General features: G+C 55.1%; 55 protein-coding genes and 1 rRNA gene (1 of these 56 only partly in view). 16 read left to right on the top strand and 40 right to left on the bottom strand.

The annotated features are described in order from the left end of the window. Positions 1–646, top strand: the 3' portion of a protein-coding gene (locus BJP35_RS18635; protein ID WP_014171175.1) for a MurR/RpiR family transcriptional regulator. It extends 125 nt beyond the left edge of the window; the window shows 646 of its 771 coding nt (coding positions 126–771); its start codon lies beyond the left edge, outside the window; it ends in the stop codon at positions 644–646. A gap of 17 nt (positions 647–663) precedes the next feature. Here the strand turns inward: BJP35_RS18635 and sseB are convergent, their stop codons facing one another. The 11 genes from sseB to trmJ form a co-directional block, all read right to left on the bottom strand. After that, positions 664–1,440, bottom strand: a complete 777-nt coding sequence (gene sseB, locus BJP35_RS18630; protein ID WP_025203462.1) for an enhanced serine sensitivity protein SseB — start codon at positions 1,438–1,440, stop codon at positions 664–666. A 96-nt stretch (positions 1,441–1,536) separates the two neighbouring features. After that, a complete protein-coding gene (gene pepB, locus BJP35_RS18625) occupies positions 1,537–2,823 on the bottom strand; it encodes an aminopeptidase PepB (protein WP_020883024.1) in 1,287 nt (428 codons plus the stop codon). Positions 2,824–2,876: 53 nt separating this feature from the next. Further along, positions 2,877–3,077: a Fe-S cluster assembly protein IscX gene (iscX, locus tag BJP35_RS18620; protein ID WP_014171178.1), complete on the bottom strand. Its 201-nt coding sequence runs from the start codon at positions 3,075–3,077 to the stop codon at positions 2,877–2,879. A 1-nt stretch (position 3,078) separates the two neighbouring features. Next, positions 3,079–3,414: an ISC system 2Fe-2S type ferredoxin gene (gene fdx / locus BJP35_RS18615; protein ID WP_014171179.1), complete on the bottom strand. Its 336-nt coding sequence runs from the start codon at positions 3,412–3,414 to the stop codon at positions 3,079–3,081. A gap of 1 nt (position 3,415) precedes the next feature. Then, the gene (gene hscA, locus BJP35_RS18610) at positions 3,416–5,266 is read right to left on the bottom strand and encodes a Fe-S protein assembly chaperone HscA (RefSeq protein ID WP_025203461.1); all 1,851 of its coding nucleotides are present in this window, start codon (positions 5,264–5,266) and stop codon (positions 3,416–3,418) included. Positions 5,267–5,280: 14 nt separating this feature from the next. Continuing rightward, positions 5,281–5,796: a co-chaperone HscB gene (hscB, locus tag BJP35_RS18605; protein ID WP_014171181.1), complete on the bottom strand. Its 516-nt coding sequence runs from the start codon at positions 5,794–5,796 to the stop codon at positions 5,281–5,283. A gap of 76 nt (positions 5,797–5,872) precedes the next feature. Then, complete coding sequence (gene iscA / locus BJP35_RS18600) at positions 5,873–6,196, bottom strand: iron-sulfur cluster assembly protein IscA (RefSeq protein ID WP_003860659.1); 324 nt, start codon at positions 6,194–6,196, stop codon at positions 5,873–5,875. Between the two features lie 13 nt (positions 6,197–6,209). Then, on the bottom strand, positions 6,210–6,596 hold the full coding sequence (gene iscU / locus BJP35_RS18595; RefSeq protein ID WP_003860661.1) for a Fe-S cluster assembly scaffold IscU: 387 nt from the start codon (positions 6,594–6,596) through the stop codon (positions 6,210–6,212). Positions 6,597–6,619: 23 nt separating this feature from the next. After that, a complete protein-coding gene (gene iscS, locus BJP35_RS18590) occupies positions 6,620–7,834 on the bottom strand; it encodes a cysteine desulfurase (RefSeq protein ID WP_020883022.1) in 1,215 nt (404 codons plus the stop codon). A gap of 119 nt (positions 7,835–7,953) precedes the next feature. Continuing rightward, on the bottom strand, positions 7,954–8,445 hold the full coding sequence (gene iscR / locus BJP35_RS18585; RefSeq protein WP_020883021.1) for a Fe-S cluster assembly transcriptional regulator IscR: 492 nt from the start codon (positions 8,443–8,445) through the stop codon (positions 7,954–7,956). 164 nt (positions 8,446–8,609) lie between these two features. Continuing rightward, a complete protein-coding gene (trmJ, locus tag BJP35_RS18580; RefSeq protein WP_032669904.1) occupies positions 8,610–9,338 on the bottom strand; it encodes a tRNA (cytosine(32)/uridine(32)-2'-O)-methyltransferase TrmJ in 729 nt (242 codons plus the stop codon). 130 nt (positions 9,339–9,468) lie between these two features. On the opposite strand from trmJ, the gene suhB reads away from it, so the two are divergent. Beyond that, positions 9,469–10,272, top strand: a complete 804-nt coding sequence (gene suhB / locus BJP35_RS18575; RefSeq protein WP_020883019.1) for an inositol-1-monophosphatase — start codon at positions 9,469–9,471, stop codon at positions 10,270–10,272. 52 nt (positions 10,273–10,324) lie between these two features. On the opposite strand, the gene BJP35_RS18570 is transcribed toward suhB, so the two are convergent. Further along, complete coding sequence (locus BJP35_RS18570) at positions 10,325–11,305, bottom strand: nickel/cobalt transporter (protein WP_047743085.1); 981 nt, start codon at positions 11,303–11,305, stop codon at positions 10,325–10,327. Beyond that, positions 11,296–11,934, bottom strand: coding sequence for a DUF1007 family protein (locus tag BJP35_RS18565; protein WP_047743086.1), 639 nt, complete (start codon positions 11,932–11,934; stop codon positions 11,296–11,298). Before BJP35_RS18565 ends, BJP35_RS18570 begins: the two co-directional genes overlap by 10 nt. Before the next feature lie 125 nt (positions 11,935–12,059). On the opposite strand from BJP35_RS18565, the gene csiE reads away from it, so the two are divergent. After that, a complete protein-coding gene (gene csiE / locus BJP35_RS18560) occupies positions 12,060–13,337 on the top strand; it encodes a stationary phase inducible protein CsiE (RefSeq protein WP_014171189.1) in 1,278 nt (425 codons plus the stop codon). On the opposite strand, the gene BJP35_RS18555 is transcribed toward csiE, so the two are convergent. Beyond that, positions 13,338–14,477 (bottom strand): 3-phenylpropionate MFS transporter, encoded by a 1,140-nt coding sequence (locus tag BJP35_RS18555; RefSeq protein ID WP_020883016.1) that lies wholly within the window; start codon positions 14,475–14,477, stop codon positions 13,338–13,340. A gap of 173 nt (positions 14,478–14,650) precedes the next feature. Between BJP35_RS18555 and BJP35_RS18550 the strand changes: the two genes are divergently transcribed. After that, the gene (locus tag BJP35_RS18550; protein ID WP_014171191.1) at positions 14,651–15,073 is read left to right on the top strand and encodes a DoxX family protein; all 423 of its coding nucleotides are present in this window, start codon (positions 14,651–14,653) and stop codon (positions 15,071–15,073) included. A gap of 54 nt (positions 15,074–15,127) precedes the next feature. Here the strand turns inward: BJP35_RS18550 and glyA are convergent, their stop codons facing one another. Next, positions 15,128–16,381: a serine hydroxymethyltransferase gene (gene glyA / locus BJP35_RS18545; RefSeq protein ID WP_086463469.1), complete on the bottom strand. Its 1,254-nt coding sequence runs from the start codon at positions 16,379–16,381 to the stop codon at positions 15,128–15,130. Positions 16,382–16,685: 304 nt separating this feature from the next. On the opposite strand from glyA, the gene hmpA reads away from it, so the two are divergent. Further along, positions 16,686–17,876 carry an NO-inducible flavohemoprotein gene (gene hmpA, locus BJP35_RS18540; RefSeq protein ID WP_025203455.1) on the top strand — a complete coding sequence of 397 codons (1,191 nt, stop codon included), beginning with the start codon at positions 16,686–16,688 and terminating at the stop codon, positions 17,874–17,876. Between the two features lie 95 nt (positions 17,877–17,971). On the opposite strand, the gene glnB is transcribed toward hmpA, so the two are convergent. The 5 genes from glnB to purL form a co-directional block, all read right to left on the bottom strand. Beyond that, the gene (gene glnB / locus BJP35_RS18535; protein WP_003860685.1) at positions 17,972–18,310 is read right to left on the bottom strand and encodes a nitrogen regulatory protein P-II; all 339 of its coding nucleotides are present in this window, start codon (positions 18,308–18,310) and stop codon (positions 17,972–17,974) included. 80 nt (positions 18,311–18,390) lie between these two features. Continuing rightward, positions 18,391–19,728: a two-component system response regulator GlrR gene (gene glrR, locus BJP35_RS18530; RefSeq protein WP_014171196.1), complete on the bottom strand. Its 1,338-nt coding sequence runs from the start codon at positions 19,726–19,728 to the stop codon at positions 18,391–18,393. Then, complete coding sequence (gene qseG, locus BJP35_RS18525; protein WP_014171197.1) at positions 19,725–20,474, bottom strand: two-component system QseEF-associated lipoprotein QseG; 750 nt, start codon at positions 20,472–20,474, stop codon at positions 19,725–19,727. The genes glrR and qseG overlap by 4 nt, the downstream gene beginning before the upstream one ends. Position 20,475: 1 nt before the next feature. After that, complete coding sequence (gene qseE, locus BJP35_RS18520) at positions 20,476–21,903, bottom strand: two component system sensor histidine kinase QseE/GlrK (protein ID WP_025203453.1); 1,428 nt, start codon at positions 21,901–21,903, stop codon at positions 20,476–20,478. A 534-nt stretch (positions 21,904–22,437) separates the two neighbouring features. Next, a complete protein-coding gene (gene purL / locus BJP35_RS18515; RefSeq protein WP_047743092.1) occupies positions 22,438–26,325 on the bottom strand; it encodes a phosphoribosylformylglycinamidine synthase in 3,888 nt (1,295 codons plus the stop codon). Positions 26,326–26,592: 267 nt separating this feature from the next. Here purL and mltF point away from each other — a divergent pair, with 267 nt between their 5' ends. After that, positions 26,593–28,143, top strand: a complete 1,551-nt coding sequence (gene mltF, locus BJP35_RS18510; RefSeq protein ID WP_014171200.1) for a membrane-bound lytic murein transglycosylase MltF — start codon at positions 26,593–26,595, stop codon at positions 28,141–28,143. Here the strand turns inward: mltF and tadA are convergent. From tadA to murQ, 4 genes are read right to left on the bottom strand one after another with little or no spacing between them, the layout of a single operon-like run. Then, positions 28,031–28,570 carry a tRNA adenosine(34) deaminase TadA gene (gene tadA / locus BJP35_RS18505; RefSeq protein ID WP_020883010.1) on the bottom strand — a complete coding sequence of 180 codons (540 nt, stop codon included), beginning with the start codon at positions 28,568–28,570 and terminating at the stop codon, positions 28,031–28,033. The two genes, mltF and tadA, sit on opposite strands and share 113 nt — an antisense overlap. Positions 28,571–28,594: 24 nt before the next feature. Beyond that, complete coding sequence (yfhb, locus tag BJP35_RS18500) at positions 28,595–29,230, bottom strand: phosphatidylglycerophosphatase C (protein ID WP_020883009.1); 636 nt, start codon at positions 29,228–29,230, stop codon at positions 28,595–28,597. 3 nt (positions 29,231–29,233) lie between these two features. Continuing rightward, complete coding sequence (locus BJP35_RS18495; protein WP_014171204.1) at positions 29,234–30,595, bottom strand: PTS transporter subunit EIIC; 1,362 nt, start codon at positions 30,593–30,595, stop codon at positions 29,234–29,236. Between the two features lie 11 nt (positions 30,596–30,606). Beyond that, on the bottom strand, positions 30,607–31,500 hold the full coding sequence (gene murQ / locus BJP35_RS18490) for an N-acetylmuramic acid 6-phosphate etherase (protein ID WP_086463468.1): 894 nt from the start codon (positions 31,498–31,500) through the stop codon (positions 30,607–30,609). Between the two features lie 118 nt (positions 31,501–31,618). Between murQ and BJP35_RS18485 the strand changes: the two genes are divergently transcribed. Beyond that, entirely contained in the window at positions 31,619–32,467 is an 849-nt protein-coding gene (locus BJP35_RS18485) for a MurR/RpiR family transcriptional regulator (protein WP_047743097.1), read from the top strand. Between the two features lie 56 nt (positions 32,468–32,523). Then, complete coding sequence (locus tag BJP35_RS18480; RefSeq protein WP_020883006.1) at positions 32,524–32,784, top strand: YfhL family 4Fe-4S dicluster ferredoxin; 261 nt, start codon at positions 32,524–32,526, stop codon at positions 32,782–32,784. Here the strand turns inward: BJP35_RS18480 and acpS are convergent. From acpS to rpoE, 11 genes are all read right to left on the bottom strand, one after another. Continuing rightward, complete coding sequence (gene acpS, locus BJP35_RS18475) at positions 32,781–33,161, bottom strand: holo-ACP synthase (protein ID WP_014171209.1); 381 nt, start codon at positions 33,159–33,161, stop codon at positions 32,781–32,783. The two genes, BJP35_RS18480 and acpS, sit on opposite strands and share 4 nt — an antisense overlap. Then, entirely contained in the window at positions 33,161–33,892 is a 732-nt protein-coding gene (pdxJ, locus tag BJP35_RS18470) for a pyridoxine 5'-phosphate synthase (RefSeq protein ID WP_014171210.1), read from the bottom strand. The genes acpS and pdxJ overlap by 1 nt, the downstream gene beginning before the upstream one ends. A gap of 77 nt (positions 33,893–33,969) precedes the next feature. Next, positions 33,970–34,677: a DNA repair protein RecO gene (recO, locus tag BJP35_RS18465; protein WP_014171211.1), complete on the bottom strand. Its 708-nt coding sequence runs from the start codon at positions 34,675–34,677 to the stop codon at positions 33,970–33,972. A gap of 11 nt (positions 34,678–34,688) precedes the next feature. Continuing rightward, a complete protein-coding gene (gene era / locus BJP35_RS18460) occupies positions 34,689–35,594 on the bottom strand; it encodes a GTPase Era (protein WP_014171212.1) in 906 nt (301 codons plus the stop codon). Beyond that, positions 35,591–36,271, bottom strand: coding sequence for a ribonuclease III (gene rnc / locus BJP35_RS18455; protein ID WP_003860711.1), 681 nt, complete (start codon positions 36,269–36,271; stop codon positions 35,591–35,593). Before rnc ends, era begins: the two co-directional genes overlap by 4 nt. 222 nt (positions 36,272–36,493) lie before the next feature. Further along, positions 36,494–37,468 carry a signal peptidase I gene (gene lepB, locus BJP35_RS18445; protein ID WP_014171215.1) on the bottom strand — a complete coding sequence of 325 codons (975 nt, stop codon included), beginning with the start codon at positions 37,466–37,468 and terminating at the stop codon, positions 36,494–36,496. A 15-nt stretch (positions 37,469–37,483) separates the two neighbouring features. After that, positions 37,484–39,283 carry a translation elongation factor 4 gene (lepA, locus tag BJP35_RS18440; RefSeq protein ID WP_014171216.1) on the bottom strand — a complete coding sequence of 600 codons (1,800 nt, stop codon included), beginning with the start codon at positions 39,281–39,283 and terminating at the stop codon, positions 37,484–37,486. Positions 39,284–39,467: 184 nt separating this feature from the next. Continuing rightward, on the bottom strand, positions 39,468–39,944 hold the full coding sequence (rseC, locus tag BJP35_RS18435) for a SoxR-reducing system protein RseC (protein ID WP_014171217.1): 477 nt from the start codon (positions 39,942–39,944) through the stop codon (positions 39,468–39,470). Then, positions 39,941–40,894 (bottom strand): sigma-E factor regulatory protein RseB, encoded by a 954-nt coding sequence (rseB, locus tag BJP35_RS18430; protein WP_014171218.1) that lies wholly within the window; start codon positions 40,892–40,894, stop codon positions 39,941–39,943. Before rseB ends, rseC begins: the two co-directional genes overlap by 4 nt. Continuing rightward, entirely contained in the window at positions 40,894–41,544 is a 651-nt protein-coding gene (gene rseA / locus BJP35_RS18425; RefSeq protein WP_025203448.1) for an anti-sigma-E factor RseA, read from the bottom strand. Before rseA ends, rseB begins: the two co-directional genes overlap by 1 nt. Before the next feature lie 31 nt (positions 41,545–41,575). Then, complete coding sequence (gene rpoE, locus BJP35_RS18420; protein ID WP_006176728.1) at positions 41,576–42,151, bottom strand: RNA polymerase sigma factor RpoE; 576 nt, start codon at positions 42,149–42,151, stop codon at positions 41,576–41,578. 425 nt (positions 42,152–42,576) lie between these two features. On the opposite strand from rpoE, the gene nadB reads away from it, so the two are divergent. Then, complete coding sequence (gene nadB / locus BJP35_RS18415) at positions 42,577–44,196, top strand: L-aspartate oxidase (RefSeq protein ID WP_020883000.1); 1,620 nt, start codon at positions 42,577–42,579, stop codon at positions 44,194–44,196. Here the strand turns inward: nadB and BJP35_RS18410 are convergent. Then, positions 44,181–44,918 carry a tRNA1(Val) (adenine(37)-N6)-methyltransferase gene (locus BJP35_RS18410; protein WP_032680478.1) on the bottom strand — a complete coding sequence of 246 codons (738 nt, stop codon included), beginning with the start codon at positions 44,916–44,918 and terminating at the stop codon, positions 44,181–44,183. The genes nadB and BJP35_RS18410 overlap by 16 nt on opposite strands. 132 nt (positions 44,919–45,050) lie before the next feature. Here BJP35_RS18410 and srmB point away from each other — a divergent pair, with 132 nt between their 5' ends. Next, positions 45,051–46,379, top strand: a complete 1,329-nt coding sequence (srmB, locus tag BJP35_RS18405) for an ATP-dependent RNA helicase SrmB (RefSeq protein WP_014171223.1) — start codon at positions 45,051–45,053, stop codon at positions 46,377–46,379. Positions 46,380–46,431: 52 nt separating this feature from the next. Here the strand turns inward: srmB and grcA are convergent, their stop codons facing one another. Continuing rightward, on the bottom strand, positions 46,432–46,815 hold the full coding sequence (grcA, locus tag BJP35_RS18400) for an autonomous glycyl radical cofactor GrcA (RefSeq protein WP_013098327.1): 384 nt from the start codon (positions 46,813–46,815) through the stop codon (positions 46,432–46,434). A gap of 314 nt (positions 46,816–47,129) precedes the next feature. Between grcA and ung the strand changes: the two genes are divergently transcribed. Next, positions 47,130–47,819 (top strand): uracil-DNA glycosylase, encoded by a 690-nt coding sequence (ung, locus tag BJP35_RS18395; RefSeq protein ID WP_025203444.1) that lies wholly within the window; start codon positions 47,130–47,132, stop codon positions 47,817–47,819. Positions 47,820–47,864: 45 nt separating this feature from the next. Here the strand turns inward: ung and BJP35_RS18390 are convergent, their stop codons facing one another. Next, positions 47,865–48,950 carry a tRNA/rRNA methyltransferase gene (locus tag BJP35_RS18390; protein WP_025203443.1) on the bottom strand — a complete coding sequence of 362 codons (1,086 nt, stop codon included), beginning with the start codon at positions 48,948–48,950 and terminating at the stop codon, positions 47,865–47,867. A gap of 204 nt (positions 48,951–49,154) precedes the next feature. Between BJP35_RS18390 and trxC the strand changes: the two genes are divergently transcribed. The 5 genes from trxC to BJP35_RS18360 all read left to right on the top strand — a co-directional run bounded on the left by trxC (position 49,155) and on the right by BJP35_RS18360 (position 54,876). After that, the gene (gene trxC / locus BJP35_RS18380) at positions 49,155–49,574 is read left to right on the top strand and encodes a thioredoxin TrxC (RefSeq protein ID WP_014171226.1); all 420 of its coding nucleotides are present in this window, start codon (positions 49,155–49,157) and stop codon (positions 49,572–49,574) included. Between the two features lie 69 nt (positions 49,575–49,643). Continuing rightward, the gene (gene tapT / locus BJP35_RS18375) at positions 49,644–50,342 is read left to right on the top strand and encodes a tRNA-uridine aminocarboxypropyltransferase (protein ID WP_047743101.1); all 699 of its coding nucleotides are present in this window, start codon (positions 49,644–49,646) and stop codon (positions 50,340–50,342) included. A gap of 35 nt (positions 50,343–50,377) precedes the next feature. After that, complete coding sequence (gene pat / locus BJP35_RS18370; RefSeq protein ID WP_047743103.1) at positions 50,378–53,041, top strand: protein lysine acetyltransferase; 2,664 nt, start codon at positions 50,378–50,380, stop codon at positions 53,039–53,041. A 110-nt stretch (positions 53,042–53,151) separates the two neighbouring features. Beyond that, the gene (pssA, locus tag BJP35_RS18365; protein ID WP_020882993.1) at positions 53,152–54,507 is read left to right on the top strand and encodes a CDP-diacylglycerol--serine O-phosphatidyltransferase; all 1,356 of its coding nucleotides are present in this window, start codon (positions 53,152–53,154) and stop codon (positions 54,505–54,507) included. 45 nt (positions 54,508–54,552) lie between these two features. Continuing rightward, positions 54,553–54,876 carry a YfiM family lipoprotein gene (locus BJP35_RS18360; protein WP_047743105.1) on the top strand — a complete coding sequence of 108 codons (324 nt, stop codon included), beginning with the start codon at positions 54,553–54,555 and terminating at the stop codon, positions 54,874–54,876. Here the strand turns inward: BJP35_RS18360 and BJP35_RS18355 are convergent. Further along, the gene (locus BJP35_RS18355) at positions 54,873–56,168 is read right to left on the bottom strand and encodes an MFS transporter (protein ID WP_025203439.1); all 1,296 of its coding nucleotides are present in this window, start codon (positions 56,166–56,168) and stop codon (positions 54,873–54,875) included. The genes BJP35_RS18360 and BJP35_RS18355 overlap by 4 nt on opposite strands. Before the next feature lie 255 nt (positions 56,169–56,423). After that, a 5S ribosomal RNA gene (gene rrf / locus BJP35_RS18350) occupies positions 56,424–56,539 on the bottom strand. Positions 56,540–56,679: the final 140 nt, after the last annotated feature.

Here is a 56,679-nt window from a genome sequence, read left to right as displayed (position 1 = left end):
GCAGGCGACGTTCGTCTCAACCGCCACCATTATGCGTCTGTGTCAGAAATTAGGCTTCAGCGGTTTCAGCGAATTTATCTGGCACTGCAAACAGCTGTTAACCGAGACGCCGTATATCGCCGCGCAGGCACAACAGCGCCCCGAACTGCCGGCGCTTTTCAGTCAATTTATCGCGAACTATCAGCAAACCTTTCAGTGGGTAACGCAGGAGAAGCGCGCGCAATTTTCGACGTTGCTGCGCCAGAAAGAGAGCTTCTTTCTTTATGGCGCCGGCTTCTCTTATCTCTTCGCCGAGTACCTCACCAAGAAATTGCAGGTGCTGGGCAAAACGGCGTTTATTTCCGGGCCGGGCGATAGCCGGAACATTTTCCTCAGCAACGCTGCGCGGTATCAGGTGTTTATCGCCGTCTCACGCAGCGGTGAAACCGAACAGGTGCTGGATAAAGCGCGGATCGCTAAAAACGTGGGTATGACGGTCGTGGCTTTTACGCGCGCTTCGGCCAATACGCTGGCGGGAATGGCAGATTTGCACTTTGCTTTATATGACGAGGCGGTACATTACGCCGCAGAAGCCGCTGGCGTGACGTCGTTTGAGTCGAATCTGGTCCTGCTGATGGATTTACTGCTGCTGGAAGCGACGGGGTGAAAAATCACCCCGCGTAATCAGATAATGCGGGTGGTTTTGAGATCGCGCAGGAATCCGCCCCAGCGACGCTCGTAAAACGGCGTGATGTGCTCGGTAATAAAGTGGCTGATGCCCTTCTCATCCTTCTTCACCTGACAGATATCGATCGGCTCATCACCCGGCAGCGTATCGGTGGCAACACTGCCCGCAGCCTGAATAATCTCCTCGATATCGCCGTCTGCTTCAATGCCAATCAGCAGTACCGGCTGTTCATCCGTGCTCTCTTTAACAGAGCAGAGGAACGCGCGCCTCACGGGTTTGAGGGTTTTGAACAGCGTGGTCAGCGAATCAATCATCTGCGCAGGGGGGTCGGCTACTTCAGACAACAGCAGCGTTTCGCCCCCTTCCAGCACTTCCTGCGTACTGAGCGGGTTGCCCTCCTCGCCAATCAGATGGTTGATTTCACGCGGCGTGAACTCTTTCCCGGTTGGCAGTTTGGCGTTGAGGAACAAGGTCTGGCCCAGCGTCATTTCGAAGAGAGTGCGCACCGGCATCACCACGAACGCCTGCTCGTCTTCAACGGCCTGCTGCAGCGCTTCCAGCGAGGTGAAGAACGGGATCACCGACGTGCCGTCGTCTTTCTCCCAGTGGAGCAGGTCCAGCGCGCTGTCTTCAACAACCTGTTCGCCTTCCGCTGCGGTACCCGGAACCCAGACGGTGGACTCCAGCAACGTGCGGAAAAATGCCGGACGGTGGGCGGGCTCGGTCGCCGCCTGTTCCAGCAGAGTTTCTAATTCGTTTTTCGTTTCAGACATAGTTTGGCTACTTCAACATAATGTCGGCTGGCGCAAGGCTAACAGGCCTACAAAACCGTAGGCCCGGACAAGCACAGCGCCGCCGGACAAAGACAATTACTCGGCAGTCAACAGGTTCGCGATAGTACGCACGCCCAGTCCCGTTGCCCCTGCAGACCACTGCTCAACGGCCGCTTTACGGTAGGTTGCGGAGCAGTCGATGTGCAGCCAGCCCTCGTGATAGTTCTCAACGAAGTGAGACAGGAAGCCGGCCGCCGTGCTCGCACCCGCCGGATAGGCTGCGCTCGCGGTATTGTTCAGTTCGGCGAAGTTAGACGGCAGCTGGCTGCGGTGGAATTCGGCCAGCGGCAGACGCCAGAACGGTTCGTTCTCCGCGGCCGCGCTTGCCAGCAGACGGGCTGCCAGTTTGTCGTCAAAGCTGAACAGCGCATGGTAGTCGTTGCCCAGCGCGGTTTTCGCCGCACCGGTCAGGGTCGCCATGTCGATAATCAGCTCTGGCTTCTGCGCAGACGCGTCGATGAGACCATCGGCCAGCACCAGACGACCTTCCGCATCGGTGTTCATCACTTCCACGTTTTTACCGTTACGGTAGCGAATAATGTCGCCGAGCTTAAAGGCATTACCGCTCACCATGTTGTCCGCACAGCACAGGTAAAGCTTCACGCGCTTGTTCAGACCGCGCGTAATGGCAAACGCCAGCGCGCCGGTGATGGTTGCCGCGCCGCCCATATCGGACTTCATGGAGTCCATGAACGCGCTCTGCTTCAGGCTGTAACCGCCGGTATCGAACGTGATGCCTTTCCCGACCAGGCAGGCAAATACCGGTGCTGCTTTATCACCGGTTGGGTTGTAATCCAGCGCCAGCAATACCGGAGGACGCTCGGAACCGCGACCCACGGTGTGGATCCCCATATAGTTCTGCTCGCGCAGGTCTTCACCTTTGGTGATGCGGTAAGACATTTTGTCGCCAGCCACGCCGCACAGCAGGTCAACGGCGCGCTGCGCAAGTTGTTCAGGACCCAGCTCTTCTGCCGGGGCGTTAATGGTATCGCGCACCCAGTCGATAATGGTCAGACGGCTTTCCAGCTCTTTCTGACCCGCTTCGTCGAGCGTCGCCCACTCGATTTTACGGCTGCCTTTCGGTCCTTTGTAACCCGCCCAGAATGCCCAGCTGCGGTCGATATCCCAGCCTTCGCCGTCCAGGGTGACATGTTTAATGCCCAGACCATCAATTTTACGCGCCGCGCGCTGGATCAGACCCAAATCATCGTTGCCAGTCAGGTGCAGGGTAATACCGTCGTTGTTGATACTGTAGGTGGCTTTCTCGCCCCAGCGCGCGTCAGCAGGCTGATTCGAGATCGTAATCTTCATCGCTTCGGTCATTTTATTTATCCTTATTAGCAAACGGGCCGCCTGAAGGCAGCCCGTAAGGTGATTTATTCTGCTTCATCTAACCAGACTAACAGAATCGCCTCCAGAATTTTTTCATTGGATGCGTTTGGATCGTCGTCAAAATCGTCTAAATCGCAGATCCACTGATGCATATCGGTGAAGCGTACGGTTTTAGGATCGAGATCCGGGTTAGCGTCGTAGAGCGCTTCGCCGATTTCACGGCTGTCAGTCCACTTCAGTCCCATATCAGTGCTCGCGTGCGTGGTTGATGGTGTAGCGTGGGAATTCCACGACCAGATCTTCATCGGTCACCAGAGCCTGGCAGCTCAAACGGCTGTCTGGCTCCAGACCCCATGCTTTATCCAGCATGTCGTCTTCATCTTCGGTGCTCTCGGCCAGAGAGTCAAAACCTTCACGCACGATGCAGTGGCAGGTTGTGCAGGCACAGGATTTTTCACAGGCGTGTTCCACTTCGATACCGTTACGCAGGGCAACATCGAGAATGGTCTCACCGGTCTTCGCTTCCAGAACAGCACCATCCGGACAGAGGTCCGCATGAGGCAAAATAACAATCTTTGGCATATTAAACCTCGTCCACGGACTGGCCTTTCAGCGCGACGCGGACAGATTTGTCCATGCGGCGAGCAGCAAAGTCCTGGGTTTGTTTATCAACGTTTTTAATGGCTTCTTCTATTGCATCAGCATCATTGCCTTCGGCCACTGCGCTTAAGCGCGCGGCAGCCTCGTCAATCACCTGACGCTCAGCGGCGCTTAACAGCGCGGCGTCGGCAGCGAGCGCACCGTTCAGACTTTCCAGCACGCGTGCGGCTTCAACTTTCTGTTCTGCCAGCATACGCGCCTTCACATCCTGTTCGGCGTAGCTCATTGAATCCTGAATCATGGAGGCGATCTCACCATCGGTCAGGCCGTAGGACGGCTTCACCTGGATAGACGACTCAACGCCGGTGGATTTCTCCATCGCCGTGACGCTCAGCAGGCCGTCCGCATCCACCTGGAAGGTAACGCGAATATGTGCACCGCCCGCAGGCAGCGCAGGAATACCGCGCAGCGCAAAGCGCGCCAGTGAACGACAGTCCTGCACCAGCTCGCGCTCGCCCTGCATCACATGGATGGACATCGCGGTCTGGCCGTCTTTGAAGGTGGTGAATTCCTGTGCACGCGCCACCGGAATGGTGGTGTTACGCGGAATGACTTTCTCCACCAGTCCCCCCATGGTTTCTAACCCCAGAGAGAGCGGAATAACATCCAGCAGCAACATCTCGCTGTCCGGCTTGTTGCCGACCAGAATATCCGCCTGGATAGCCGCGCCCACGGCAACCACTTTATCCGGGTCGATGGACGTCAGCGGCGTGCGGCCAAAGAATTCGCCCACCCGTTCACGCACCAGCGGTACGCGCGTGGAGCCGCCAACCATGACCACTTCCAGCACCTCGTCAGCCTCAACGCCCGCATCTTTCAGTGCGCGACGGCAGGCCAGCAGAGTGCGTTTCACCAAAGGCGCGATCAGGTCGTTAAACTGTTCCCGGGTAATTTCCCCCTGCCAGCCCGCCACGTTGACGGTGACAGACTGCGCATCGCTCAGCGCGATTTTCGCGTCGATGGCCACGTCCAGCAGTTCACGCTGCACGCGTGCATCGCTGCGATCGGGAATACCCGCCTGCTCGCGAATGAAATCGGCCAGCAGATGGTCGAAGTCATCGCCACCCAGCGCAGAATCACCGCCGGTAGCCAGCACTTCAAACACCCCACGGCTTAAGCGCAGGATAGAGATATCAAAGGTCCCGCCCCCCAGATCGTAAACCGCGATCACCCCTTCCTGACCGGAGTCCAGGCCGTAGGCTATGGCGGCCGCCGTCGGTTCGTTCAGCAGGCGCAGAACGTGCAGTCCCGCCAGACGCGCCGCGTCTTTGGTGCCCTGACGCTGTGCATCATCAAAGTAGGCCGGAACGGTAATGACCACGCCATCGAGATCGCCGCCGAGCGTTGCCGTAGCACGCGCCGCCAGCGCTTTGAGGATATCAGCAGAAACGCGGATCGGGTTCAGCAGCCCCGCTGTCGTGGCAATCATTGGCAGGCCGTTTTCACTGGCCTGCAGCTGATACGGCAGATGCGGATAACGGGTCTGAATATCGGCGAGGGAGCGGCCCATCATGCGTTTTACGGAACTGATGGTGTTTGCCGGATCGCGCGCGGCGTTCGCGCGTGCGTCGTAGCCAACCGCGTGGCCCTGCTGTTGGTAGTGGACCACGGAAGGCAGCAGATGACGGCCCTGCTCGTCAGCCAGCGTTTCCGCCTGGCCGCTTCGCACGGTCGCCACGAGAGAATTGGTGGTGCCCAGATCAATACCTACCGCCAGACGACGCTGGTGCGGTGCGGCACTTAAGCCAGGCTCACTAATTTGTAATAAGGCCATAATTGCTTCCGAAATTAAAAATCGAGCAGCTTTTCTTCGAGTTGTTCAGCACTGCTTCGCAGTTTATCGAGAAAACGGAGTTTGCGCACAGTGTCTGCCGCCACATCCCAGGTCTCGTTGTTCAGTTGCTCCACCATCAGTTGATGGCGGGTATCGAACATGCCTTTTACGCGCTTGATGAAGCTTTCCAGACGCGCTTCATCTTTGGCCTGTTCAATCTCATCCAGCTCTTCACGCAGTTCCAGCTGTTCCATCAAAAACGCCGTATCACGCACGGTGTGCTGTTCACTCGCCAGATCAAAGCCATGAAGCGAGAGCAGATACTCAGCGCGAGACAGTGGATGGCGCAGCGTCTGCCAGGCCTGATTGATGGTCGCAGATTGCGATACCGCAGCCAATTGCTCTGACTGAGTACCACTGGCGAATTTATCCGGATGATACTGACGCTGCAGATCCTGGAAGCGGATCGTCAGCGCCTGCAGATCAATCGGGTATTGAGCGGGTAGTCCGAAGAGAGTGAAGTAATCCATAACAATCTCAGGGGTAGCCTGTTAGAACAAACCCCACGCACAGGAGTCCTGCGGTGGGGTTTCGGATGACGCGCGGTTAAACGTGGAAGCTTTCGCCGCAACCACACTCGTCTTTGACGTTCGGGTTCGTGAATTTGAACCCTTCGTTCAGGCCTTCTTTTACAAAGTCCAGCTGAGTGCCATTGAGGAATTGCAGGCTTTTGCCATCGACCACCACCTTCACGCCCTTGTCTTCAAATACGGTGTCATCAGACGCCGGTTCGTCAACAAACTCCAGTACGTAAGCCATACCAGAACAGCCGGAGGTACGTACGCCCAGTCGCAGGCCAAAGCCTTTACCACGGTTCGCCAGAAAAGAGCTTACTCGCGCGGCAGCGCTGTCGCTAAGGGTAATCGACATACTCAAACCTCAATTATTTTGCTTCACGTTTGCTTTTGTAATCCGCAATGGCGGCTTTGATCGCGTCTTCTGCCAGGATAGAACAGTGAATTTTCACGGGTGGCAGTTCGAGTTCTTCAGCAATATCCGTGTTCTTGATTGCCTGTGCTTCGTCCAGAGACTTGCCCTTCACCCATTCGGTGACCAGGGAGCTGGAGGCGATAGCAGAACCGCAGCCGTAGGTCTTGAAGCGCGCGTCTTCAATGATACCTTCATTGTTGACTTTAATCTGCAGCTTCATCACGTCGCCACACGCTGGCGCACCGACCATACCGCTACCTACGCTTTCGTCGCTGTTGTCAAAAGAGCCAACGTTGCGCGGGTTCTCGTAATGATCAATAACTTTTTCGCTGTATGCCATGTTGAATTCTCCTTATGTACCGATTAGTGATGTGACCATTCAATGCTGTTCAGATCCACGCCCTGCTTGAACATTTCCCACAGTGGAGAAAGGTCACGCAGACGACCGATGGAGTTGCGAACCAGCTTGATGGTGTAGTCAATCTCTTCTTCGGTAGTGAAACGACCTAAAGAGAAGCGGATAGAGCTGTGTGCCAGCTCGTCAGTCATGCCCAGTGCGCGCAGCACGTAGGATGGCTCCAGGCTTGCAGACGTACAGGCAGAACCGGAAGAAACCGCCAGGTCTTTCAGCGCCATAATCAGCGATTCACCTTCAACATAGTTGAAGCTGACGTTGAGAATGTTTGGTGCGCCCTGTTCGAGATCGCCGTTCAGATACACTTCTTCCATATCTTTCACGCCATCCCACAGACGGTTACGCAGCGTGCGCAGGCGCGCCATCTCGGTTTCCATCTCTTCTTTCGCAATACGGTAAGCTTCGCCCATACCAACGATCTGGTGAACAGGCAGCGTACCGGAACGCATACCACGCTCGTGACCGCCACCGTGCATCTGTGCTTCGATGCGGATACGCGGTTTACGACGAACGTACAGTGCACCAATACCTTTCGGGCCATAGATTTTGTGGCCGGAGAAGGACATCAGGTCCACTTTCAGCTGGCTCAGATCGATAGGCAGTTTGCCCACGCTCTGGGTGGCGTCTACGTGGTAGATGATACCGCGCGCACGGCACATTTCGCCGATGGTCGCGATATCTTGCACAACGCCGATTTCGTTGTTTACGTGCATGATGGAAACCAGAATGGTGTCATCACGCATGGCCGCTTCGAGCTCTTTCAGGTCGATGATACCGTTGCTCTGTGGTGCCAGGTAAGTCACGTCGAAACCTTCACGCTCGAGCTGACGGCAGGTGTCCAGCACGGCCTTGTGTTCGGTTTTGCTGGTGATGATGTGCTTGCCTTTTTTCTGATAAAAGTTGGCCGCACCTTTGATCGCCAGGTTATCGGATTCGGTCGCACCGGAGGTGAATACAATCTCACGCGGGTCGGCACCCACCAGGTCAGCAATCTGATTACGGGCGATATCTACCGCCTCTTCAGCATGCCAGCCAAAACGGTGTGAACGGGAAGCTGGGTTACCAAAGTTTCCGTCCAGGGTCAGACACTGCATCATTTTCTCGGCAACACGCGGGTCCACCGGCGTGGTTGCGGAGTAGTCGAGATAAATCGGTAATTTCATTGCTCTATAAACTCCGTACATCGCTTCAATGCAAGGAATCAGGCAACCGGCTGGATGTACGACCGAGTACACGGAGCGAGCGAACGCTCCGGCCTGATTCTGAAATACTTATCTTTTTATTACGCGCGTAATTTGACGTCGATCGCGTCCTGCCCGCGGGTGCTGCGTTGGGAGTCCTGGCTGTGCTGACGGCCAGAGACATCCAGAACTTCCTGGTTATTTACCAGTTCACCTAAGGTGATGTTGTTCAGGAAGCCGGTCAGACGATCGCTCAGGTCGCGCCACAGCGCGTGGGTCAGGCACTTATCACCGCCCTGGCAGCCGCCTTTACCCTGGCAACGGGTCGCATCAACGGATTCGTCAACGGCACTGATCACTTCGCCAACTGCAATACTGCCCGCGTCTTTACCCAGCAGATAACCGCCGCCTGGGCCACGAACGCTGGAAACCAGTCCATTTTTACGCAGTCTGGAGAACAGCTGCTCCAGATAGGAGAGGGAGATCCCTTGTCGTTCAGAAATATCAGCCAACGGAACCGGGCCCGCTTCGGAGTTGAGCGCAACGTCCAGCATCGCGGTCACGGCATAACGCCCTTTAGATGTCAGTCTCATGTCTTACTTAACCTCAAACTCGCCCCTGCCCGGGGTTTTTATAGTAAAATGGGGGTATTGCATAGCAGGGCCAAGTCTGACATTCCTGACTAAAATGGTCAACTATTTACTTGACTGTTTTAGTCAGGTATTTAACCTTCCGTGCCGTATCACCAGGATGGGCACTACTCTTTATTCTTTTGCTCAATCGACGCCAGAATCCCGCGCAGAATGTTCAGTTCCTGGCTTTCCGGACGCGCACGAGTAAACAGGCGGCGCAGCTTGTTCATTACCTGCCCCGGGTGACCTTCACGGATGAAACCGGTAGAGAGCAGGGTCTGCTCCAGGTGACCATAGAAGCGCTCCAGATCGTCCACCAGCGGGTAGACGGCCTCTTCCTGCGGCTCTGCCGTTGCTTTTTCCTGCGTCGCCAGCCACGCCATACGCACTTCATAGGCAATCACCTGAACGGCCATTGCCAGGTTCAGGGAGCTGTATTCCGGGTTAGCGGCAATGGCCACGTGGTAATGGCACTTCTGCAGTTCATCGTTGGTCAGGCCCACGCGTTCACGGCCAAACACCAGCGCTACAGGGGCCTGTTCGGCTTCAGAGACGCTTTTCAGACCGCATTCACGCGGATCCAGCATCGGCCACGGCAGTGTACGGGAGCGGGCGCTGGTCCCGACCACCAGACTGCACCCTGCCAGGGCTTCGTCCAGGGTATCCACGATCTGCGCGTTACCAATGACATCGCTGGCGCCCGCAGCCAGAGCGATAGCCTGTGAGTCGGGTTTCACCAGTGGGTTAACCAGCCACAGGTTCGTTAAGCCCATGGTTTTCATAGCGCGGGCTACGGAGCCCATATTGCCAGTGTGCGATGTTTCGACCAGCACGATTCGAATGTTTTGCAGCATAGTTTTAATGTCTGGATTCTGTGTCTGAAGAATATTCGGCCATATTATCATAAACGAGAGACATATTCCGATCTCGCTGCTATACTCTGCGCCGATTTTCCCGTTCTTTAACATCCAGTGAGAGAGACCGATGCATCCGATGCTGACCATCGCCGTGCGCGCAGCGCGCAAGGCGGGTAATGTAATTGCCAAACACTACGAAACGCCAGATTCTGTTGAAACCAGCCAGAAAGGCAGCAATGATTTCGTAACCAACGTCGATAAAGCCGCTGAAGCGATTATTATCGATACCATCCGCAAATCTTACCCGCAGCACACCATCATCACCGAAGAAAGCGGTGAACTTGAAGGTACCGATCAGGATGTTCAATGGGTTATCGATCCACTGGATGGCACCACCAACTTCGTCAAACGTCTGCCACACTTCTCCGTGTCTATCGCTGTACGCATTAAAGGCCGTACTGAAGTCGCCGTGGTTTACGATCCAATGCGTAACGAACTGTTCACCGCAACCCGCGGTCAGGGCGCGCAGCTGAACGGCTACCGTCTGCGCTGCAGCAATGCACGCGACCTCGACGGTACCATTCTGGCGACCGGCTTCCCGTTCAAGGCGAAGCAGCACGCAACCACTTACATGAATATTCTGGGCAAACTGTTCACCGAATGCGCGGACTTCCGTCGCACCGGTTCTGCCGCGCTGGACCTGGCCTATGTGGCTACCGGTCGCGTTGACGGTTACTTTGAGCTGTCACTGAAGCCGTGGGATTTTGCAGCGGGCGAGCTGATCGCGCGTGAATCAGGCGCCATTGTTTGCGATTTCACTGGCGGCCACAACCATCTGACGACCGGCAACATCGTTGCAGGTAACCCACGTGTTGTTAAAGCCATGCTGGCAAACATGCGTGATGAGCTGAGCGACGCGCTGAAGCGTTAATCCAGCCTGCGGTGCCCTCTCCCGCCGGGAAAGGGCACCATGCTGTACCTGACTAAAACGGCCTTAATCCCCTTCCCACCGGCACCGCGCTCATCCACATCGTTACCGCAGCCACCAGCAGAATCATCCCGCCCGCCAGCGCGAGCGTTGTCCATCCGACCTGCCGCCACAGCACCGGCGTTTTATTGCCGCTGAGTTTGACCGCCAGTTGACGGAAACTGTGCACCAGCAGTGCCAGTGACGAAATCGTGAGTGACGTCCCGGCCGCCATGGCCAATGCCGAGAGCATTCCCCAGCCAAATACACCCATCACCTTACTGAACAGCAGCACCATGATTGCCCCTGAACACGGACGCATGCCCATTGAGAGCACAACCATCAGCCGCGCTCGCCAGTCATCACCGTTCTGTAGCTGCGCCTGCGTCGGCAGATGCTGATGCCCACAGCCGCAGTTCGCAGTGTGTTCATGGTGCGGCGTAAAAGCCCTGAACTGGGGTTTGTGCAGTAAAGCCCGCAGTTTTTTCAGTGCCCGCCAGCACAGGAGCAAGCCCAGCACACCGACCAGCGCGTAACTGCCCTTCTCCAGCCAGAAACTGCTGGCATGCAGCTGACGAGCAGGAAGGCGTAATAACGACAGGACCACCACCACCAGCGCAATCGCCACGCCGCCCTGAAGCAGCGAAGATGCGAGGGTCAACCCAATGCTTGATTTGAGCCTGGACGGATGGGTCGCAAGCCAGGTCGCGATCACGATTTTGCCGTGTCCCGGCCCCAGCGCATGCAGGACACCGTAGAGAAAACTGAAGGCCAGAAGAGAACCGCCTGCCTTCGTCGGGTTTTCCGCCACCGCCTTCAGTAAGCCACTCATCTGCTGGTTGACCTCGCGCTGCCAGACAATGCTTTTCATCATCACCTGCGGCCAGGCGTGCCATAGCCACAACGCGCCGCACACGGCCAGCAGCAAAAAGAGCGCCAGCGGCCAGAGATGAAGCCAGCGGCGTGATTTTCGTGCCGGAGACGCGATCACTGACATTGCAACGTCACCTGCTGTGCGAACTGTTTACCCAGCTCCATGTCTTCGGGTGGTGCATCTTCTTTATCGAGAGAGACCGCAAAATTGAGCGTCTCTTCGCTCGGTTTTGGCGTGTGCATTGCCATCTTGCAGGTTTTTTGCAGGGCTGCCGGTAGCGTCACATCACTCTCCTCTGCGTAATGCATATCGACATAGTAAGTGGGATCAAAGGTGGAAAACGTATAGGTCTGCCCAGCCAGCGGTTGCGGATGCGCCAGCGGCAGGACAAACGTCAGTACCGCCTGATGTCCGTCGCGGGTCATGCCATATTCCGTCGGCCGATTCATAAATTTCACTTTTTGTCCGTTGTGCCAGAACTCGGTGAAATAGTGCTGACCAAGCACGTTGGCCATCACTTCCGCCGCCAGCTTTTTCCAGATTTCATCCCCGGGTTTTGCATTCCCGGCATCGTACAGCAGGTCAGCCGAGGTGATTTCATCCATCGTCCAGCGCATTTTCAGGCCACTGAGCTGCGTTCCGTCCGTTACCAGCTCGGTTTTCAGGCTGATAAAACTGTGAGGATGCGCGACGACAGCAAAGGGGATCACCGTCAAAAATAACGCCATTGCGCTTTGTTTAACTGTTTGCATCAATTCCTCACGTCATAAATTCTGTGATGTTCGCCAGCAATCCTGAGTGAAAGGCCTGCCGGCGCGCTTTTCAGCGCCCATCCTTTAGCTATTCTTATCAAACATTCCCACTGGATACCCGACAGATGATGACGACGCTTGAAATTCCATCTGTGCTTTCCAGTTCGCAGCGCCGCTGCCAGGTGCTTTTAATGCTTTACCTGCCCGATGCTGCCGTTACCGCACAGAGCATTATCGCTGCCAATGGCGTGGACGACGCTATGGCACGGCAAGATATAGCCGAGACGCGCGATGAAATCCAGCGCTATCACCGGCTCGACATCGTCACGTACCATGACGGCAGCTACCGGATTGAAGGCTCAGCCCTGAATCAACGTTTATGCCTGTTGCACTGGCTGCGCAGGGCTATGCGGCTGTGTCCGCAATTCGTTTCGCATCAGTTTACCCCCGCGCTGAAAACCGCGCTTAAACAGCAGGGCATTGCCCGTCCTCTCTATGACGATACCAACCTGCGGGCGTTGATCAGCTTCTGCTCGCGCAAGCTTCAGCGGCCGTTTGATTGCCGGGACGTACAGTTTTTGCAGCTCTATCTGCAGTATTGCCTGATGCAGCATCATCTGGGGAATACCCCGCAGTTTTCATCGGTGCAGCGTAACTGGACGCAATCAAGAGGGGAATATTTCACCGCTCAGGAGATTGTTCGTCACTGGAAACGCCGTGTGCCACAAGGGACCCACAGCGATGAACAACTGTTTCTTGCACTGCTGTTTATGATGCTGCGCACCCCTGACCCTGTGCTTGATAAGCATCAGCAGGATCAGCGCCTGCGTCGGGCGATTGTGCGCATGGTCGCCCGTTTTCGGGCGCAAACCGGGATGAACTTCAGCGATGAACAGGGGCTGACCGATCAGCTTTATATTCATCTGGCCCAGGCGCTGGACCGTTCGCTGTTTGAGATAGGCATCGACAATAGCCTGCCGGAAGAGATCCATCGTCTCTACCCCCGCCTGTTACGCACCACCAAAGAGGCGTTGTTTGAGCTGGAAGCGGAATTCGGGCTGCGTTTTTCTGATGAAGAGATGAGCCTGGTGGCGGTCATTTTCGGCGCCTGGCTGATGCAGGAGACCGATCTGCATGAGAAGCAGGTGGTGTTATTGACGGGAGAGGATAAATCCTGTGAGGACGTGATAGAGCAGCAACTGCGCGAATTGACGTTGCTGCCGCTCAACATTCGATATCAGACGCTGCAGGCCTATCAGAAAGAGGGGGCACCGCGCGAAGCGGCGCTGGTCATCACCCCTTATCCGACCGCCCTGCCCCTGTTCTCACCACCGCTGATCCACGCCGTTGAGACGCTGAACACGCAGCAGCAAGAACATATTCGCGCCATGCTGGAATCGTAGCTACGCGCGCGCGGCGACTTTAGGACGAACGAACATCGCCGGTAGGGCGACAAGCGCCATGACCCAGAAGACCCCGTGTCCCAGATGCTGGTAAAGGAAGCCCGCAAAGACCGTCATCACCGCAATGCTGCCGCCCATCGCCACTGCCGAATAAACCGACTGCAACCGAATGACATCCCCGCCTTCACGCGCGGCGATATAGCGCATGGCCGCCAGGTGACATACCGTGAAGGTGCCGCAGTGCAGAATTTGCGCCACGATCAGCCACGGCAGTTCCGTCGTCCAGCCCATAATGCCCCACCGTATAACACCACAGACTGCAGAAAGCAGGAGCAGATCGCGCGCGCCAAAGCGCCGAAACAGCTTTTTGCTCAGCGCGAAGATAATCACCTCAGCGACCACACCGAGCGACCACAGGTAACCCACTGCAGATGCGGAGTATCCTGCCCCCTGCCAGTAGATGGCGCTGAAACCATAGTACGCCGCGTGCGCGCCCTGCAGCAGACAGACGCAGGCCAGGAAACGCCAGCTTTGTGCCACCAGGCTTCGCCAGGCCGGCCAGCCGGCGCTTTCCTGATGACGGCTCTCACCTTGCGGCATTACCGATGGACGCAACAGCATCCCCAGCAGCATGGAGGCAATACCGATACTCAGCAGCGCAAGGATCGCACGGTAATCGTAAAGGCTAACCAGTTTACCCACCAGTGCAGAGCCGATGACAAAGGCAATTGAGCCCCACAGCCGCACGCGGCCATAATCCATCGTTATCTGTTTTTGCCAGGTGTTTGCCAGGGCATCCGTCAGCGGAACCAGCGGCGAGAAAAAGAGGTTGAAACCGACCATCACCACCATCAACCATGCAAACTGGTGGCTCACCCAGAAACAGGCGACAAAGACCAGCGTCAACAGCGCCAGAATGCGTACCGCCTTAATCAGCAAGGAGGGATCGCTGACGCGCGGTGCGATCAGCAGGCTTCCCAGGAAACGTGCCACCAGACCAGCGCCAAGCAGGATACCTATGGTCTCGGGCGTCAGGCCGATCCCCTTGAGCCAGACGCTCCAGAAAGGCAGAAAAATACCGTAGCTAAAGAAATAGGTGAAATAACTGAGCGCCAGCCAGCGCGTGGAATGCAAGACCATGAATCCCTCCCGAAATGGAGGCCATAGTCTGGCGAGAATACAAAAATTAAGCAAGTCGATAGCCTGCTATAAATTAACGAAAATTTAACATATTGTGCAGTCATCTGACTTATGGCAGGGAATGAAAATGTGTATTACGTTTAAATTACTCCACTTGCAGAGGTATTTCTGCCATGAACTCACTTCGCTATTTAGATTTCGGCCAGGCACGTCACCTGTTGCTGTTAATAGGTCGTATCGCGCTTGTCGTACTGTTTATTATCTTCGGCTATCCAAAACTGACGGGGTTTAGCGGGACCGTACAATATATGACGTCGCTGGGTACACCCATGCCCATGCTGGCGGCCATTATTGCGGTGGTAATGGAGGTGCCTGCCGCCATCCTGATCGTGCTGGGCTTTTTCACCCGCCCTGTTGCCGTACTCTTTGTATTTTACACGCTGGGTACCGCGATTATCGGCCACCACTACTGGGATATGACCGGTGATGCCGTCATGCCGAATATGATTAACTTCTACAAGAATATCAGTATTGCCGGAGCGTTTATTTTACTGGCGATAGTGGGACCGGGAGCACTCTCCCTTGACCGGCGTTAACCCATAAAAAAAGGCCGCAATCGCGGCCTTTTTTATTTCTGCAAAACAGAAAGATTATGCGTATACCGGGAAGCGTGCGCAGATTTCCAGAACTTTACCTTTAACGCGCTCGATAACCGCTTCGTCATTGATATTGTCCAGAACGTCACACATCCAGCCTGCCAGCTCTTTCACTTCCGCTTCTTTAAAGCCGCGGCGAGTAACAGCCGGAGAACCGATACGGATACCGGAGGTCACGAACGGGCTCTTCGGATCGTTTGGCACGCTGTTTTTGTTCACGGTGATGTTGGCACGGCCAAGGGCAGCGTCAGCTTCTTTACCGGTCAGGTTTTTATCAACCAGGTCCAGCAGGAACAGGTGGTTCTCAGTACCACCGGAAACCACTTTGTAACCGCGGTTCAGGAAGACTTCCACCATCGCTTTGGCGTTTTTAGCAACCTGCTGCTGGTAAACTTTAAACTCTGGCTCCATCGCTTCTTTCAGCGCCACCGCTTTCGCCGCGATAACGTGCATCAGTGGGCCGCCCTGCGCGCTTGGGAATACGGCAGAGTTCAGCTTTTTGTACAGCTCTTCGTCGCCACCTTTCGCCAGGATCAAGCCACCGCGTGGGCCCGCCAGGGTTTTGTGCGTGGTGGTGGTCACAACGTGAGCATGCGGAACCGGGTTCGGATAAACGCCTGCAGCAATCAGGCCGGCAACGTGCGCCATGTCAACGAACAGGTAAGCACCGATGCTGTCTGCGATTTCACGCATTTTTGCCCAGTCAACGATACCGGAGTAAGCAGAGAAACCGCCGATAATCATCTTCGGTTTGTGGGTCTGCGCCTGCTTCGCCATGTCTTCGTAGTCAATTTTACCGGACTCATCAATGCCGTAAGGAATGATGTTGTACAGTTTGCCAGAGAAGTTAACCGGAGAGCCGTGAGTCAGGTGGCCGCCTTGCGCCAGGTTCATACCCAGAACGGTATCGCCCGGTTCCAGCAGCGCGGTGTAGACCGCGAAGTTAGCCTGAGAGCCAGAGTGTGGCTGTACGTTAGCGTAGTCGGCGCCAAACAGTTCTTTAGCGCGATCGATGGCCAGTTGCTCAACGATATCAACGTACTCGCAACCGCCGTAGTAGCGTTTGCCCGGGTAACCTTCAGCGTATTTGTTGGTCAGCTGAGAACCCTGCGCCTGCATTACGCGCGGGCTGGTGTAGTTTTCGGAGGCGATCAGTTCGATGTGCTCTTCCTGACGTACTTTTTCCTGCTCCATAGCCTGCCACAGTTCGGCATCATAATCGGCAATGTTCATTTCACGCTTTAACATCCGCATCTCCTGACTCAGCTAACAATAAAATTTTGGCCTGAAAAGGCAGTCCTGTTGGACGACGGGCAACAGTATAACTGATTAGTTCTGTGATAACAGGTCTTGACAAACGATTTTACGCAAACGTTTTCCTACCCGCCACGCAAGGGTTTGAGGAATAAAGCCCTCATCATTTTCAACGGATTTCTTTTCAGGTTTGTGATGCATATTTTTCACGTTGCAAAGAACCATTTACAACGCAGGGGTATTTTTTATAAGATGCATTTAAAATACATCATTAAAAACACCACTGAAGGACGCTGCTATGCTCGACGCTCAAACCATCGCCACAGTTAAAGCCACTATTCCCCTGCTGGTCGAAACCGGCCCGAAACTCACCGCCCATTTCTACGATCGTATGTTTACGCATAACCCGGAGTTGAAAGAGATTTTCAACATGAGCAACCAGCGTAACGGCGATCAGCGCGAAGCCTTGTTCAACGCCATCGCAGCCTACGCCAGTAATATCGAAAATCTGGCGGCGTTGCTGCCTGCCGTGGAAAAAATTGCGCAGAAGCACACCAGCTTCCAGATCAAACCCGAGCAGTACAATATCGTCGGCGGCCATCTGCTGGCCACACTGGATGAGATGTTTAGCCCGGGTCAGGAGGTGCTGGACGCGTGGGGAAAAGCCTACGGCGTGCTGGCAAACGTGTTCATTAACCGTGAAGCACAGATCTACAGCGAAAACGCCAGTAAGGCTGGCGGCTGGGAAGGTACCCGCGCTTTCCGCATCGTCGAGAAAACGCCGCGCAGCCAGCTCATCACCAGTTTTGAGTTCGAGCCAGTGGATGGCAAGCCGGTCGCTGATTATCAGCCGGGGCAGTATCTGGGCGTGTGGCTGAAGCCTGAAGGTTTCCCGCACCAGGAGATTCGGCAGTACTCCCTGACCCGCAAACCAGACGGTAAACGTTATCGCATTGCCGTAAAACGCGAAGATGGTGGCCAGGTATCAAACTGGCTGCATAACGAGGCTAACGTGGGTGATGTGGTTCATCTGGCCGCGCCTGCGGGCGACTTCTTTATGGCGGTTGAGGCGAATACGCCGGTCACCCTGATCTCAGCCGGGGTGGGTCAGACGCCAATGCTGGCGATGCTCGATACCCTCGCTAAATCAAACCACAGCGCGCAGGTAAACTGGTTCCACGCCGCCGAGAACGGTGAAGTGCACGCGTTTGCCGATGAAGTGAATGCGCTGGCTTCCGGTCTGCCACGCTTTACCGCCCATACCTGGTATCGTCTGCCGACGGATGCCGACCGTGCAGCCGCACGCTTTGACAGCGAAGGTCTGATGAATTTGAGTCAGCACGAAGGGGCATTCAGCGCGCCGGAGATGCAGTTTTATGTCTGCGGACCGGTAGCGTTTATGCAGTATGCCGCGAAGCAGCTGGTGGAGTTGGGCGTGAATAAAGACAACATTCATTACGAATGTTTTGGGCCGCATAAAGTACTGTAATCGCCCGATGGCGCTACACTTTCCCGGCCGGTGAGGTTTTGCAGGCCGGGTAAGCATAGCGCCACCCGGCTGAATCAGGAATCAGGTACTGACGATTAAATCGCGGCGTCGTCTTCTTCACCGGTACGGATACGGATCACGCGTGCCACATCAAAGACGAAGATTTTACCGTCGCCAATTTTGCCGGTCTGCGCCGTACGGATAATGGTATCCACACAGGTATCCACGATATCGTCGCTCACCACGATTTCAATTTTCACTTTTGGCAGAAAGTCCACCATGTACTCTGCGCCACGGTAAAGTTCGGTGTGGCCCTTCTGGCGACCAAAACCTTTCACTTCCGTCACTGTCATCCCGGTGATGCCCACTTCCGCCAGCGCTTCACGCACATCATCCAGTTTGAAAGGTTTAATAATCGCATCAATCTTTTTCATGGTGGGTCCTTAAACTCTTGCCTGTAAGCTGCTTCGTAATCGGTTGCTCACAGTATCATACTCATTCAGATTTTGCGGTACTACTCTTTAAAATCGTTTGCTTCCAGCTCATGGCGGGAGAGCAGCTTGTAGAACTCGGTACGGTTGCGCCCGGCCATACGCGCCGCATGGGTTACGTTGCCTTTGGTTATCTGCAGGAGCTTGCGCAGATAGTTCAGTTCGAACTGATTACGCGCTTCTGCAAACGTCGGCAGCGCGGTGTTTTCCCCTTCCAGCGCCTGCTCCACCAGCGCGTCGCTAATGACGGGTGACGAGGTCAGCGCCACGCACTGTTCAATAACGTTCACCAACTGGCGCACGTTGCCCGGCCAGCTTGCAGCCATCAGCCGTTTCATCGCATCGGTGGAAAACGCCCGGACAAAAGGCTTATGCCGATCGGCCGCCTGGCGCAAAAGATGGTTTGCCAGCAGCGGAATATCTTCCGCCCGCTCGGCCAGTGCTGGAATTTTCAGGTTCACCACGTTCAGACGGTAGTAGAGATCTTCACGAAACTCGTTGCGCGCCATGACTTTTGGTAAATCGCGGTGCGTGGCCGAAATGATACGCACGTTAATATCGATATCGCGGTTACTGCCGAGGGGGCGCACTTTTCGCTCCTGCAAAACACGCAGCAATTTGACCTGCAGCGGTGCCGGCATATCGCCAATCTCGTCCAGGAAAAGTGTGCCGCCTTCTGCCGCCTGGAAAAGCCCTTCCCGGCTGCTCACCGCCCCGGTGAACGCCCCGCGGGCATGACCAAACAGTTCAGACTCAAGCAGTTGTTCAGGGAGCGCACCACAGTTAATCGCGATAAAGGCGTTTTTGCTGCGCGGGCTGGCGTTATGGATAGCCTGGGCAAGGATCTCTTTCCCGGTACCGCTCTGGCCGTTAATCAGCACGCTAACGTCTGACTGCGCCACCATACGGGCCTGTTCGAGCAGACGCAGCATAATCGGGCTGCGGGTGACGATAGACTCCCGCCACGCTTCATCATTCGACGGAGCCGCGTGCTCAAGCGCGCTGTCGATAGCCTTATAGAGGGCATCTTTATCTACCGGCTTGGTGAGGAAGCTGAATACCCCCTGCTGCGTCGCGGCAACGGCATCCGGAATCGATCCGTGCGCCGTCAGGATGATCACCGGCATGCCAGGCTGCTGCTTCTGGATCTCCGCGAACAGCTGCAGGCCATCCATTTCATCCATTCGCAGGTCGCTAATCACCAGATCAACCTTCTCGCGGCTCAGGACTTTCAGCCCCTCCTGCCCGCTTTCAGCCGTCACCACGCTGTAGCCTTCACTGACCAGACGCATCCCCAGCAGCTTTAACAGCCCCGGATCGTCATCCACCAGTAAGAGATGGGCAGGTTTTCGGCTTGTCATGGCTTCACATCCTCTTGTTTCTGCGCATCACCGTCTGGCGTCGCGGCTGACCCTTTTGGCGCGTCAGGCAGATAATTTCCGGCCGGTTTACGCGTCGAGAGCTGCCTTTCGATGTCGGTCAGGTTTTCAAGCTTGCGCGTCGTGGTATCCAGTTGAGCACGCAAGTGCTGCTCCTGCTGGCGCAGCGTATCAAGCTCGCTGTCGGTGGATTGCTGTAATTTGCTGTAGCGAAAACGCTCTTCAGACAACTGCAGTTGTAACGCCTGACCATCACGCCAGAGCTGATACACCGGGCGCACCTGCGCCGGAAGATTTCCGACAAACGTGTCCAGCCGCGTGACGTTGGTGCGACGCTCGACGGGGGTGATTTTCGCATCCGCGAGTAAAATCCCACGCTTGAACGCGTCCTGCCAGGTATCGTCACTGAGCATCGCCGCTTGCGAGCGCGCCTCAACCGGCGCCAGACGCTGGGCGCAATCTATTCCACGTAGCCAGAACAGCGGATTGCTCTCGACGTCATGCCCCGACAGATTCCAGATGTCGTCACAGCGGGTCGACAGGAAATCTGCCAGCTGATTATCTGGCCATTTATCTTGTTGTTTATCGCTAATCGCACTTTGCGGCACATGGGAAACACAGCCCGCCAGAAATAAACAGGGCAGGCTCAGGCGAAACATATTGCTGGAAAACACCGCGCGCACGGCGCGGGAAAAGACGTGTGACATACTCACCAGGCATAGATTCATTTCATTGATTTTTCCGGCTCAGGGGCAGTTCAATACGGAAGCAAACATCTGACCGTTCGTCCGTGGCAATTTTCAGCTCACCCTGCATGCGTCGTATGCAGTCCCGGGCAATACTCAGGCCCAGCCCACTTCCTTTTACCGCCCCTTTCCGCTGATGACTTCCCTGGAAAAAGGGTTCAAAGATCATGGTTTTTTCGTCATCAGGGATTGGAGTGCCGGTGTTAGCGACGTCAATAAACACCCGTGAACCATTCGTATAACTTCGGATATAAATGTTACCGGATTCAGTACCATAGTGCACCGCATTGGAGTAAAGATTATCCAGAACGCTCATCAACAGCATCGGTTCCGCGAGGCAGGTTGGCTCACTGAGCTCCACCCCGGTATGCATCATTTTAGCTCTTGCTGGCAAGCTATGGGCGGAGATCACCATATCCACCAGCGGCGCAATATCGACGTTTTCCAGCACCACCGCGCCATCCGCCAGCTTGCGGTTATAGTCCAGCAATTGCTCAATCAGCTTTTGCAGATTGCGGCTGCTGGCATCCAGGATGTCGACAATCTCTTTCTGTTCGGGCGTAAGCGGCCCCGCCACTTCATCCGCCAGCAGTTCCGTTCCTTCGCGCATGCTGGCAAGAGGCGTTTTAAGCTCATGGGAAATATGGCGCAAGAACTGATGGCGCTGGGATTCCAGCCATGCCAGACGTTCAGAAAGCCAGATAATGCGCTGGCCAACAGAGCGCAACTCGCGCGGGCCTTTAAAGGCGACCGTATCCCCGAGAGACTTCCCCTCGCCCAGGCGGTTAATCATGCGCTGGATACCCTTCACCGGGCCGATGATCATGCGGGTAAAGAGCAGAACCAGACCGAGGCTGACGAGGAACAGCACCAGCGCCTGCCAGCCAAAGAACTGGCCACGTTCCGCAATCTCCTGCTGCAGCTGTTGCCCACGAGAGAAGATAACCGTGCGGGTAGACTGCACCATCTCGGTATTGGCATTCGCAAAGGCTTCCAGACGGGCAGCCGCTGCGGCATCCGGGCCGCTGTTCTTACACTGCAGTTGCGCCAGATCGTTCAAATCCTGACGTAACGCCTGATAAAGCTTATCGTCCGGCAGCACCCCTGCATGGGCGTCCAGCATTTCACTGTAGCGTTTACGTTGATTCTGATAGACCTTTTCCAGAGTAGGATCGTCAAGCACGCAGTACTGCCGATAGCTGCGTTCCATCTCCAGCGCGGCGTTAGTCATCGCTTCACTGCGTCGGGCGTCGATCAGCGTCGTGCGGTTAGTCAGTGCCGCCTGCGCACTCAACGCGTTGAGACTCTGCCACGCCTGCCATGCCAGGATCAGCAAAGGCAGCAGGATCAGCAGAAAGGCCATCATGACAAGCTGTCGCAGGGAACGAGGAAAAACGGGCCAGCGTTTCAACGCATTACTCTCTTTATCGGGGTTTGAAGAGAGCGTAACTGAGTCTGCCCTTCAGATACAACAAAGCCGGGTAAAAACCCGGCTTTGTCATGGAATGAGGCGGTGCCTAACTCGACGTTTCGCCCTGGCCTGATAAAGCAACGCTATGATCAGTAGTTGGACGGCAGGCACCTTTTTGTGCGTCATTCGAAGTTTATGTAGCACGTCCCGAAGGGGCTGACATAAGAAGGTGAATGAGCCACTGATTAATATTATGCAACACTCGTGCCATAATGCAAAACAATAAATTATCTTGTTGATATTTAAATATTTTATGCAATTATGCCGTTAATTGCCCGCTGAATGATTTCCAGGCTAAGTGTCGCTAAAAAGCAACACCTTAACGACAACCCACCACACCCTATAGAATTCAATGAGTTAAATGTCTCCTTTTGGAGACACCACGAATAGCGGATTGTCGCGGTTTTGCGACAGGCACAAAAAAGCCCGGTGGCGTTTTCGCGCACCGGGCCTGCTGTGGAAGTAGCGGTACGCTTAACCTAGCTGTTTACGCGCATTACGGAAGATACGCATCCACGGGCTGTCCTCGCCCCAGTTTTCCGGGTGCCAGGAGTTGCTCACGGTACGGAACACACGTTCCGGGTGCGGCATCATAATGGTCGCACGACCGCTTTCGCTGGTCACCGCAGTGATACCGTTCACCGAACCGTTCGGGTTAGCCGGGTAGGATTCTGTCACCTTGCCGAAGTTATCGACAAAGCGCAGCGCCACCAGGCCTTTGCTTTCAAGCTGAGCCAGATGAGCTGCATCGCGCACTTCAACCTGGCCTTCGCCATGGGAAACGGCGATGGGCATCTGCGACCCTACCATGCCCTGCAGCAGCAGAGACGGGCTTTGGGTCACTTCCACGAGGCTGAAACGCGCTTCAAAGCGGTCAGACTGGTTACGCACAAAGCGCGGCCAGGCTTCGCTACCGGGGATCAGCTCGCGCAGGTTGGACATCATCTGGCAACCATTACATACGCCCAGCGCCAGCGTTTGCGGACGGTGGAAGAAGGTTTCAAACTCGTCGCGGACACGGCTGTTGAAGAGGATGGACTTCGCCCAACCCTCACCTGCACCCAGCACGTCGCCGTAAGAGAAACCACCGCAGGCGACCAGCGCCTGGAAATCTTCCAGACCGGTACGCCCGGCCAGCAGGTCGCTCATGTGAACGTCGATGGCATCAAAACCCGCACGGTAGAAGGCAGCAGCCATCTCAACGTGGGAGTTGACGCCCTGCTCACGCAGTACGGCCACTTTCGGACGCGCGCCGGTCGCAATGTACGGCGCGGCGATATCTTCGTTGATGTCGAAGGAGAGCTTCACGTTCAGGCCAGGATCGTTGTCGTTAGCCTTCGCGTTGTGTTCCTGATCGGCACACTCCGGGTTGTCACGCAGGCGCTGCATCTGCCAGGTGGTTTCAGCCCACCACATACGCAGTGTAGAACGGCTCTCGCTGAACACCGCGTGGCCATCCGCTTCAATGACAAAGCGGTCGCCCTGCACGGCTTTACCCAGATAATGCACGCAATCTGCCAGGCCGTGCTGAGCCAGTACGCTTTCAACCGCGTCACGATCTGCGGCACGCACCTGAATCACCGCGCCCAGTTCTTCGTTAAACAGCGCCGCCAGACGATCCTCGCCCAGCGTCGCGATGTTCGCTTCGACACCGCAGTGGCCGGTGAAGGCCATCTCAGCCAGAGTAACCAGCAGGCCGCCGTCGGAACGGTCGTGGTAGGCCAGCAGTTTACGCTGTGCCACTAGGGCCTGGATGGCGTCGTAGAAACCTTTTAACTGCGCCACATCACGCACATCTGCCGGCTTATCACCCAGCTGACGATAAACCTGCGCCAGCGCGGTCGCTCCTAGTGCGTTATGGCCTTTACCCAGGTCAATCAGCAGCAGGGCGTTATCTTCAGTCACCAGCTGTGGCGTCACGGTATGGCGCACGTCTTCTACGCGGGCAAACGCGGAGATGATCAGCGACAGCGGAGAGGTCATCTCGCGCTGCTCGTTACCCTCCTGCCAGCGGGTCTTCATCGACATGGAGTCTTTACCCACCGGAATGGTCAGGCCGAGTGCCGGGCAGAGCTCTTCACCCACCGCCTTCACGGCTTCATACAGGCCCGCATCTTCGCCCGGGTGGCCCGCTGCGGCCATCCAGTTCGCGGAAAGTTTGATACGTTTAATGTCGCCAATCTGCGTTGCGGCAATGTTGGTCAGTGCTTCACCAACGGCAAGGCGAGCAGACGCGGCGAAGTCCAGCAGAGCGACCGGGGTACGTTCGCCCAGCGCCATCGCTTCACCGTAGTAGCTGTCGAGACTCGCGGTGGTGACGGCACAGTTAGCCACCGGGATCTGCCACGGGCCAACCATCTGATCGCGCGACACCATACCGGTCACGGTACGGTCGCCGATGGTGACCAGGAAGGTTTTCTCCGCCACGGCCGGCAGGTGCAGAACGCGATTGACCGCGTCAGCCACGGTAATGCCCTGACGATCCAGCGCTTTGCCAGCTGCTTTACGGGTCTCAACGTCGCGGGTCATCTTCGGCGTTTTACCGAGCAACACGTCCAGCGGCAGATCGATCGGCTGGTTGTCGAAATGGGTGTCGCTCAGGGACAGGTGCAGCTCTTCGGTCGCTTCACCGATGACGGCATACGGGGCACGCTCGCGGCGGCACAGCTCGTCAAACAGCGGCAACTGATCGGCAGCGATGGCCAGAACATAACGTTCCTGGGATTCGTTACACCAGATTTCCAGCGGGCTCATGCCTGGCTCATCACTCAGGATGTCGCGCAGGTTGAAACGACCGCCACGACCACCGTCACTGACCAGCTCCGGCATGGCGTTGGACAGACCGCCCGCGCCTACGTCGTGAATAAAGAGGATGGGGTTGGCATCACCCAACTGCCAGCAGCGGTCAATGACCTCCTGGCAACGGCGTTCCATCTCCGGGTTATCACGCTGTACGGATGCAAAATCGAGATCCGCATCAGACTGACCGGAGGTCATAGAGGAGGCAGCCCCGCCGCCCAGGCCGATGTTCATTGCCGGGCCACCCAGAACGATCAGCTTCGCACCGACTACGATCTCGCCTTTTTGCACGTGATCGGCGCGAATGTTACCGATCCCGCCAGCCAGCATGATCGGTTTGTGATAGCCGCGCAGCTCTTCGCCGTTGTGGCTCTCCACTTTCTCTTCGTAGGTACGGAAGTAACCGTTCAGCGCAGGACGTCCAAATTCATTGTTGAACGCCGCCCCGCCCAGTGGGCCTTCGGTCATGATATCCAGCGCGGTCACAATACGTTCCGGCTTGCCGAAATCCTCTTCCCACGGCTGTTCAAAGCCCGGGATGCGCAGGTTGGAGACGGAGAAACCGACCAGACCGGCTTTTGGTTTAGCACCCCGTCCGGTTGCGCCTTCGTCGCGGATTTCCCCGCCAGACCCGGTCGCCGCACCCGGCCACGGCGAGATCGCCGTCGGGTGGTTATGCGTTTCGACTTTCATCAGGATATGCGCCGGCTCCTGATGGAAATCATAGCGCCCTGCTTCGCGATCGGCGAAGAAGCGGCCCACGTCAGAACCTTCCATCACCGCGGCGTTGTCTTTGTAGGCAGACAGCACGTGGTCAGGCGTTTTTTCCATGGTGTTTTTGATCATTTTGAACAGCGACTTCGGCTGCTCTTCACCGTCGATAATCCAGTCGGCGTTGAAAATCTTGTGACGGCAGTGCTCAGAGTTTGCCTGAGCGAACATGTAAAGTTCGATGTCGTTCGGGTTGCGGTTCAGCTTAACAAACGCATCCTGCAGGTAGTCAATTTCGTCTTCTGCCAGTGCCAGACCGAGACGCAGGTTGGCGTCAATCAGCGCCTGACGGCCCTGCCCCAGCAAATCGACGCTCTGTACCGGCGCAGGCTGATGGTGGGAGAAGAGTTTCTGCGCATCGTCCAGAGAGGCAAAGACACTCTCCATCATGCGGTCGTGCAGCTCAGCGGCAACGGTTTGCCACTGCGCATCGGTCAGGGTAGAGGCTTCAACGTAGTACGCCACGCCGCGCTCCAGACGGTTAATCTGGTTCAGACCACAGTTGTGGGCGATGTCGGTGGCTTTGGAAGACCAGGGGGAGATGGTGCCTGGACGAGGCGTCGCAAGGATCAGTTTGCCGGTTGGCGTATGACTGCTCAGGCTTGGACCATATTTGAGCAGGCGTTCCAGCTGTACTCGCTCCTCTGCATTCAGGGGTGCATTCAGGTCAGCAAAATGGACATACTCAGCGTAAATATTGCTTACCGGAAGGTCGGCTGCCTGAAAACGTGCCAGCAGTTTATTGATACGGAAGGCAGACAGTGCAGGCGAACCACGCAGAATTTCCATCATAAGTCTCTCGTCTTCGAAGCGCCGGGGCGCTTACAGTGTGCGCAAGGGGGGAAAACGGGCGTCATTATAGAGAATCCTGAGCGTCGACGAAACCGTTTGCGTCGAAATAAAATCAACGTTTACGTTTAACAATAGATGTGACCTCTCTCTCTAATTTGTTGCCAAGTGGCGTAACTTTACGCAAAATGCCGCTCATTCAATGGCAAACCTTATTCTTAACATGGCTACAGCATACTGAGGCACCCGGCGTCGCAGAGAATTAACTAATTGAAAAAATTAAAGATTAATTATCTGCTCATCGGCATTGTAACGTTGCTGCTGGCAGTGGCCCTCTGGCCTTCCATCCCCTGGTTCGGTAAAGCCGAAAACCGTATCGCCGCCATACAGGAGCGGGGGGAATTGCGCGTCAGTACCCTCAACTCGCCGCTGATTTACAGCGACATTAACGGCAAAACGATTGGCCTGGATTATGAACTGGCGCAGCAGTTTGCCGACTATCTTGGCGTGAAGCTCAAAATTACCGTCCGTCAAAATATCAGCCAGCTGTTTGATGACCTGGATAACAACGATGCCGATATCCTTGCGGCCGGGCTGGTGTACAACAGCGAGCGCAGCAAGAACTATCAGCCAGGCCCAACCTACTACTCCGTTTCGCAACAGCTGGTCTACCGGGTCGGGAGCCTGCGCCCGCGAACGCTGGCGGCGATTAATGCACAACAGTTGACTATCGCCCCGGGTCATGTCGTGATTGACGATCTGCGTGAGCTCAAGGAGAAGAAATTCCCGGACCTGAGCTGGACGGTTGATCCTAAGCTCGGTACGACTGAGCTGCTGGACCAGGTAAAAGATAAAAAACTGCCCTACACCATCGCTGATTCGGTCGCGATCAGCCTTTTCCAGCGCGTGCACCCCGAAATCGCGGTGGCGCTGGACGTGACAGACGAACAGCCGGTGACCTGGTTTAGCCAGCTTGATGACGATCAGACCCTCTCTGCGGCGATGCTCGATTTCTTCAACACCATCAATGAAGACGGTACGCTGGCGCGTCTGGAAGAGAAATACCTCGGCCACGGTGACGATTTTGATTACGTCGATACCCGAAGCTTCTTGCGCGCGGTCGATAGCGTGCTGCCAGACCTGCAGCCGTTATTTGAGAAGTATGCCCAGGAGATCGACTGGCGATTACTGGCAGCGATCTCTTATCAGGAATCCCACTGGGATACTCAGGCCACCTCGCCCACTGGCGTTCGCGGCTTAATGATGCTCACTAAAAATACCGCTCAGAGCCTTGGGCTGACCGACCGCACCGATGCAGAACAGAGCATCAGCGGCGGCGCACGGTATCTGCAGGATATGATGGGCAAAGTGCCGGAGACGGTGCCTGAAGAGGAACGGATCTGGTTTGCGCTGGCAGCCTACAACATGGGTTATGCGCACATGCTTGACGCGCGCGCGCTGACGGCGAAAACGAAAGGTAACCCGGACAGCTGGTCAGACGTAAAACAGCGCCTGCCGCTGTTGAGCCAGAAGCCGTGGTACAACAAGCTGACCTACGGTTACGCACGCGGGCATGAAGCCTACGCCTACGTGGAAAATATCCGTAAATATCAGATTAGCCTGGTGGGTTATCTGCTGGAGAAGGAAAAAGAGGCGGCAGAGGCAAATCAGCTGGCCCAGAGTTATCCGGTGGTGGCACCGGACGAACTTACTCGCCCGACAACTTCAATTCTGCCTTTTGTTGCTTTTTCTGCTGACGGCGCATTCGAAAGAAATCACTTAATAGCCCCGCACACTCTGGTGCAAGTACCCCACCGATAGTCTGCACCTGGTGGTTCATTCCCGGGTGTCCCAGTACGTCCATCAGCGAACCGGCCGCTCCGGTTTTTTCATCCCGCGCACCAAAGACCAGCGTGCCGATACGGCTATGCACCATCGCGCCGGAACACATGACGCACGGCTCAAGCGTGACATACAGCGTAGTATCAAGCAGACGATAGTTTTGCAGCACCATTCCGCCCTGACGAAGGGCCATGATTTCAGCGTGCGCAGTCGGATCGTGACGGCCAATCGGGCGGTTCCACCCTTCCCCTATCACCTGGTTATTGTGGACAAGCACAGCACCCACGGGCACTTCCCCCTCGTCCCAGGCGCGCTGGGCAAGCGTAAGCGCATGGCGCATCCAGTATTCATGATCGCGTTCAGGGTTGCACAACGGTTGATACTCCAGTCTAAAAGCGGGCGGCATTATACACACCCGCTATAGATAAGACTATTCGAGTTGCTGAAGTTCGCCTGCGGGCGTGACGCGCCAGCGATGCTGGCAAAAATAGAGCAGCGGGTTGTCCTGCTTGCTGTCGCTGTAGCCGCTGTAAAGACGCAGTGGCGTACCGATTCGCTTCTCCAGTTGCACCACCTTTTCATGTCCCAGGCAGCGCATGGTCAGTACCCATCCGCCATACCCGCGGGTAATTTGCGTGGCGATAAGATTCACCCGCGGCAGCCACGGGGTATCATAATAGACCTGTTCCACCAGCGCTTGCGGGGATCCGGTAATCAACCAGATGTCGGCATCGTTCGCGTCGAGATAGCTGGTGAGCCTTGCCTGAACAACCGGAAACGCGGTCACATGCCCGCGAAACCAGTGCACAAAGTCCTGCTGAAGCTGTTTAAGCCGCGCTTCGCTGCGTCCAAAGGTACAGCCCCAGAGCAACAGGCTCATTGGCCAGCGCGCTGCCCGACCTTTTAGCAGCAACGCAATGCCAATTACGGGTAAGAGAGGTAATACGAGCAGCGCATTCAAAGGCTGACGCCGCAGCAGGTAGCGCATAAACGTACCAAACATATCCTGCTGATGCAGCGTACCGTCCAGGTCGAAAAAAACAACGCGACGCTCGTGATTTGCCAAACCTTACTCCTCTGGATCGTTGAATCCTAACAGCCAGGTAAACAGGAACCCGGCGATCACCGCTACCAGATAGCCTAACAGATAGAGCATAACTTTTCCGGTCACGATGGTGAGCGCCAGCGGCAGCCCGGAGATCCCGAAGGTGATCACCGTTGCCACTTTCCAGTAGCTGATCAGCGCTCCGCCTACCGCCCCTCCCAGGCAGGCACCGAGGAACGGTTTCCCCAGCGGCAGCGTGACGCCGAAAATCAGCGGCTCGCCAATTCCGAGTAATCCGACCGGCAGCGCACCTTTGATCACTTTTTTCAGCCGCGCGTTGCGGGTTTTCATCAGTACGGCAATCGCCGCCCCGACCTGCCCCACGCCAGCCATCGACAGGATGGGCAGCAGCGCGTTGTAACCGTGCGCCTGTACCAGCTCGACGTGGATCGGCACCAGCCCCTGATGCAGACCGGTCAGTACCAGCGGCAAGAAGGTGCCTGACAGCACGGCACCCACTAACAGACCGCCGCGATCGATAGCCAGCGATGCGCCATGGGCGATGGCCTCAGAGATCCAGCCCCCCAGCGGTTGCAACGCCACAATAGCCACGCTGCCGGTGATTAACGTCGTTAACAGTGGATTGAGGATCAGCTCAATTGATCCAGGCAGGAGGGTGCGCAGTTTCTTCTCGATCCAGCACATCAGGATGACCACCAGCAGCACGGCAATCACCCCGCCGCGGCCAGGCTGGAGCGCCTCACCAAACAGGGTTATCTGGGCCAGTTGTGGGCTGGACAGAATACCTGCCATCACCCCGCCCATGGCCAGCGAGCCGCCAAAGACCTTCGCGGTGTTGACCCCCACCAGAATGTTCATGATGGCAAACACGGCGCTGCCGAAAATACCGAGAATGCCTAATAAATTAGGATACTGGGTCGCGAAGTCCCCTACGATATCCGGACGCTTAAGAATATTGATGATCCCGGTGATTAAGCCAGAGGCAATAAACGCCGGGATCAGCGGAATAAAGACGTTGGCCAGTTGTCGCAGCGCATCGCTCATGGGGGCTTTGTATCGGGCCTTTGCCTGCGCCTTCGTACGTTCGACGTCATCGATCGCCACGCTTTCGCCGCCGACCATCAGCGCACGCATGGCATCCACAACCTGCGCCGCCTTTCCCGGCCCGACAATCAGCTGGTGCTGTTGCCCCTGTTTAACGTAACCACTCACGCCGGAAAGCTGCTTCAGACGCGGCACATCAAGCTGCTCGTCGTTATGCACCTCGACGCGCACGCGCGTCATGCAGTTTTCCAGACGCTGAATATTTTTTTCCCCACCGATCCCCTGCAGGATATCGCTGGCTAGCGCTGCTGTTTTGTCCATACACGCCTCTGTTAGTTTTCTAATGCCGCCCGTAAGAACCCGTTATAGGCATTGAGCCTTGCTCTGGCGGCCGCAGCGTCCAGTCCGCTCAGGATCATCAGAATGGCCGGTTTAACATCGTGATCGGTTTGTTTCAGTACCGCTTCCGCCTCTTCGCGGCTTGCTCCCGTCGCTTCCATGACCATACGGCAGGCTCTGTCCACCAGCTTGACGTTGGTCGCTTGCATATCCACCATCAGGTTCTGATAAACCTTGCCAAACTTCACCATCGCGCCAGTGGAGATCATGTTGAGCACCAGCTTTTGCGCGGTGCCGGATTTAAGGCGCGTAGAGCCGGTTAACGCTTCCGGGCCGACAACCGGAGAGATAGCGATAGCAGCGACCTGCGCAATCGGCGAGCCAGGATTACAGGAAATCGCCACCGTGGTGCAGCCCGTCTTGTTGGCATACTCCAGACCGCCGATAACGTACGGCGTACGCCCGGAGGCCGCCAGCCCAACAACCAGATCCTGAGCGGTCAGATTTAGCCCCTTCAGGTCATCCTCGCCGAGCTGTTTGTTGTCTTCCGCCCCTTCCACGGCTTTCAGCAGCGCGCCAGGGCCGCCAGCAATCAACCCGACCACCAGACCGTGCGGCACACCAAACGTTGGCGGGCATTCAGAGGCATCCAGCACACCAAGACGCCCGCTGGTTCCGGCACCCATGTAGATAATGCGACCACCGGCCTTCAGTGCTCCCGCCGCCGCATCGACGGCTTTAGCCACCTCGGGTAATGTCTCTTTCACTGCCTGCGCGACCAGCGTATCCTGTTGATTAAAACGGTTAACCAGCTCCAGGGTGCTGAGCGCATCCAGATCCATGGTTTGTGGGTTACGCGTTTCAGAAACAAGTGAGCCAAGATTCATCTTTTGTACCTCAAGAATTTTTAATTCATAATAATCTCACTATAATGGAATATAAAATTCATTCAGGCGAGCAAAATTCGTATTTGCGCAGACAATCACAATTTCGCCAGGAGAACCTATGAACTGTTTAATTCGCATTCGCCAGCGTTATGCAGGCTTTGCTCAAAGCGATAAAAAGCTGGCGGATTTTCTGCTCTCTCAGCCCGACCATGCCCGCCATCTCAGCTCGCAGCAGCTGGCGAGCGAGGCCGGAGTGAGTCAGTCGAGCGTGGTAAAATTTGCCCAGAAGATTGGCTTTAAAGGCTTCCCGGCTCTCAAGCTGGCGATTAGCGAAGCCCTGGTGAGTAACCCCAATCCGCAGTCGATGCCGGTACATAATCAGATTCGTGGCGATGACCCGATGCGTCTGGTGGGAGAGAAGCTCATCAAAGAGAATGTCGCGGCCATGCATGCCACCCTTGATGTGAATACCGAAGAAAAATTACTGGAAAGCGTGGCGATGCTGCGTGCAGCGCGACGTATTATTTTGACCGGGATAGGCGCGTCCGGACTGGTGGCACGTAACTTTGGCTGGAAGCTGACAAAAATAGGTTACAACGCCATTGTCGAGCAGGATATGCACGCCCTGCTGGCGACCGTGCAGGCGATGGATGCTAACGATCTGCTGCTGGCGATCTCCTATTCCGGCGAACGCCGCGAGATCAATATGGCTACCGATGAAGTTTTACGCGTAGGCGGTAAGATTCTGGCCATCACCGGGTTTACTCCCAACGCGCTGCAGCAGCGGGCTACGCGCTGCTTATATACTATCGCGGAAGAGCAGGCCACGCGCAGCGCGGCGATCTCCTCGACAAGTGCGCAAATGATGTTGACCGACCTGCTGTTTATGGCCCTGGTGCAACAGGATCTGGAGCACGCGCCAGAGCGTATCCGGCACAGTGAAGAGCTGGTAAAAAAACTGGTTTGAACAGGTAATGAGCGTATAATGCCCGCCCTGTTTGTGTTGTTTCTGAGAATTTCCTGATGGCGCTGTTAATCACCAAAAAATGCATCAATTGCGATATGTGCGAACCGGAATGCCCGAACCAGGCGATTTCGATGGGCGAGAGCATTTATGAGATTAACAGCGACCGCTGCACTGAATGCATCGGCCACTACGAAACGCCGACCTGTCAGAAAGTGTGCCCAATCCCCAATACCATCCTGAAGGATCCGGCACACGTCGAGAGCGAAGAGCAGCTTTGGGATAAGTTTGTCCTGCTGCATCACGCGGACAAACTTTAACTTTCGATAATCACCGTCGCGCAGGCGTAGTGTCGTTCATCGGCGAGCGTCACGTGCATGTGATTTACGCCGAGTTTCTCTGCCAGCGTTTGCGCCTCACCCCATAAACGCAGGCGCGGTTTACCCAGCTCATCGTTAAACACTTCAAACTGGTTAAACGCCAGACCGTTACGAATACCGGTGCCGAAGGCTTTGGCTGCCGCCTCTTTGACGGCAAAGCGCTTGGCCAGAAAACGTACCGGCTGCTGATGCGTCTCCCAGATGGCCCATTCGTTATCGCTCAACACGCGTCGTGCCAGGCGATCGCCGCTACGGGCGATCACCGCTTCAATGCGGGCTATTTCAACGATATCGGTGCCTAAGCCCAGAATAGCCATTACTGACGCGCTTCCAGCATCAGGCGTTTCATTTCTGAGACCGCCTCTTTCAGGCCACTCATTACCGCACGGCCAATAATAGCGTGGCCGATATTCAGCTCATGCATTTCTGGCAGGGCTGCAATAGCCTTGACGTTATGGTAGGTCAGGCCATGCCCGGCGTTAACTTTCAGACCCAGGCTCGCGGCATAGGTGGCCGCATTGGCGATACGCTCCAGCTCTTTGGCCTGCGTAGTTTCGTCTTTCGCATCAGCGTAACAGCCGGTATGAATTTCAATATAGGGCGCGCCCACTTCGGCAGCCGCTTTGATCTGTGCTACATCGGCGTCGATGAACAGAGAGACCAGGATACCTGCCTCAGCCAGACGCTTGCAGGCATCACGCATTTTGTCGCGTTGACCCGCCACGTCCAGGCCCCCTTCGGTGGTCACTTCCTGACGTTTTTCCGGTACCAGGCAGCAGAAATGCGGCTTCGTCTCGCAGGCAATCGTCAGCATCTCTTCCGTGACCGCCATCTCCAGGTTCATGCGGGTGTCCAGCGTCTGACGCAAAATGCGCACATCGCGGTCGGTAATATGACGGCGGTCTTCACGCAGGTGAACGGTAATGCCATCGGCGCCAGCCTGCTCAGCGATGAACGCCGCCTGAACCGGATCGGGATAAGCCGTGCCGCGTGCATTACGCAGCGTGGCGATGTGATCAATGTTGACGCCTAACAGTAATTCAGCCATGACAATCCTCGGTATTTTAGTTCGTGTCCCTGCCTCCCTCTCCCTCAATGAGAGGGCTGGAGCGAGGGTCTGATACGTTAACGTTTCGGCATAAACTGCCTGAACAATTCGCGGCTCTTTAAGGGCTTGCCGCCAAGATACGGCTTGAGCGCAATCCGGGTAAAGCGTTTTGCTGCGCGAAGGGTATCCTGATCGGGAAACTCGCGCGCATACAGCGCTCTAAGCTGTCGCCCGGTAAAGGTGCTGTTATCTATCACAACGCTGGCGATAAAGCCTTTTTCTTCACGGTAGCGATAGGTCATCGCATCCTCTACCTCGTCTCCGCTCCCTGCACAATGCAAAAAATCGACCCCATAGCCCAGGTGTCCAAGCAGCGCCAGTTCAAAACGACGCAGGGCAGGTTCGGGCGTACCGGTAGCGCCGGCCAGCGCCTGGATACAGTGCAGGTAATCAAAGAAAAGTTCAGAGAAGCGAGTCTCATGCTCCAGAACACGTGAGATGAGTTCGTTGACATAGAGACCGCTGTACAGCGTGATACCAGAAAGGGGGAGCGCCAGAGAGACGGCTTCGGCACTGCGCAGGGTTTTGACTTCCCCACGCCCACCGAAGCGTACCAGCAGCGGAGTGAAAGGCTGTAAGGCACCCTTCAGGCCGGAGCGTTTGGAACGTGCGCCTTTAGCAACAAGGCGCACACGGCCCGACTCTTCCGTGAAAACGTCCAGCATAAGGCTGGTCTCGCTCCACGGACGGCTATGGAGGACAAAGGCACGCTGCCATCCATCCACGATGTTCAGTCTTAGACGTCGTCGCCGTAACCGAGGCTGCGCAATGCACGCTCATCATCGGCCCAGCCTGATTTCACCTTCACCCACAGTTCAAGGTGAACCGGGGCTTCAAACATGTCCTGCATGTCTCTGCGCGCTTCAATGCCGATGGTTTTGATCTTGGCACCTTTGTTGCCGATCACCATCTTCTTCTGCCCTTCGCGCTCAACGAGGATCAGGCCGTTGATGTCATAGCCGCCGCGTTCGTTGGTCTGAAAACGTTCAATCTCAACCGTTACGGAGTACGGCAGTTCCGCGCCAAGGAAACGCATCAGTTTTTCACGGATGATCTCAGAGGCCATAAAGCGCTGAGAACGATCGGTGATGTAATCTTCCGGGAAGTGATGAATCGCTTCCGGCAGATGTTTGCGCACGATGCCTGCGATAGTATCGACGTTCAGACCGGTCTCGGCAGACAGCGGGACGATATCAAGGAAGTTCATCTGGCTTCCCAGCCACTGCAGGTGCGGCAGCAGATCGGCTTTTTCCTGCACGTTGTCCACTTTGTTGACCGCAAGGATCACCGGCGTTTTACCGTCGCGCAGTTTGTTCAGCACCATTTCGTCGTCAGGCGTCCAGCGGGTGCCTTCCACCACGAAAATCACCAGCTCTACGTCGCCAATCGAGCTGCTCGCCGCCTTGTTCATCAGGCGGTTGATGGCGCGCTTCTCTTCCATGTGCAGGCCCGGGGTATCAACGTAGATCGCCTGATAGGCGCCTTCCGTGTGGATACCGACGATGCGGTGACGCGTGGTCTGCGCCTTACGGGAAGTAATGGAAATTTTCTGCCCAAGCAGATTATTCAACAGGGTAGATTTGCCAACGTTCGGACGTCCGACGATGGCAATAAACCCGCAATACGTTTTTTCTTCGCTCATTCCAGCTCCAGCATTTTTAACGCCTGTTCGGCGGCAGCCTGTTCAGCCTTACGACGGCTAGAACCTGTGCCGACCACCGGTTCACTCAGGCCACTGACCTGGCAATGGATGGTAAATTCCTGATCGTGCGCTTCGCCCCGCACCTGTACCACCAGATAGGATGGCAGCGGGAGGTGGCGACCCTGCAAATATTCCTGCAGACGCGTTTTCGGATCTTTTTGTTTATCGCCCGGACTGATTTCGTCCAGACGGGTTTGATACCAGTTAAGGATCAGCTTTTCTACGGTCTGAATATCGCTGTCCAGGAACACACCACCAATTAATGCTTCGACCGTGTCGGCAAGAATAGATTCACGACGGAAGCCGCCGCTTTTCAGTTCACCCGGCCCAAGTCGCAGACATTCGCCCAGTTCAAATTCACGAGCGATTTCCGCCAGGGTATTACCCCGAACCAGCGTCGCGCGCATGCGGCTCATATCACCTTCGTCCACACGTGGGAAACGATGATAAAGCGCATTCGCGATCACGAAACTTAAAATAGAGTCACCCAGGAACTCGAGGCGCTCATTATGCTTGCTGCTGGCACTGCGGTGGGTTAATGCCTGTTGCAACAACTCCTGATGATGAAAAGTGTAGCCCAGCTTCCGTTGAAGCCGATTAATTACGATGGGGTTCATGCGATACCAGTAAATGAATGCGTCAAAAATGCAGCACACGAAACCGACCTGAGAAGACCAACGCGGTTTCGTGTGCCGTGGCACCCTTGCAGGGCCAACCTTAAACTTCGGGGGAATATTCTATACACAACGACAGGGGATGTCGTTAGTCCAAAGAGATTTATCGCTGAAATAATTCACGTAGCCGCTAATTAACGCGGCTACGCGTTCATTTAATGAGAATTAATGGATCCCGCCGATACGATTCAGGCGAACGCCGGTCGGCCATTCGCCTTCCTGCTTCTCAAAACTCATCCAGATAGCGGTCGCTTTACCTACCAGATTCGCTTCCGGCACAAAGCCCCAGTAACGGCTGTCCGCGGAATTATCGCGGTTATCACCCATCATGAAGTAGTGTCCCGGTGGTACGATCCAACTGGCCAGCTGTTGGCCCGGCTGCCGGTAGTACATCCCCACTTGATCCTGCGCGATTGGCACGGTGAGGATACGGTGGGTCACATCACCCAGCGTCTCTTTACGTTCTACCAGGCGAATACCGTCCTCTTTGGTCTCGCCTTTGGGCACCTGGAAGAAACCGCTGGTCGCTTCACCGCCGTTACGGCGAGCAAAGGTCTGCACAAAATCACTTGGCTCAACGTTTGAGTAAGTGATTGGCAGCGCGTTTTCACACGCGGTACCGGAGCTGCAGCCAGGCTGAACGGTAACTTCTTTCGCCACCGGATCGTAGGTGACTTTGTCACCCGGCAGACCCACTGCACGCTTGATGTAATCCAGACGCGGATCTTCCGGGTATTTAAACACCACGATGTCGCCACGTTTTGGATGACCGGTTTCGATCAGCGTTTTCTGGTAGATCGGATCTTTAATCCCGTAGGCAAACTTCTCAACCAGAATAAAATCGCCAATCAGCAGCGTTGGCATCATTGAACCAGACGGGATCTGGAACGGCTCGTAAATAAACGAGCGGACAACCAGCACAATCGCTAGCACCGGAAATACCGATGCCCCGGTTTCCAGCCAGCCCGGTTTCGGGCCGACTTTCTTCAGGGTTTTCGCGTCCAGCCCATCGCCAGTGGCTGCCTGTGCGGCAGCCTGACGTTCATGGCGTTTTGGGGCGAAAATAAACTTATCCAGACACCACAACAAACCTGTCACCAGGGTAGCAATGACCAGAATCAGGGCAAACATGTTCGCCATGCCAACTCCTTAGGGTTATTTGCCGTCTTTACCAACATGAAGGATGGCAAGGAATGCTTCCTGCGGCAGTTCGACGTTACCGACCTGCTTCATACGCTTCTTACCTTCTTTCTGTTTCTGCAGCAGCTTTTTCTTACGGCTGACGTCACCGCCGTAGCATTTCGCCAGAACGTTTTTACGCAGCTGTTTCACAGTAGAACGGGCAATAATGTGGTTACCGATGGCGGCCTGAATCGCGATATCAAACTGCTGACGCGGGATCAGCTCTTTCATCTTCTCAACCAGCTCACGGCCACGGTATGGCGCATTGTCGTTGTGAGTGATCAGTGCCAGCGCATCCACACGCTCGCCGTTGATCAGCACGTCCACACGCACCATGTTAGACGCCTGGAAGCGTTTGAAGTTGTAATCCAGTGACGCATAGCCACGAGAGGTAGACTTCAGACGATCGAAGAAGTCGAGGACCACTTCCGCCATAGGGATTTCGTACGTCAGCGCAACCTGATTACCGTGGTAAACCATGTTGGTCTGTACGCCACGCTTCTCAATACACAGCGTAATAACGTTACCCAGGAACTCCTGCGGCAGCAGCATATGACACTCTGCAATGGGCTCGCGCAGTTCTTCGATATTGTTCAGCGGCGGCAGCTTGGACGGGCTATCGACGTAGACGATCTCTTTGTTGGTGGTCTGCACTTCGTACACAACGGTCGGTGCCGTGGTGATCAGATCCAGATCGTATTCACGCTCCAGACGCTCCTGGATGATCTCCATGTGCAGCAGACCAAGGAAGCCGCAGCGGAAGCCGAAGCCCAGCGCCGTGGAGCTTTCTGGTTCATAGAACAGGGAAGCATCGTTGAGGCTCAGCTTGCCGAGCGCATCACGGAAGTTTTCATAGTCGTCAGAGCTGACCGGGAACAGACCCGCGTAAACCTGCGGTTTAACCTTTTTAAAGCCTGGCAGCGCTTTGTCTGCCGGGTTACGTGCACCGGTCAGGGTATCGCCCACTGGCGCGCCGAGGATGTCTTTAATGGCGCAGACCAGCCAACCTACTTCGCCACATTTCAGCTCGGTACGGTCAACCTGTTTTGGCGTGAAGATACCCAGACGGTCTGCGTTGTAAACCTGGCCAGTACTCATTACCTTGATTTTGTCGCCTTTACGCATGGTGCCGTTTTTAATACGCACCAGTGAGACAACGCCCAGGTAGTTATCAAACCAGGAGTCGATGATCAGCGCCTGCAGCGGGGCATCCGGGTCACCTTCTGGTGCCGGGATATCACGCACCAGGCGTTCCAGCACGTCGGTTACGCCCACACCCGTTTTAGCGGAGCAGCGCACCGCATCGGTCGCGTCGATGCCGACAATATCTTCAATCTCTTCCGCTACGCGCTCAGGATCGGCAGCTGGCAGGTCAATTTTGTTCAGAACCGGCACAACCTCGAGATCCATTTCCATCGCGGTGTAGCAGTTTGCCAGGGTCTGGGCTTCAACGCCCTGCCCGGCATCCACAACCAGCAGCGCGCCTTCACAGGCCGCCAGCGAGCGTGAAACTTCATAGGAGAAGTCAACGTGGCCTGGGGTGTCGATAAAGTTCAGCTGGTAGATTTCGCCATCAGCCGCTTTGTAATCAAGCGTAACGCTCTGCGCTTTGATGGTGATACCGCGTTCGCGTTCCAGGTCCATGGAGTCCAGAACCTGGGCTTCCATTTCACGATCAGACAGGCCACCGCAAATCTGGATAATACGGTCAGACAGCGTCGACTTACCGTGGTCAATGTGAGCAATGATCGAAAAGTTACGTATGTTCTTCATATAGTTAAATAATTATGCCTTACGAATTCCTGGAGGCCGCTGTTCTTAGCCTGACGTTTTTCAGTGCGAAAACGCCGCATTCTACACTACATCCCCGTTACCTGGAAATGTACTTAGCGCCAGGTATAGCGTGAAGAAATGACGTTTTCTGTTTTAGGACGTAAAAAAGGACAAGCCCGATGGATCACCGGGCCTCAGAAGAGAGCGTCTCAACACGAAGCTGGTCGGGTGCCAGCCCAACGCTGAGAATAACAGGCTGCCACTCTTCGCGTGCGGCGAGCTTCGGGGAAAGAGCTTTGGCCAGCCAGAATCCCCCTACGCCGCCCAATGCAGCACCACACATGGCGGCCACATCGGTACCAAACAGCATCTGGAATACGCCGCCCATAACAAACAGCCCCACCAGCGGAGAGAGATAAACCAGCATGGCGGACGTGAGCAGGCTACCTTCTGCAATTCCCAGCTCCACTTTTTGCCCCACCATCAGCGGCCGATCGCTTGGCACGGAAATGGTATGCGAGGTTTGCGGCCCGAGCTTATTCAGCACGCGGCTACCGCAACCGGCTCTGGAAGCACAGCTATTGCATGAGGCCTTAACATCACAGCTCACCAGCGCAATGCCATTCTGCCACGATACGACCGTAGCCCACTCTTTAATCATTGTGCAGCCCTGAATTTAATGCTGTCGGAAATACGCTTCGCCGTTTGTGGCGGTAATTCACCCACAATGGTGATCTCTGCGTTATCGCGAACCGTGGTGCTGACCGTCCTGCGTCCGGTACGAAGCATTTGTTCAGAACTGTTTGCCGATGCGCGGTTTATGTTCACCGAGAAACTGAACAAACCATCGGAATAAAGACGCGATTCAACCGGTGTTTCAATGGTTGGCAATTGTCGACGGCTGCTGGAGACTTCGCTAAACCCTTGCGGGATCCAGGAAGGAACCCAGTTGAAGTTGACGGAATCACCCGCCGGTACCGAAAGCAGCGGCGGCAGGCTGGCTTTCGCCAGATTCTGCATGCTATTACCCACCTGATTGTTCACGCTAAAGGAGATAACGCGGAACTGCTCCAGCGTTTCACCATCACGGTCAAGCAGGTCTACACGCATTGGCAGCTTGGTTTCGGCGTCAATCCAGACGATATAGCTGTAGCGCGTTCCGTCACGGGCAACAACGCGGATCACCTCACACAGTCTGTCCGCAATGCGCGTACGCCCTACTGAAATGAAATCATAGTAAGGCGCAAGACGTTTGAAGTCGGTGTAGATAAGCGATGGCAGAGAATCGACGATATAATCGCCATTCAGCGTGAAAGGCTCCAGACCGGGTTCGAAATAACTGATTTCGTTACCACGCTGGACAACTTCCCGACGCGGGCCATCCATCTGTAAAAGCTGGGCGAGCGGCTGGTTATCAAGACGGGCATGGCGGTATCGTAACGACTCGACGCCCTGCTTATTGATACTGATAAATGCCAACTCGTAATTGAGTGACTGGCTGGCCAGATTCATTTGCTGCAACAACGCCCCGGATGAAACATCAGCCGAGGCGTTGGCAGAGAAGAACAGGCTACCCGCCATCAGAGACATGGCGAACCAAAGTTGCTTCATTACTGCGATTGCGTTCCTAAAGTTTGGTTTCCGGGCACCTGCACAGCCGCTTGCTGGGTTTGTGCCTGCTCAAACTGAAGCTGTTCAGAGTGCAGACGACGCTGCAACTCGTAATCCTGCAACATCGCATTAATGCGACGGCGTTGCTCCTGAACCTGCTGTTGCTGGCCGCCGCTGGCGGATGCATCAGCCGGAACACCCAAACTTACCGGGCTGGCTTTGCCCATCATCGGCAGTGTGTTGAACACTGGCGCTTCTGGCTGCTGATTAGTTTCAGACTGAGTATTATAGTGCTGGACGCCAACGATAACTGCAAGCGATACGCATGCAGCCACACCCATTTGGGTGAGCTGGCTGGCCCACGGACGCACCTTGTGCCAGAACGGCATTTTCTGCCACTGGTGAGGCGCAGGTTGAGCTTCAGGAATCAGCGGAGTGGTCTGACGGACAGGCTCATTTTCAATGGCCGCCATCACGCGAGCTGAGATATCGAAATGGAGAACCTCGCCGGTGTCACCGCGAAGGGTGTCACGAATGAGATGGTAACTCTCCCAGGTCTCTTGCATTTCGGGAGAATGAGACAGCTCGTTGAGCAGCTCACTATCCAGCGTTTCACCATCCATTAAAGCGGAAAGTTTTTCTTTCTGCATGCCTAATACCTTTTCCAGTATCCCGCTATCGTCAACGCCTGATAAGCGGTTGAACTTTATTATCAATTGCTTCTCGCGCACGGAAAATACGTGAACGTACCGTGCCGACCGGACAATCCATGATGGCGGCTATCTCTTCATAGCTCAAACCATCCAACTCCCGTAACGTAATTGCCATGCGTAAATCTTCCGGGAGCGACTCGATCGTGCGAAAAACGATTTGTCTCAGTTCTTCTGACAACATTAAGTTCTCAGGGTTCGAAATTTCTTTCAGCGCACCGCCACTTTCGAAGTTTTCGGCGTCGATTGCGTCCACATCACTTGAAGGCGGACGGCGGCCCTGAGCGACCAGATAATTCTTTGCCGTATTGACCGCAATACGGTACAGCCAAGTATAAAAAGCACTATCTCCCCGGAATGAATCCAGCGCGCGATAGGCCTTAATAAAAGACTCTTGTACTACATCAGGCACATCGCCTGACGGTACATAGCGGGAAACCAGGCTCGCCACCTTATGCTGGTAGCGCACCACCAGTAAGTTAAAGGCTTTCTGATCTCCCTTCTGGACCCGTTCAACCAGGACCTGGTCCGTTAACTGCTCGCTCATCCGAGGTAATGTCTCCCCAAACCTAAATTCCACGCGTTATCGAAACGCCACTCTTAAAAAACCGCACTTTGAGCAAGCACCGAATTAGAGTGTCTGATCTTCAATAAGTTCCGTAACGCCTTTGTTTTTGTTCATCGCGCCGCAGACTGTTCATTTTCTCTCATTATAAGTCTGTTCACGATACGCACCACTTTATGACAAGAAACATCTCTTTTCCCGCCAGAAGAGTAACGCAACCCAGTCTTTATTTCACCACAAAATCTGACGCTAACGATCTGCTTCGCAAAATATTTTCTTTCTTTTACGTGGTTTTAATCCTCCGCCTCGAGTTTAGCGGTTACAACTCACATCAAAAAAAACGTGCGATATCTCGCATTCGGATGCTATTCTGACCAAACACTGTTTAGTAAATTAAACAAAAAATCATGAACACAACACCTGAACTGCATTGTGATGTACTGATCATCGGTAGCGGCGCTGCCGGTCTCTCCCTGGCACTGCGTCTGGCCGAACATCAGAGCGTAATCGTTCTGAGCAAAGGGCCGATAAGTGAAGGTTCTACGTTTTATGCCCAGGGCGGTATTGCCGCCGTGTTTGATGAGACGGACAGCATTGCGTCGCATGTCGACGATACGCTGATTGCCGGGGCCGGGATCGTGGATGCACATGCCGCAGAGTTTGTGGCCAGTAATGCCCGTCATTGCGTGCAGTGGTTAATCGATCAGGGCGTATTATTTGATACACAGGTACAACCAAACGGTGAAGAGAGCTACCACCTGACCCGCGAAGGCGGGCATAGCCACCGCCGTATCCTGCATGCCGCAGACGCTACCGGTAAAGAAGTCGAAACCACGCTGGTCAGCAAAGCCCTCAGCCATCCTAACATTCGGGTCCTTGAGCGCAGCAATGCCGTTGACCTGATTATTTCCGACAAGATTGGCCTTCCGGGTACGCGTCGTGTCGTGGGTGCCTGGGTCTGGAATCGCAATAAAGAAAAGGTTGAGACCTGTCAGGCGAAGGCCGTGGTACTGGCGACTGGCGGTGCATCCAAAGTGTATCAGTATACCACCAACCCCGATATTGCCTCCGGAGACGGGATCGCCATGGCCTGGCGCGCCGGTTGTCGCGTGGCAAACCTTGAATTCAACCAGTTTCACCCGACCGCCCTGTTCCATCCTCAGGCGCGTAATTTCCTGCTGACGGAAGCCCTGCGCGGTGAAGGCGCATACCTGAAACGCCCTGACGGCTCCCGCTTTATGCCGGACTTTGACCCCAGAGGCGAGCTGGCACCGCGCGATATCGTTGCCCGCGCCATCGACCATGAAATGAAGCGTCTTGGCGTGGACTGCATGTATCTGGACATCAGCCATAAGCCGGCAGAGTTTATCCGCCAGCATTTCCCGATGATCTACGAAAAGCTGCTGGGTCTGGGGATTGATTTAACCCGCGATTCGGTGCCCATCGTGCCTGCCGCCCACTATACCTGCGGGGGCGTAATGGTTGACGATCATGGTCGCACCGATGTGGATGGCCTGTATGCTATCGGTGAAGTAAGTTATACCGGGCTTCATGGCGCGAATCGGATGGCGTCGAACTCACTGCTGGAGTGTCTGGTTTACGGCTGGTCTGCCGCGGAAGATATCACGAAGCGCATGCCTTACGCCCGTCAGACAGAAAATCTGCCTGCCTGGGATGAAAGCCGCGTGGAGAACCCGGATGAGCTGGTCGTTATTCAGCATAACTGGCACGAACTGCGGCTGTTTATGTGGGACTACGTCGGGATTGTGCGGACCACGAAACGTCTTGAACGCGCATTACGCCGTATCACGATGCTGCAGCAGGAAATCGATGAATATTATGCCAATTTCCGCGTATCCAATAACCTGCTGGAGCTGCGCAATCTGGTTCAGGTTGCCGAATTGATTGTTCGCTGCGCGATGATGCGCAAAGAGAGCCGCGGTTTGCACTATACCCTCGACTACCCCGATCAGCTGGCCGAGTCCGGGCCGTCGATCCTCTCCCCGCAGGTTCACATAAACAGATAAAACGCCTGGGTCAGAGCGGTGTAATCTTCGGAATAACGCTGGTCTGGCCCACGGATCACCATTCGGTCGTTAAAGCATTCACCTTCTTTGGGTGAGAGCGCCAGCAGCACGCGGTGCGGCAATCGCCCTTCGGTATCCGCAATATCGGTGCGTAAACGTAATTTCCAGCCAATCTCTTGCGCTATGCCAATAAACGCATTGCCGGTGCTTTCTGGCAGAACCACGCAGAAAAACCCTTCTTCTGAAATAAGCTCTGCGGCACTGATCAGCAGCGCCTTATGGTCGAGAGAGCCGGTATAACGGGCCTGTTCACGCTCAGGCGTTCCGCACTCAACTCCGGGCGCGTAGTAAGGAGGATTGCTGACAATCAGGTCGTAACGCGCGGTTTGCTCCGGCGTCCAGTCGAGCACATCTGCACATTCTACGTTAATCCGGGCGGCCCACGGAGATTCAGCCGCATTTTCACTCGCCTGCTCCGCCGCCTGCGCATCCAGCTCCACCGCATCTATGGTGACATGCGCTTCGGTACGTTGCGCCAGCATCAGCGCCAACAGCCCGCTGCCCGTCCCAATATCCAGAATACGCTTTACACCTGCGACAGGTGCCCAGGCACCCAGTAAAATACCGTCTGTACCGACTTTCATGGCACAGCGATCGTGAGCGACAAAAAATTGTTTAAACGTAAAACCATCGCGGCGCAGCTGCGCTTTGAGTTGAGACATGTCAGGGCAACCTTCTAAGTGAAACTGGAGTAGCATAGGGGAAAGCGAAGTGGCCGCAAAGCGATATCCATACAAACAGATGAAGATTACAGCCGTAACGTCTATAATCAGCGCCCCACACAGAGGTAGAACATGACTGTAACGACTTTTTCCGAACTTGAACTCGATGAAAGCCTGCTCAATGCACTTGAGAGCAAAGGCTTTACACGCCCGACCGCCATTCAGGCAGCGGCCATTCCGCCTGCGCTTGAGGGCCGCGATGTGCTCGGTTCTGCGCCAACCGGCACGGGGAAGACAGCAGCTTACTTGCTGCCTGTGTTGCAGCATCTGCTCGATTTTCCACGTAAAAAATCAGGCCCGCCGCGTATTTTGATCCTGACGCCGACACGCGAGCTGGCGATGCAGGTTGCCGATCACGCCCGCGAGCTGGCGGTCAATACCCATCTGGATATCGCCACGATCACTGGCGGCGTTGCGTATATGAACCACGCCGAAGTGTTTAGCGAAAACCAGGACATCGTCGTTGCGACGACCGGTCGCCTGCTGCAGTACATTAAAGAAGAGAACTTCGACTGCCGCGCGGTAGAAACACTGATTCTGGATGAAGCTGACCGCATGCTGGACATGGGCTTCGCGCAGGATATCGAACATATCGCGGGTGAGACACGCTGGCGTAACCAGACGATGCTGTTCTCTGCCACCCTTGAAGGGGACGCGATCAAAGACTTCGCAGAGCGCCTGCTGGAAGATCCGGTGGAAGTTTCCGCGACGCCGTCCACGCGCGAGCGCAAGAAGATCCACCAGTGGTATTACCGTGCAGATAACCTTGAACACAAGGTTGAGTTACTTAAGCACCTGCTGAAGCAGGACGATGCCACCCGTACCATCGTCTTTGTGCGTAAGCGCGAGCGTGTGCATGAACTGGCTGAAATGCTGCGTAATGCCGGAATCAATAACTGCTATCTCGAAGGCGAGATGGCGCAGGTTAAGCGTACCGAAGGGATTAAACGTCTGACTGATGGTCGCGTGAACGTGCTGGTCGCAACAGACGTTGCTGCACGCGGGATCGACATTCCGGACGTCAGTCACGTCATTAACTTCGATATGCCACGCAGCGGCGACACCTATCTGCACCGCATTGGCCGTACCGGCCGTGCCGGACGCAAAGGTATCGCGATCTCTCTGGTCGAAGCGCATGACTACCTGCTGCTGCAGAAAATTGGCCGCTACGTTGATGAGCCACTGAAAGCACGCGTTATTGATGAGCTTCGCCCGACCACACGTGCACCGAGTGAAAAAATGACGGGCAAACCGTCTAAAAAAGCGCTCGCAAAACGTGCTGAGAAAAAAGAGAAAGAAAAAGAGAAGCCGCGCGTGAAGCAGCGCCACCGCGATACCAAGAATATTGGTAAACGCCGTAAACCAAGCTCTGCCGCACCAGAGACGAAAACTGAAGAGTAAAAAAAAGCCGGGGAAAACCCCGGCTTTTTTATTCCCCCCCGAGACTGAAACCTTACAGGCTTTCAGTAAAGGTACGCGCAATAACGTCGCGCTGCTGTTCCGGGGTCAGAGAGTTAAAACGTACTGCATAACCTGATACACGAATGGTCAGCTGTGGGTATTTTTCCGGGTGCTTAACCGCATCTTCCAGCGTTTCACGACGCAGCACGTTCACGTTCAGGTGCTGACCACCTTCAACGCGCACTTCCGGTTTTACTTCCATTGGGATTTCACGGTATTCGATTTCGCCCAGTTTGTTCACCGGAACGATTTCATCTTCAGCAAAACCCGCTTTCGCTACTACACAGCGCGCTTCATTTTTCTCGCTGTCAAGCAGCCAGAAAGAGTTGAGCAGGTCGTCATTTGCAGCTTTAGTAATCTGGATACCTGTAATCATGTGTTGCCTCCCTTAGGCTACATTAACTGGTGTCGGCCTCGCGCGGCCAATTGGTAAAACCATTGTTTCTTGTGTGTATATATATCACTCGCACCCCGGTCATTTATTGATTTAAATCAACAAAAACACCAACCACACAAAGAGTGTGGTTTGATTTTATTGTTCCAGATCAATTTCATTGCTTTGCCAGCTCAACTCCTTTCGCATCTATTCAAAATAAATTGAATGACTTACGGTGATTTTATGCCTGGGATTTTGCACCCCGGGTTTTAGCGGTTAAGCTAGGCGCAGAATGTGATTCGCAGGAGAGCGAGATGACGACACCGTTGACCTGGCACGATGTGCTGGCAGAAGAGAAACAGCAGCCCTATTTTATTAACACCCTCAGCACCGTTGCGGCAGAGCGGCAGTCTGGCCAGACGATTTATCCGCCACAAAAAGATGTTTTCAACGCGTTTCGCTATACCGAACTCAGCGATGTGAAAGTGGTTATCCTCGGTCAGGATCCTTACCACGGACCGGGACAGGCTCACGGGCTTGCTTTCTCTGTACGTCCTGGGGTTGCTATCCCCCCTTCGCTTCTGAACATGTACAAAGAACTCGAAAAGACCGTGCCCGGGTTTACCCGGCCCACTCATGGTTATCTGGAAAGCTGGGCGCGCCAGGGCGTGCTGTTACTGAATACGGTACTCACCGTACGTGCCGGTCAGGCACATTCTCACGCCAGCCTGGGCTGGGAAACCTTTACCGATAAAGTCATCAGCCTTATCAACGAGCATCGTGAAGGGGTGGTGTTTTTACTGTGGGGTTCCCACGCGCAGAAGAAAGGGGCGATTATCGACAGGCAGCGTCATCATGTCCTGAAGGCACCGCATCCGTCACCGCTGTCAGCGCATCGTGGTTTCTTTGGTTGTAATCATTTTGTTCTGGCGAACGAGTGGCTGGAAAAACGTGGCGAAACGCCAATTGACTGGATGCCAGTGTTACCGGCTGAGAGTGAGTAACGCAGCGGATGTGCCCGTTTTAGCGGGCACACCCGATGCACAGTCTTATGCTTTATTCTGACGCCACCATTCCGCCAGCAGTACGCCAGTCGCAACGGAAACGTTCAGACTTTCAACATTGCCTGTACCGTCGATAGAGACGCTCAGATCCGCGCTGGAAAGCGCAGCATCCGACAGGCCATCACGCTCCTGACCCAGCACCAGCACCATTTTACGCGGCAGTGTTGCTTTAAACAGCGGCGTAGCGGCATGGCTGGAGGTCGTGACGATGGCATATCCCGCATTACGGAACTGCTCAATAGCATCCAGAACGCTGTCGCCGGTGATCGGCTGAACATGCTCTGCCCCGCCCTCTGCGGTACGGATCGCGGCACCCGATTCCAGCAGCGCGGCATCCTGTAACAGCACGCCTTTCACGCCAAAGTGCGCGCAGCTACGCATCATTGCACCCAGATTATGCGGGTTGCCCACATCTTCAAGCGCCAGCACGCAGTCATCGGCTTCCGCCTGGCTAACCCACTGCTGTACGGTAGTCCCGTTACGTTTTTTGATCAGGAAGCACACGCCACCGTGGTGTTCAGTGCCTGATGCTTTCGTCAGCTCAGCATCATCCACCACATGGTAGGCTTTACGGTTTGCCGCCATCCAGCGCAGCGCTTCCTTAAAGCGCGGGGTTACGCTCTGGATAAACCATGCGCGAACGATGCACTCAGGACGGCTCTGGAACAGCGCCTGGCAGGCGTTCTCGCCATAGACTCGGGTCTCTTCTGCACGCTGACGGCGCAGCACTTCCGGGTCAATAAAGCTTTTCCCGCTGATGCCGCCGTGATCGGCTTTTTCAGGCGCCTCATCACCAGGGGCGCGAGAAACGGTACGCCAGGGGGATGAACCCTCGCGCGAGAAATCATCGCGTTTGCGATCGTCACGCTTACGGTCATCACGTTTGCGGTCATCACCGCGGTTATTTCTGTCATCGCGGGCGGGGCGACGGCCACCGTCTGCACGAGAAGACGCCGGACGCCCGCCACCTTTTCCGGTACGCGGATTTTGGGTGCGTTTATCAGAGTCATCATCACTGCGGACATACATCACTTTGACCTTGCCGCTTTTGTTTTTCATTTCGTCGTTCATGCTTTTCTCCACCAGCGCTGCGCGAAGCGCGCAGATTACCCGATGTGCAAGCTCATAGCCATAAATTCGTACAAAAGCCTGTGACTATTGTTCTCATTGAATAAAACGCATTGTCGTTTCAAACAGGCTGAATGATAATATGTAACATATTAGAAACATTATCGGCATTCTGCCGCTGTCCCACGGCTCTATCAGAGGTTAGTTATGAATACCGTATGTGCCAACTGTCAGGCTCTTAATCGCATTCCGGACGATCGGATTGAAGATGGTGCGAAATGCGGGCGTTGTGGCCATGAACTGTTTGATGGCGATGTTATCAACGCTACGGGTGCTACGCTGGACAAACTCCTCAAGGACGATCTTCCGGTGGTTGTCGATTTTTGGGCACCGTGGTGTGGTCCGTGCCGTAGCTTCGCGCCTGTCTTCGAGGATGTTGCCGAAGAACGCAGCGGCAAAATGCGTTTTGTTAAGGTCAATACCGAAGCAGAACGTGAGCTGAGTGCACGCTTTCGCATTCGCAGCATCCCAACCATCATGATTTTCAAAAATGGTGAAGTGATCGACATGCTTAACGGTGCTGTTCCTAAAGCACCGTTTGATAGCTGGTTAAACGAATCGCTGTAACATTAACGGGGCGCATCTTGTGCCCCGTTCCTTCCTCTGCGAAAATAGGGTTTTTCCTGCACTTCGCCCATGACTGATAACGCTGTTCTTCAACTGCGCGCCGCACGCCTGGCCCGCGCGACTCGCCCTTTTCTTGCCCGCGGCAATCGTGTTCGCCGCTGTCAGCGTTGTCTGCTGCCGCTAAAAGTTTGTCTGTGCGAGACCCTTGCGCCGAGCACGGCGAAGAGTCGTTTTTGCCTGGTCATGTTCGATACCGAACCAATGAAACCCAGCAATACCGGACGCCTTATTGCCGACATTCTGCCGGATACCGCGGCATTTCAGTGGTCACGCACGGAACCGCCTCAAGCCCTGCTCGACTTAGTGGCAAACCCGGACTATCAGCCAATGGTCGTATTTCCGGCCTCGTATGCTGGCGAAGATCGCCAGGTGCTTTCGGCACCGCCATCTGGTAAACCGCCGCTGTTTATTATGCTGGACGGAACCTGGACCGAAGCGCGAAAAATGTTCCGCAAAAGTCCTTATCTCGATTCATTGCCGGTAATTTCGGTCGACCTTTCCCGCGTCTCGGCCTACCGCCTGCGAGAAGCGCATGCTGACGGGCAGTACTGTACCGCTGAAGTGGCGATTGCCCTTCTGGATTTAGCGGGAGATACCGTCGCGGCAGGTGCGCTGGGGAGCCATTTCTCCTGCTTTCGTGAACGTTACCTGGCAGGAAAAACCGTTCATAAGGGCAGCGTCACAGCAACTGAGACAGAAAACGTTTAAAATCATCAGGTCGCTTGCATTCACAGGAGGCCTGCATGAGCCAGCGAGGGTTAGAAGCGCTACTTCGTCCTAAATCCATTGCCGTTATCGGCGCATCAATGAAACCGGATCGCGCAGGCTATCTGATGATGCGTAACCTGCTGGCCGGCGGATTTAATGGCCCCGTCATGCCCGTTACGCCTGCCTATAAGGCTGTTCAGGGGGTGCTGGCATGGCCGGACGTGCAGAGCCTGCCTTTCATACCGGACCTTGCCATCCTGTGTACAAATGCGAAACGTAATCCAGCCCTGCTGGAGTCGCTCGGCAGGAAAGGATGTAAAACCTGCATTATTCTCTCGTCTCCGCCCGAACAGCAGCCGGAGCTTCTGGCATGCGCCAGTCGCTACCAGATGCGCATTCTTGGGCCAAACAGTCTGGGCCTGCTCGCCCCGTGGCAAGGGCTGAATGCCAGCTTCTCCCCGGTCCCTATCCGCAAAGGCAAACTCGCATTTATTTCGCAATCGGCTGCGGTATCGAACACGATCCTCGACTGGGCGCAACAGCGTGAGATGGGGTTTTCCTACTTCATTGCTCTGGGTGACAGCCTGGACATCGACGTTGATGAACTGCTCGATTTTCTGGCTCGCGACAGCAAAACCAGCGCCATTCTTCTTTATCTTGAGCACCTGAGCGACGCCCGTCGTTTTGTGTCGGCTTCCCGTAGCGCGTCCCGTAACAAACCGATTCTGGTGATTAAAAGCGGGCGTAGCCCGGCCGCCCAGCGTCTGCTGCAGTCGCATTCCGGCATGGATCCCGCCTGGGATGCCGCGATTCAACGCGCGGGTTTGCTACGGGTTCAGGATACACACGAGCTTTTTTCCGCCGTCGAGACGTTAAGCCATATGCGTCCGTTACGCGGTGAGAAGATAATGATTGTCAGTAATGGCGCGGCTCCTGCCGCGCTTGCACTGGATGAACTGTGGCTGCGCAATGGCAAGCTGGCCACCCTGGGTGAGGAGACGCTACAACGCCTGAAAGAGGCGCTGCCGGCAAGCGTTAGCCCAGGCAATCCCCTCGATTTGCGCGATGACGCCAGTAGCGATCACTATATCAGGGCGATCTCCCTTTTACTGGATAGCCAGGATTTCGACGCGCTGATGATTATTCACTCCCCCAGCGCGGTCGCTCCCGGGAGTGAAAGCGCGCGCGCACTGATTGACGCCGTCCGGAACCATCCTCGTGGTAAATATGTCACCCTGCTGACCAACTGGTGCGGTGAGTTCTCTTCCCAGGAGGCACGACGCCTGTTCAGTGAAGCCGGTCTGCCCACCTACCGCACTCCGGAAGGCACGATTACGGCGTTCATGCATATGGTGGAGTATCGCCGCAACCAGAAGCAGCTCCGTGAAACCCCGGCTTTACCGGGTAACCTGACGGCGAACACCGCCGATGTTCATCGGCTTTTACAGCAGGCTATCGAAGAGGGAGCAACCTCGCTTGATACGCACGAAGTGCAGCCGATTCTGGGCAGTTACGGGATGCAAACCCTGCCCACCTGGATTGCCGGCGACAGCGCCGAAGCCGTGCATATTGCCGAACAGATTGGCTATCCCGTTGCCCTCAAGCTTCGCTCACCGGACATCCCGCATAAGTCTGATGTCCAGGGGGTGATGTTATACCTGCGGACTGCGACCGAGGTACAGCAAGCCGCTGATGCCATATTCGACCGGGTCAAAATGGCCTGGCCTCAGGCGCGGATCCACGGGCTGCTGGTGCAAAGCATGGCTAATCGCGCGGGCGCTCAGGAGCTGCGCGTGGTGGTTGAATACGATCCTGTCTTTGGCCCGCTTATCATGCTGGGGGAAGGCGGCGTCGAGTGGCGTCCTGAGGAGCAGGCGGTCGTGGCTTTGCCACCACTGAACATGAACCTGGCGCGCTATCTGATCATTCAGGCCATCAAAAGCAAAAAAATCCGGGGCCGAAGCGCGCTGCGCCCTCTTGATATTGCCGGGTTGAGTCAGTTCCTGGTGCAGGTATCTAACCTGATTGTTGATTGCGCGGAGATCCAGCGGCTGGACATCCACCCGCTGCTCGCCTCCGGCAGTGAGTTTACGGCCCTGGACGTCACGCTGGATATCGCGCCTTTCGAGGGTGACAGAGAGAGCCGCCTTGCGATCCGTCCGTATCCTCTGCAGCTGGAGGAGTGGGTGGAGATGAAAAACGGGGAGCGCGCATTGTTCCGCCCTATCCTGCCGGAAGATGAACCGCAGCTGCGCATGTTCATCTCTCAGGTAACGAAAGAGGATCTTTACTATCGCTATTTTAGCGAAATCAACGAATTTACCCACGATGATTTAGCCAATATGACCCAGATCGACTACGATCGAGAAATGGCATTTGTCGCCGTTCGTCGTTCCGATAAGGGCGATGAGATCCTCGGCGTTACGCGTGCTATTTCCGACCCGGATAATGTTGATGCGGAGTTTGCTGTGCTGGTGCGCTCCGATCTGAAAGGGTTGGGTCTGGGGCGACGGCTGCTGGAAAAACTCATCAGTTATACGCGAGATCACGGATTGTTACGCCTCAATGGCATTACTATGCCTAACAATCGCGGTATGGTGACCCTGGCGCGAAAACTTGGATTTGACGTTGATATTCAGCTGGACGAAGGTATTGTGGCCTTATCCCTGAGCCTGATATCAGCGGATAAAGCCGAGTAAGCTACTGGAAATGTTACCCACTTTGGACGGGACTGGTGGTATCATTGTCCGCTTATGTTGTTTGCATGGTACAGACAACCCTTCAATGAACAGAGAAGAAACGCACTGTGATGTTGTCAAAATTTAAGCGTAATAAACATCAACAACACCTTGCTCAACTACCGAAGATTTCTCAGTCAGTTGATGATGTAGAGTTCTTTTACGCTCCCGCCCATTTTCGGGAGACGCTTCTGGAAAAGATTGCCGGCGCTACGCGTCGCATTTGCATTGTGGCCCTGTATCTTGAACAAGATGAAGGTGGGCGCGCGATCTTAAATGCGCTCTATGAAGCCAAGCGTCAACGTCCGGAACTGGATGTTCGCGTGCTGGTCGACTGGCACCGCGCTCAGCGTGGCCGTATAGGCGCTGCTGCTTCAAACACCAATGCTGACTGGTATTGCCGCACGGCGCAGGAAAATCCTGGCGTCGATGTGCCCGTTTACGGCGTACCTGTAAATACCCGGGAAGCGCTCGGCGTCCTTCATTTCAAAGGGTTCATCATTGATGATAGCGTGCTGTACAGCGGCGCGAGCCTGAATGATGTTTACCTTCATCAGCTCGATAAATATCGATATGACCGTTACCATCTGGTTCGTAATCCCCAGATGGCGGATATCATGTTTAACTGGGTTGATAAGAACTTAGTACAGGGTCGCGGCGTAAATCGTCTTGACGATCCACACCGTCCTAAAAGCCCGGAAATTAAAAATGATATCCGCGCGTTCCGCCAGGAACTGCGTGATGCGGTCTACCATTTCCAGGGCGATGCCAATAACGAAGAGCTGTCCGTTACACCGCTGGTGGGGTTAGGCAAATCAAGCCTGCTGAACAAAACGATTTTCCACCTGATGCCGTGTGCGGAGCAGAAACTCATCATCTGCACCCCTTACTTCAACCTTCCCGCCGTGCTGGTGCGTAATATCATTCAGCTGCTGCGTGATGGTAAAAAAGTTGAAATTATCGTCGGTGACAAAACTGCTAACGACTTCTTTATTCCTGAAGATCAACCGTTCAAGATTATCGGTGCCCTCCCTTATCTCTATGAGATTAACCTGCGCCGTTTCCTGAGCCGTTTACAGTATTACGTTAACACTGACCAGCTGGTCGTGCGTCTGTGGAAAGATGAAGACAACAGTTATCATCTGAAAGGGATGTGGGTCGACGATGAATGGATGCTGCTTACGGGCAATAACCTCAACCCTCGCGCCTGGCGTCTGGATCTCGAAAATGCCATCCTGATCCATGACCCGAAACATGAGTTAGCGACCAGTCGTGAACGTGAGCTCGAGCTTATTCGCACGCATACCACTGTGGTTCAGCATTACCGTGAACTGCAGAGCATTGCCGATTACCCGGTGAAAGTCCGCAAGCTTATTCGTCGCCTGCGTCGAATCCGTATTGACAGACTTATCAGCCGTATTCTGTGATGTCCAGGCCCTGTCAGCGACAGGGCTTTTTTTTGGAGTCCGCTAATGCGTATTCTTCTCTTGCTGAGTATTCTCTTTCTCAGTGGCTGTAGCCATATGGCTAACGATAGCTGGTCCGGGCAGGATAAAGCGCAACACTTTCTCGCCTCCGCGATGTTGTCCGCTGCCGGTAATGAGTATGCACAACATCAGGGGTACAGTCGGGATCGTAGTGCGGCAATCGGCCTGATGTTCTCTGTAAGCCTCGGGGCTTCAAAAGAACTGTGGGATAGCCGCCCCGCGGGGAGCGGCTGGAGCTGGAAAGACTTTGCCTGGGACGTAGCCGGTGCCACGACCGGCTATGCCGTGTGGCAGATGGCTCGCTATTAGAGACGAATACCTTTACCCTTTCGATGCAGCATCAGGGAGACAATAAAGGCCAGTGCCCCCATCACCGTCACGTACCAGAAGAAAGTTGTTTCCGTTCCCCATGATTTAAGCGACAGCGCGACGTACTCCGCAGAGCCACCGAACAGCGCATTGGCGACCGCATAAGAAAGCCCTACCCCCAAAGCGCGTACCTGTGCCGGGAACATCTCAGCCTTCAGGATCCCACTGATCGATGTGTAAAAACTGACAATGACCATCGCCAGCATGACCAGACCAAAGGCGGCATACGGTGAGGAAACGTGCTGAAGCGCAGTTAAAATGGGAACAGTACATAACGCGGACATGCCGCCAAAGATCAGCATTGATGTGCGACGCCCTATTTTATCGGAGAGCGCGCCAATAAGTGGCTGAATCAGCATAAAGACGAACAACGCGGCGGTCATGATAGCGCTGGCGACGTTGGCGTGCATGCCCGTGGTGTTCACCAGATATTTTTGCATGTAGGTGGTGAAGGTGTAAAAGCTGAGAGAACCGCCCGCGGTGAACCCGAGAACCATCAGGAAAGCTTTGCGGTTACGCCACAGCCCTTTAAACGACCCCGCCTCCTTCAGCGCCCGGACCTCTTTTTGCGAGGTTTCATCCAACTGACGACGCAACCAGAGTGCGACGACCGCCAGTACAGCGCCCATCGCGAAAGGAATTCGCCATCCCCACTCATGAAGCTGGCTGTCGGTAAGGACCTGCTGCAGAATAACCACCACCAGAATGGCCAGAAGCTGGCCACCAATAAGCGTGACGTACTGGAAAGAGGCGTAAAATCCTTTCCGGCCCTCAAGGGCAATTTCACTCATGTAAGTGGCGCTGGTACCGTATTCTCCTCCAACAGAAAGTCCCTGGAACAGACGAGCCAGTAGCAAAAGAGCCGGCGCCCATGTCCCGATAGCATCATAACCGGGGAGACAGGCGATCACCAGCGAGCCAAAGCACATCATGCAGACCGAAATCAGCATGGATGCCTTACGTCCTCGACGGTCTGCGATCCGTCCAAACAACCATCCACCAATGGGGCGCATTAAGAAGCCCGCAGCAAATACGCCCGCCGTTTGCAGAAGCTGTGTGGTGGTGTTACCGGACGGGAAGAAGATATGTGCGAAGTAAAGTGAACAGAATGAGTAGACGTAAAAGTCGAACCATTCCACCAGGTTCCCTGAAGAGGCACTGACGATTGCCCATACCCTTCTACGGGAATCACTGGCAGCCAGCGTCCCGTTCGATGTTATGCTTTCTGTCATTGTGATTATGCTCCTGCCATAAAAACGGCATGCTGAGTCCTGAGAACTCACGATCTTGTAAAGCAAATGTTATTATTTTGTTATAAATAACATTGAGAGTAAGATCACATTTTCTATTAGCAAGGTAAGTTATAGGATAAAGACTAAGGGTCGTTGGCTGGTGTGGCGGTGTACAGTCTGATGCCGTCTCCGGCGGCGGGAAAGAACCAAAGCAAAAAACCCCGCACCATACGGTACGGGGTTCTTTTAATTGATGCCTGGCAGTTCCCTACTCTCACATGGGGAGACCCCACACTACCATCGGCGCTACGGCGTTTCACTTCTGAGTTCGGCATGGGGTCAGGTGGGACCACCGCGCTAAAGCCGCCAGGCAAATTCTGTTAATCTGTATCAGCTGAAAATCGTCTCTCTCACGCCAAAACATCTTCGGCGTTGTAAGGTTAAGCCTCACGGTTCATTAGTATCGGTTAGCTCAACGCATCGCTGCGCTTACACACCAGACATATCAACG

Source organism: Enterobacter sp. J49, assembly GCF_002148625.1.
GTDB lineage: Bacteria > Pseudomonadota > Gammaproteobacteria > Enterobacterales > Enterobacteriaceae > Enterobacter > Enterobacter ludwigii.
The sequence above is the reverse complement of the archived record's forward strand: the minus strand, read 5'-3'. Positions and strand labels throughout refer to the sequence as shown.

Excerpts from the sequence above, each read along its gene's own strand:
- trxC (WP_014171226.1), top strand. The coding sequence starts at position 49,155 with ATGAATACCGTATGTGCCAACTGTCAGGCTCTTAATCGCATTCCGGAC.
- iscU (WP_003860661.1), bottom strand. The coding sequence starts at position 6,596 with ATGGCATACAGCGAAAAAGTTATTGATCATTACGAGAACCCGCGCAAC.
- rseA (WP_025203448.1), bottom strand. The coding sequence starts at position 41,544 with ATGCAGAAAGAAAAACTTTCCGCTTTAATGGATGGTGAAACGCTGGAT.
- trmJ (WP_032669904.1), bottom strand. The coding sequence starts at position 9,338 with ATGCTGCAAAACATTCGAATCGTGCTGGTCGAAACATCGCACACTGGC.
- rseB (WP_014171218.1), bottom strand. The coding sequence starts at position 40,894 with ATGAAGCAACTTTGGTTCGCCATGTCTCTGATGGCGGGTAGCCTGTTC.
- hscA (WP_025203461.1), bottom strand. The coding sequence starts at position 5,266 with ATGGCCTTATTACAAATTAGTGAGCCTGGCTTAAGTGCCGCACCGCAC.
- fdx (WP_014171179.1), bottom strand. The coding sequence starts at position 3,414 with ATGCCAAAGATTGTTATTTTGCCTCATGCGGACCTCTGTCCGGATGGT.
- pat (WP_047743103.1), top strand. The coding sequence starts at position 50,378 with ATGAGCCAGCGAGGGTTAGAAGCGCTACTTCGTCCTAAATCCATTGCC.
- BJP35_RS18550 (WP_014171191.1), top strand. The coding sequence starts at position 14,651 with ATGAACTCACTTCGCTATTTAGATTTCGGCCAGGCACGTCACCTGTTG.
- purL (WP_047743092.1), bottom strand. The coding sequence starts at position 26,325 with ATGATGGAAATTCTGCGTGGTTCGCCTGCACTGTCTGCCTTCCGTATC.
- BJP35_RS18570 (WP_047743085.1), bottom strand. The coding sequence starts at position 11,305 with ATGTCAGTGATCGCGTCTCCGGCACGAAAATCACGCCGCTGGCTTCAT.
- murQ (WP_086463468.1), bottom strand. The coding sequence starts at position 31,500 with ATGAATCTTGGCTCACTTGTTTCTGAAACGCGTAACCCACAAACCATG.
- BJP35_RS18485 (WP_047743097.1), top strand. The coding sequence starts at position 31,619 with ATGAACTGTTTAATTCGCATTCGCCAGCGTTATGCAGGCTTTGCTCAA.
- BJP35_RS18355 (WP_025203439.1), bottom strand. The coding sequence starts at position 56,168 with ATGACAGAAAGCATAACATCGAACGGGACGCTGGCTGCCAGTGATTCC.
- BJP35_RS18565 (WP_047743086.1), bottom strand. The coding sequence starts at position 11,934 with ATGCAAACAGTTAAACAAAGCGCAATGGCGTTATTTTTGACGGTGATC.
- tadA (WP_020883010.1), bottom strand. The coding sequence starts at position 28,570 with ATGCCGCCCGCTTTTAGACTGGAGTATCAACCGTTGTGCAACCCTGAA.
- acpS (WP_014171209.1), bottom strand. The coding sequence starts at position 33,161 with ATGGCTATTCTGGGCTTAGGCACCGATATCGTTGAAATAGCCCGCATT.
- hscB (WP_014171181.1), bottom strand. The coding sequence starts at position 5,796 with ATGGATTACTTCACTCTCTTCGGACTACCCGCTCAATACCCGATTGAT.
- iscA (WP_003860659.1), bottom strand. The coding sequence starts at position 6,196 with ATGTCGATTACCCTTAGCGACAGCGCTGCCGCGCGAGTAAGCTCTTTT.
- srmB (WP_014171223.1), top strand. The coding sequence starts at position 45,051 with ATGACTGTAACGACTTTTTCCGAACTTGAACTCGATGAAAGCCTGCTC.
- glyA (WP_086463469.1), bottom strand. The coding sequence starts at position 16,381 with ATGTTAAAGCGTGAAATGAACATTGCCGATTATGATGCCGAACTGTGG.
- BJP35_RS18555 (WP_020883016.1), bottom strand. The coding sequence starts at position 14,477 with ATGGTCTTGCATTCCACGCGCTGGCTGGCGCTCAGTTATTTCACCTAT.
- csiE (WP_014171189.1), top strand. The coding sequence starts at position 12,060 with ATGATGACGACGCTTGAAATTCCATCTGTGCTTTCCAGTTCGCAGCGC.
- grcA (WP_013098327.1), bottom strand. The coding sequence starts at position 46,815 with ATGATTACAGGTATCCAGATTACTAAAGCTGCAAATGACGACCTGCTC.
- rseC (WP_014171217.1), bottom strand. The coding sequence starts at position 39,944 with ATGATTAAAGAGTGGGCTACGGTCGTATCGTGGCAGAATGGCATTGCG.
- pdxJ (WP_014171210.1), bottom strand. The coding sequence starts at position 33,892 with ATGGCTGAATTACTGTTAGGCGTCAACATTGATCACATCGCCACGCTG.
- rnc (WP_003860711.1), bottom strand. The coding sequence starts at position 36,271 with ATGAACCCCATCGTAATTAATCGGCTTCAACGGAAGCTGGGCTACACT.
- nadB (WP_020883000.1), top strand. The coding sequence starts at position 42,577 with ATGAACACAACACCTGAACTGCATTGTGATGTACTGATCATCGGTAGC.
- pssA (WP_020882993.1), top strand. The coding sequence starts at position 53,152 with ATGTTGTCAAAATTTAAGCGTAATAAACATCAACAACACCTTGCTCAA.
- lepB (WP_014171215.1), bottom strand. The coding sequence starts at position 37,468 with ATGGCGAACATGTTTGCCCTGATTCTGGTCATTGCTACCCTGGTGACA.
- era (WP_014171212.1), bottom strand. The coding sequence starts at position 35,594 with ATGAGCGAAGAAAAAACGTATTGCGGGTTTATTGCCATCGTCGGACGT.
- tapT (WP_047743101.1), top strand. The coding sequence starts at position 49,644 with ATGACTGATAACGCTGTTCTTCAACTGCGCGCCGCACGCCTGGCCCGC.
- qseG (WP_014171197.1), bottom strand. The coding sequence starts at position 20,474 with ATGAATCTATGCCTGGTGAGTATGTCACACGTCTTTTCCCGCGCCGTG.
- iscS (WP_020883022.1), bottom strand. The coding sequence starts at position 7,834 with ATGAAATTACCGATTTATCTCGACTACTCCGCAACCACGCCGGTGGAC.
- glrR (WP_014171196.1), bottom strand. The coding sequence starts at position 19,728 with ATGACAAGCCGAAAACCTGCCCATCTCTTACTGGTGGATGACGATCCG.
- iscX (WP_014171178.1), bottom strand. The coding sequence starts at position 3,077 with ATGGGACTGAAGTGGACTGACAGCCGTGAAATCGGCGAAGCGCTCTAC.
- ung (WP_025203444.1), top strand. The coding sequence starts at position 47,130 with ATGACGACACCGTTGACCTGGCACGATGTGCTGGCAGAAGAGAAACAG.
- BJP35_RS18495 (WP_014171204.1), bottom strand. The coding sequence starts at position 30,595 with ATGGACAAAACAGCAGCGCTAGCCAGCGATATCCTGCAGGGGATCGGT.
- sseB (WP_025203462.1), bottom strand. The coding sequence starts at position 1,440 with ATGTCTGAAACGAAAAACGAATTAGAAACTCTGCTGGAACAGGCGGCG.
- BJP35_RS18410 (WP_032680478.1), bottom strand. The coding sequence starts at position 44,918 with ATGTCTCAACTCAAAGCGCAGCTGCGCCGCGATGGTTTTACGTTTAAA.
- glnB (WP_003860685.1), bottom strand. The coding sequence starts at position 18,310 with ATGAAAAAGATTGATGCGATTATTAAACCTTTCAAACTGGATGATGTG.
- pepB (WP_020883024.1), bottom strand. The coding sequence starts at position 2,823 with ATGACCGAAGCGATGAAGATTACGATCTCGAATCAGCCTGCTGACGCG.
- BJP35_RS18360 (WP_047743105.1), top strand. The coding sequence starts at position 54,553 with ATGCGTATTCTTCTCTTGCTGAGTATTCTCTTTCTCAGTGGCTGTAGC.
- hmpA (WP_025203455.1), top strand. The coding sequence starts at position 16,686 with ATGCTCGACGCTCAAACCATCGCCACAGTTAAAGCCACTATTCCCCTG.
- lepA (WP_014171216.1), bottom strand. The coding sequence starts at position 39,283 with ATGAAGAACATACGTAACTTTTCGATCATTGCTCACATTGACCACGGT.
- rpoE (WP_006176728.1), bottom strand. The coding sequence starts at position 42,151 with ATGAGCGAGCAGTTAACGGACCAGGTCCTGGTTGAACGGGTCCAGAAG.
- BJP35_RS18480 (WP_020883006.1), top strand. The coding sequence starts at position 32,524 with ATGGCGCTGTTAATCACCAAAAAATGCATCAATTGCGATATGTGCGAA.
- BJP35_RS18390 (WP_025203443.1), bottom strand. The coding sequence starts at position 48,950 with ATGAACGACGAAATGAAAAACAAAAGCGGCAAGGTCAAAGTGATGTAT.
- iscR (WP_020883021.1), bottom strand. The coding sequence starts at position 8,445 with ATGAGACTGACATCTAAAGGGCGTTATGCCGTGACCGCGATGCTGGAC.
- suhB (WP_020883019.1), top strand. The coding sequence starts at position 9,469 with ATGCATCCGATGCTGACCATCGCCGTGCGCGCAGCGCGCAAGGCGGGT.